Source organism: Peribacillus deserti (genome assembly GCF_002863585.1).
GTDB lineage: Bacteria > Bacillota > Bacilli > Bacillales > DSM-1321 > Paraperibacillus > Paraperibacillus deserti_A.
Genome location: NZ_PGUY01000010.1, coordinates 1 through 57,671, shown reverse-complemented (window position 1 = coordinate 57,671; position 57,671 = coordinate 1). Strand labels below are relative to the sequence as shown.

General features: G+C 40.7%; 48 protein-coding genes, 2 pseudogenes and 1 riboswitch (1 of these 51 running past the window's edge). Of the genes and pseudogenes, 32 read left to right on the top strand and 18 right to left on the bottom strand.

The features are described 5' to 3' along the window. Positions 1–353, top strand: partial view of a sporulation integral membrane protein YtvI gene (gene ytvI / locus CUU66_RS03540; RefSeq protein ID WP_101640299.1) — the 3' portion only. Its footprint begins 679 nt before the window's first position; the window shows 353 of its 1,032 coding nt (coding positions 680–1,032); its start codon lies beyond the left edge, outside the window; its stop codon occupies positions 351–353. A gap of 766 nt (positions 354–1,119) precedes the next feature. On the opposite strand, the gene CUU66_RS03535 is transcribed toward ytvI, so the two are convergent. After that, complete coding sequence (locus CUU66_RS03535) at positions 1,120–2,493, bottom strand: hemolysin family protein (protein WP_101640298.1); 1,374 nt, start codon at positions 2,491–2,493, stop codon at positions 1,120–1,122. A 760-nt stretch (positions 2,494–3,253) separates the two neighbouring features. Between CUU66_RS03535 and CUU66_RS25280 the strand changes: the two genes are divergently transcribed. Together CUU66_RS25280 and CUU66_RS03525 are read left to right on the top strand one after the other, a co-directional pair. Then, positions 3,254–3,445, top strand: coding sequence for an Lmo0850 family protein (locus tag CUU66_RS25280; protein ID WP_101640297.1), 192 nt, complete (start codon positions 3,254–3,256; stop codon positions 3,443–3,445). A gap of 182 nt (positions 3,446–3,627) precedes the next feature. Next, positions 3,628–4,248, top strand: a complete 621-nt coding sequence (locus CUU66_RS03525) for a DedA family protein (protein ID WP_101640296.1) — start codon at positions 3,628–3,630, stop codon at positions 4,246–4,248. 40 nt (positions 4,249–4,288) lie between these two features. On the opposite strand, the gene CUU66_RS03520 is transcribed toward CUU66_RS03525, so the two are convergent. Then, on the bottom strand, positions 4,289–5,599 hold the full coding sequence (locus tag CUU66_RS03520; RefSeq protein WP_374702961.1) for a hemolysin family protein: 1,311 nt from the start codon (positions 5,597–5,599) through the stop codon (positions 4,289–4,291). A 322-nt stretch (positions 5,600–5,921) separates the two neighbouring features. Continuing rightward, a riboswitch (TPP riboswitch) is annotated at positions 5,922–6,022 on the top strand. A 105-nt stretch (positions 6,023–6,127) separates the two neighbouring features. Here CUU66_RS03520 and thiT point away from each other — a divergent pair. Beyond that, positions 6,128–6,712: an energy-coupled thiamine transporter ThiT gene (thiT, locus tag CUU66_RS03515; protein WP_101640294.1), complete on the top strand. Its 585-nt coding sequence runs from the start codon at positions 6,128–6,130 to the stop codon at positions 6,710–6,712. Positions 6,713–6,777: 65 nt separating this feature from the next. Here the strand turns inward: thiT and CUU66_RS03510 are convergent. Beyond that, a pseudogene (locus CUU66_RS03510) lies at positions 6,778–7,221 on the bottom strand (universal stress protein); the annotation flags it as partial. Between the two features lie 261 nt (positions 7,222–7,482). Between CUU66_RS03510 and CUU66_RS03505 the strand changes: the two are divergent. From CUU66_RS03505 to CUU66_RS23960, 3 genes are all read left to right on the top strand, one after another. Beyond that, positions 7,483–7,692: a hypothetical protein gene (locus CUU66_RS03505; protein WP_101640292.1), complete on the top strand. Its 210-nt coding sequence runs from the start codon at positions 7,483–7,485 to the stop codon at positions 7,690–7,692. Positions 7,693–7,987: 295 nt separating this feature from the next. After that, on the top strand, positions 7,988–10,462 hold the full coding sequence (locus CUU66_RS03500) for a transglycosylase domain-containing protein (protein ID WP_180955140.1): 2,475 nt from the start codon (positions 7,988–7,990) through the stop codon (positions 10,460–10,462). A gap of 558 nt (positions 10,463–11,020) precedes the next feature. Continuing rightward, positions 11,021–11,179, top strand: a complete 159-nt coding sequence (locus CUU66_RS23960) for a hypothetical protein (RefSeq protein WP_180955139.1) — start codon at positions 11,021–11,023, stop codon at positions 11,177–11,179. 137 nt (positions 11,180–11,316) lie between these two features. On the opposite strand, the gene CUU66_RS03490 is transcribed toward CUU66_RS23960, so the two are convergent. Further along, positions 11,317–11,634 (bottom strand): HPr family phosphocarrier protein, encoded by a 318-nt coding sequence (locus CUU66_RS03490; RefSeq protein ID WP_101640290.1) that lies wholly within the window; start codon positions 11,632–11,634, stop codon positions 11,317–11,319. 265 nt (positions 11,635–11,899) lie between these two features. Between CUU66_RS03490 and iadA the strand changes: the two genes are divergently transcribed. The 7 genes from iadA to CUU66_RS03450 all read left to right on the top strand — a co-directional run bounded on the left by iadA (position 11,900) and on the right by CUU66_RS03450 (position 22,477). Beyond that, positions 11,900–13,075: a beta-aspartyl-peptidase gene (gene iadA / locus CUU66_RS03485; RefSeq protein ID WP_101640289.1), complete on the top strand. Its 1,176-nt coding sequence runs from the start codon at positions 11,900–11,902 to the stop codon at positions 13,073–13,075. Between the two features lie 605 nt (positions 13,076–13,680). Further along, a complete protein-coding gene (locus tag CUU66_RS03480) occupies positions 13,681–14,952 on the top strand; it encodes an MFS transporter (protein ID WP_101640288.1) in 1,272 nt (423 codons plus the stop codon). A 920-nt stretch (positions 14,953–15,872) separates the two neighbouring features. Continuing rightward, on the top strand, positions 15,873–17,624 hold the full coding sequence (locus CUU66_RS03470) for an ABC transporter ATP-binding protein (protein WP_101640287.1): 1,752 nt from the start codon (positions 15,873–15,875) through the stop codon (positions 17,622–17,624). Beyond that, on the top strand, positions 17,624–19,639 hold the full coding sequence (locus CUU66_RS03465; RefSeq protein ID WP_101640286.1) for an ABC transporter ATP-binding protein: 2,016 nt from the start codon (positions 17,624–17,626) through the stop codon (positions 19,637–19,639). The genes CUU66_RS03470 and CUU66_RS03465 overlap by 1 nt, the downstream gene beginning before the upstream one ends. Positions 19,640–19,851: 212 nt before the next feature. Continuing rightward, positions 19,852–20,538 (top strand): YetF domain-containing protein, encoded by a 687-nt coding sequence (locus CUU66_RS03460; protein WP_101640285.1) that lies wholly within the window; start codon positions 19,852–19,854, stop codon positions 20,536–20,538. A 181-nt stretch (positions 20,539–20,719) separates the two neighbouring features. After that, positions 20,720–22,105, top strand: a complete 1,386-nt coding sequence (fumC, locus tag CUU66_RS03455) for a class II fumarate hydratase (protein WP_101640284.1) — start codon at positions 20,720–20,722, stop codon at positions 22,103–22,105. Positions 22,106–22,234: 129 nt separating this feature from the next. Beyond that, positions 22,235–22,477: a hypothetical protein gene (locus CUU66_RS03450; protein ID WP_101640283.1), complete on the top strand. Its 243-nt coding sequence runs from the start codon at positions 22,235–22,237 to the stop codon at positions 22,475–22,477. A gap of 133 nt (positions 22,478–22,610) precedes the next feature. Here the strand turns inward: CUU66_RS03450 and CUU66_RS03445 are convergent, their stop codons facing one another. The 3 genes from CUU66_RS03445 to CUU66_RS03435 all read right to left on the bottom strand — a co-directional run bounded on the left by CUU66_RS03445 (position 22,611) and on the right by CUU66_RS03435 (position 24,979). Continuing rightward, a complete protein-coding gene (locus CUU66_RS03445) occupies positions 22,611–23,729 on the bottom strand; it encodes an ABC transporter ATP-binding protein (protein ID WP_101640282.1) in 1,119 nt (372 codons plus the stop codon). Positions 23,730–23,846: 117 nt separating this feature from the next. Beyond that, positions 23,847–24,746, bottom strand: coding sequence for a PucR family transcriptional regulator (locus CUU66_RS03440; protein WP_101640281.1), 900 nt, complete (start codon positions 24,744–24,746; stop codon positions 23,847–23,849). Between the two features lie 23 nt (positions 24,747–24,769). Further along, positions 24,770–24,979 carry a DUF5342 family protein gene (locus tag CUU66_RS03435; protein WP_101640280.1) on the bottom strand — a complete coding sequence of 70 codons (210 nt, stop codon included), beginning with the start codon at positions 24,977–24,979 and terminating at the stop codon, positions 24,770–24,772. A 314-nt stretch (positions 24,980–25,293) separates the two neighbouring features. On the opposite strand from CUU66_RS03435, the gene CUU66_RS03430 reads away from it, so the two are divergent. From CUU66_RS03430 to CUU66_RS03410, 5 genes are all read left to right on the top strand, one after another. After that, the gene (locus tag CUU66_RS03430) at positions 25,294–25,650 is read left to right on the top strand and encodes a YlbF family regulator (protein ID WP_101640279.1); all 357 of its coding nucleotides are present in this window, start codon (positions 25,294–25,296) and stop codon (positions 25,648–25,650) included. Between the two features lie 149 nt (positions 25,651–25,799). Continuing rightward, positions 25,800–26,669 carry a Cof-type HAD-IIB family hydrolase gene (locus CUU66_RS03425; protein WP_101640278.1) on the top strand — a complete coding sequence of 290 codons (870 nt, stop codon included), beginning with the start codon at positions 25,800–25,802 and terminating at the stop codon, positions 26,667–26,669. Positions 26,670–27,193: 524 nt separating this feature from the next. Next, positions 27,194–28,702 (top strand): coproporphyrinogen III oxidase, encoded by a 1,509-nt coding sequence (locus CUU66_RS03420; protein ID WP_101640277.1) that lies wholly within the window; start codon positions 27,194–27,196, stop codon positions 28,700–28,702. A 154-nt stretch (positions 28,703–28,856) separates the two neighbouring features. Further along, positions 28,857–30,473 (top strand): long-chain fatty acid--CoA ligase, encoded by a 1,617-nt coding sequence (locus tag CUU66_RS03415; RefSeq protein ID WP_101640276.1) that lies wholly within the window; start codon positions 28,857–28,859, stop codon positions 30,471–30,473. Between the two features lie 108 nt (positions 30,474–30,581). Continuing rightward, complete coding sequence (locus CUU66_RS03410; RefSeq protein ID WP_101640275.1) at positions 30,582–31,376, top strand: enoyl-CoA hydratase; 795 nt, start codon at positions 30,582–30,584, stop codon at positions 31,374–31,376. A 619-nt stretch (positions 31,377–31,995) separates the two neighbouring features. Here CUU66_RS03410 and CUU66_RS03400 read toward each other — a convergent pair. After that, complete coding sequence (locus tag CUU66_RS03400; protein WP_101640273.1) at positions 31,996–32,181, bottom strand: YhzD family protein; 186 nt, start codon at positions 32,179–32,181, stop codon at positions 31,996–31,998. Positions 32,182–32,424: 243 nt separating this feature from the next. Between CUU66_RS03400 and CUU66_RS03395 the strand changes: the two genes are divergently transcribed. The 6 genes from CUU66_RS03395 (at position 32,425) to CUU66_RS03370 (ending at position 40,447) form a co-directional block, all read left to right on the top strand. Further along, positions 32,425–33,324 carry an ABC transporter ATP-binding protein gene (locus CUU66_RS03395; protein ID WP_101640272.1) on the top strand — a complete coding sequence of 300 codons (900 nt, stop codon included), beginning with the start codon at positions 32,425–32,427 and terminating at the stop codon, positions 33,322–33,324. Beyond that, on the top strand, positions 33,317–34,558 hold the full coding sequence (locus CUU66_RS03390; RefSeq protein WP_101640271.1) for an ABC transporter permease: 1,242 nt from the start codon (positions 33,317–33,319) through the stop codon (positions 34,556–34,558). The genes CUU66_RS03395 and CUU66_RS03390 overlap by 8 nt, the downstream gene beginning before the upstream one ends. A gap of 301 nt (positions 34,559–34,859) precedes the next feature. After that, entirely contained in the window at positions 34,860–36,071 is a 1,212-nt protein-coding gene (locus CUU66_RS03385) for a metallophosphoesterase family protein (RefSeq protein ID WP_101640270.1), read from the top strand. Continuing rightward, a complete protein-coding gene (locus CUU66_RS03380; protein WP_101640269.1) occupies positions 36,068–39,070 on the top strand; it encodes an ATP-binding protein in 3,003 nt (1,000 codons plus the stop codon). Before CUU66_RS03385 ends, CUU66_RS03380 begins: the two co-directional genes overlap by 4 nt. Positions 39,071–39,184: 114 nt before the next feature. After that, the gene (gene yhaM / locus CUU66_RS03375; protein ID WP_101640268.1) at positions 39,185–40,129 is read left to right on the top strand and encodes a 3'-5' exoribonuclease YhaM; all 945 of its coding nucleotides are present in this window, start codon (positions 39,185–39,187) and stop codon (positions 40,127–40,129) included. A 111-nt stretch (positions 40,130–40,240) separates the two neighbouring features. Then, a complete protein-coding gene (locus CUU66_RS03370) occupies positions 40,241–40,447 on the top strand; it encodes a sporulation YhaL family protein (RefSeq protein WP_101640267.1) in 207 nt (68 codons plus the stop codon). 498 nt (positions 40,448–40,945) lie between these two features. Here CUU66_RS03370 and CUU66_RS03360 read toward each other — a convergent pair whose 3' ends face one another. Next, a complete protein-coding gene (locus tag CUU66_RS03360) occupies positions 40,946–41,818 on the bottom strand; it encodes a peptidylprolyl isomerase (protein ID WP_101640265.1) in 873 nt (290 codons plus the stop codon). Between the two features lie 331 nt (positions 41,819–42,149). Here CUU66_RS03360 and CUU66_RS03355 point away from each other — a divergent pair, with 331 nt between their 5' ends. Continuing rightward, positions 42,150–42,242 (top strand): YjcZ family sporulation protein, encoded by a 93-nt coding sequence (locus CUU66_RS03355; protein ID WP_101640264.1) that lies wholly within the window; start codon positions 42,150–42,152, stop codon positions 42,240–42,242. Positions 42,243–42,309: 67 nt separating this feature from the next. Here the strand turns inward: CUU66_RS03355 and CUU66_RS03350 are convergent, their stop codons facing one another. From CUU66_RS03350 to CUU66_RS03320, 6 genes are all read right to left on the bottom strand, one after another. Continuing rightward, entirely contained in the window at positions 42,310–42,492 is a 183-nt protein-coding gene (locus tag CUU66_RS03350) for a hypothetical protein (RefSeq protein ID WP_101640263.1), read from the bottom strand. 233 nt (positions 42,493–42,725) lie between these two features. Next, positions 42,726–43,301 carry an HTH-type transcriptional regulator Hpr gene (locus tag CUU66_RS03345; RefSeq protein WP_101640262.1) on the bottom strand — a complete coding sequence of 192 codons (576 nt, stop codon included), beginning with the start codon at positions 43,299–43,301 and terminating at the stop codon, positions 42,726–42,728. A gap of 330 nt (positions 43,302–43,631) precedes the next feature. After that, positions 43,632–44,015: a YtxH domain-containing protein gene (locus tag CUU66_RS03340; protein WP_101640261.1), complete on the bottom strand. Its 384-nt coding sequence runs from the start codon at positions 44,013–44,015 to the stop codon at positions 43,632–43,634. Between the two features lie 481 nt (positions 44,016–44,496). Further along, complete coding sequence (locus CUU66_RS03330) at positions 44,497–45,024, bottom strand: tryptophan transporter (protein WP_101640259.1); 528 nt, start codon at positions 45,022–45,024, stop codon at positions 44,497–44,499. 121 nt (positions 45,025–45,145) lie between these two features. After that, positions 45,146–46,228 (bottom strand): 3-phosphoserine/phosphohydroxythreonine transaminase, encoded by a 1,083-nt coding sequence (serC, locus tag CUU66_RS03325; protein WP_101640258.1) that lies wholly within the window; start codon positions 46,226–46,228, stop codon positions 45,146–45,148. A gap of 278 nt (positions 46,229–46,506) precedes the next feature. Next, complete coding sequence (locus tag CUU66_RS03320) at positions 46,507–46,929, bottom strand: HIT family protein (RefSeq protein WP_101640257.1); 423 nt, start codon at positions 46,927–46,929, stop codon at positions 46,507–46,509. 1,220 nt (positions 46,930–48,149) lie between these two features. Between CUU66_RS03320 and CUU66_RS03315 the strand changes: the two genes are divergently transcribed. The 4 genes from CUU66_RS03315 (at position 48,150) to CUU66_RS03300 (ending at position 52,073) form a co-directional block, all read left to right on the top strand. Further along, the gene (locus CUU66_RS03315) at positions 48,150–48,893 is read left to right on the top strand and encodes an ABC transporter ATP-binding protein (RefSeq protein WP_101640328.1); all 744 of its coding nucleotides are present in this window, start codon (positions 48,150–48,152) and stop codon (positions 48,891–48,893) included. Then, a complete protein-coding gene (locus tag CUU66_RS03310) occupies positions 48,886–50,103 on the top strand; it encodes an ABC transporter permease (RefSeq protein ID WP_101640256.1) in 1,218 nt (405 codons plus the stop codon). Before CUU66_RS03315 ends, CUU66_RS03310 begins: the two co-directional genes overlap by 8 nt. A gap of 98 nt (positions 50,104–50,201) precedes the next feature. Beyond that, on the top strand, positions 50,202–50,909 hold the full coding sequence (locus CUU66_RS03305; RefSeq protein WP_101640255.1) for an EcsC family protein: 708 nt from the start codon (positions 50,202–50,204) through the stop codon (positions 50,907–50,909). Positions 50,910–51,377: 468 nt separating this feature from the next. After that, positions 51,378–52,073: a phosphatase PAP2 family protein gene (locus CUU66_RS03300; RefSeq protein ID WP_101640254.1), complete on the top strand. Its 696-nt coding sequence runs from the start codon at positions 51,378–51,380 to the stop codon at positions 52,071–52,073. A gap of 42 nt (positions 52,074–52,115) precedes the next feature. Here the strand turns inward: CUU66_RS03300 and CUU66_RS03295 are convergent. Further along, a pseudogene (locus tag CUU66_RS03295) lies at positions 52,116–52,544 on the bottom strand (IS3 family transposase); the annotation flags it as partial. Between the two features lie 127 nt (positions 52,545–52,671). On the opposite strand from CUU66_RS03295, the gene CUU66_RS03290 reads away from it, so the two are divergent. Beyond that, positions 52,672–55,128: an alpha-amylase family glycosyl hydrolase gene (locus CUU66_RS03290; protein WP_142383696.1), complete on the top strand. Its 2,457-nt coding sequence runs from the start codon at positions 52,672–52,674 to the stop codon at positions 55,126–55,128. Positions 55,129–55,252: 124 nt separating this feature from the next. Here CUU66_RS03290 and CUU66_RS25275 read toward each other — a convergent pair whose 3' ends face one another. Both CUU66_RS25275 and CUU66_RS25270 read right to left on the bottom strand, forming a co-directional pair. Continuing rightward, positions 55,253–55,612 carry an IS3 family transposase gene (locus tag CUU66_RS25275; RefSeq protein WP_180955138.1) on the bottom strand — a complete coding sequence of 120 codons (360 nt, stop codon included), beginning with the start codon at positions 55,610–55,612 and terminating at the stop codon, positions 55,253–55,255. Between the two features lie 112 nt (positions 55,613–55,724). Next, entirely contained in the window at positions 55,725–55,991 is a 267-nt protein-coding gene (locus CUU66_RS25270) for a helix-turn-helix domain-containing protein (RefSeq protein WP_374702962.1), read from the bottom strand. 262 nt (positions 55,992–56,253) lie between these two features. Between CUU66_RS25270 and CUU66_RS03275 the strand changes: the two genes are divergently transcribed. Beyond that, positions 56,254–57,354 carry a DUF2515 family protein gene (locus CUU66_RS03275; RefSeq protein ID WP_101640251.1) on the top strand — a complete coding sequence of 367 codons (1,101 nt, stop codon included), beginning with the start codon at positions 56,254–56,256 and terminating at the stop codon, positions 57,352–57,354. Positions 57,355–57,671 lie beyond the last annotated feature (317 nt).

Here is a 57,671-nt window from a genome sequence, read left to right as displayed (position 1 = left end):
AAGCCCCTTATATACTGCTTTTATCCATACTAATTGTATTTGTAGATATTCTGCCGATTTTAGGCACTGGATCGGTTCTAGTGCCTTGGGCGGTTATTTCGCTGCTTCAGGGACATCAGGGCCTTGGTATTGGTTTAATTGTTTTGTTTATGACCATTACGGTCGTAAGAAGAATCATTGAACCCAAGATTTATTCTACAAATATGGGCCTCAGCCCCCTGGCCGCATTAATCAGCTTATATCTTGGATTTAAACTAATAGGCTTTGTCGGTTTATTCCTCGGTCCCGCCCTTGTCATTGTCTTTGATACATTAAAAAGAGCAGGTGCCATCCGTTTTCATTTTAAGATTTAGCTGTGTTAAACGGCCTGGTGATTGCAGGGAAGGACGCCCGCTCTTCGCAGGCGGTCCGAGCCGGATATACATTTTGTCCTTCATCGCCTTTATGAAGGACGTTTTAAGGCCGCCGGGTACAAATTTTGTCCTTCATCACCTGGATGAAGGACATTTTCATGAACCCATTCACTGATTTTGTCCTTCATCGCCTTTATGAAGGACGTTTTAAGGTCGCCGGGTACAAGTTTTGTCCTTCATCACCTGGATGAAGGACATTTTCATGAACCCATTCACTGATTTTGTCCTTCATTGCCTTTATGAAGGACGTTTTAAGGCCGCCGGGTACAAGTTTTGTCCTTCATCGCCCGGATGAAGGCCGTTTTAAGGCCGCCGGATATACATTTTGTCCTTCATCACCTGGATGAAGGACATTTTCATGAACTTATTCACTGATTTTGTCCTTCATTGCCTTTATGAAGGACGTTTTAAGGTCGCCGGGTACAAATTTTGTCCTTCATCACCTGGATGAAGGACATTTCCATGAACTTATTCACTGATTTTGTCCTTCATCGCCCGGATGAAGGCCGTTTTCGTCAACATATTCACTGATTTTGTCCTTCATCGCCTTTATGAAGGACGCTTTAAGGCAGGTCTTCTTGCCGGGTAAGGCGGCGGGCACTTACCCGCTTTTTCCCTATGAGTCTTGCATACAATCAAATAGTGTCACACAACAATTCCGACTTTTACATAGCCCAAAACCAGTAGGAAAAAGGCTGCCCGAATACTAAAGGGCAGCCTTTTTATTTAATGGGGAGACAATCTCAGCAGTGGAAATCGCTATGCTGGGAACTTCTTCTGTCTGTACTTCTTTTTTCAAAATTTCAATATATCTTATGTGATGGTCTTCCATTTCGAGGACTTTGAAATCATAGGAATCAAATGTTAAAACATCCCCCTGCTTAATTTCAAAGTTTTCAGTTAAAACCCAGCCGCCGATCGTGTCCACATCCTGATCGTTAATCTCTAAACCTAGCAGATCATTTACCTCACTTATCAGAACCTTAGATTCCATGATATAATGACCGTCATTTATTTTGCGGACCATCGGAATTTCGTCAAGGTCAAACTCATCACGAATATCTCCTACGATCTCTTCTAATATATCCTCAACGGTCACAAGACCAGAGGTCCCGCCGTATTCGTCCATCAGGATTGCCATTTGAATCCGTTCCTTCTGCATTTTAAGGAGAAGATCATGAAGCGGGATATTATCTATAACCCGGATAATTGGACGAATATAGCTTTCAAGCCTTGATTCGACAAGGTTTCCGCTGGAAATCATATCAGTAAATACTTCTTTTACATTTACCATACCTATTACATGATCCTTGTCCCCGTCAATAATAGGATAACGGGTAAACTTTTCTTCCTGGACAATGGAAAGTAAGGCAGCAATGGTATCTTCATTGGATAATGTGACTATTTCGGTTCTGGGCACCATGATCTCTTTGGCGATGCGGTCATCGAACTCAAAGATTTTATTCACATATTTAAATTCAGACTGGTTAATCTCACCATTTTTATAGCTTTCAGAAAGAATGAGGCGAAGTTCCTCCTCGGAGTGAACCGCATCATGTTCAGAAACGGATTTAAAGCCAAGTAACCGGGTAACCATCCTTGCAGACCCATTTAAAGTCCAGATAAACGGATACATGATCTTATAAAATATCATTAAGGGCCTGGCGCATAAAAGAGTTATGAGCTCTGCCTTTTGAATCGCAATCGTCTTAGGTGCCAGTTCGCCGATCACCACATGGATAAAGGTAATAAATGAAAAGGCAATGGCCACAGAGATAATCTGCACTGCACTGTAGGGAAGATTAAGGCGGGCAAGCAATGGATTCAGCAGATGTTCAAATGTCGGTTCTCCAAGCCACCCAAGACCCAATGCTGTAATGGTTATTCCTAACTGGCAGGCTGATAGATACTCATCAAGATTACTGATTACTCTCTTGGCTGGTACCGCGTTTTCTTTTCCTTCCTCAATCAGCTGATCGATTCTTGAGCTTCTTACTTTCACAATTGCAAATTCTGAAGCAACAAAAAATGCTGTCAAAGCAATTAAAATGGCTATAAAAACCAAGTTTATTATGTCCAAATAAGGTTCCTTCTCCCATACGACAGAGAGAAAGGAGGTCACCTCCTGAAGTTTTAGGTTTCTTAAACTATAGGAGCATCTGATCCAAAACTAAAGAAATCAGTGAAAAACCGTGAAATCTAGTAAGCTGGGATTAAAAATACATTCAATTTCTCCTGAAGTATTGGATGATGCAAATGCAGAGATATAACGCCAGCTATTCCCTTTGTCAATCCCCCATCTCATCACCTCATTTCCAGAATTAAGTATAAGTATAAAAAATCTAGTTAATTCAGTCAAATACTCTAGAAAAATAAGAATATAATACATTTATATGGAAGGTTTTTACCTGATATTAAGGGTTTTTAAACTATTTTCGGAAAAATTTTCGTTTAACAAAGCTTAGCTGTCACAAGGTTCCTAAAGGTTTCCAAACAGCCTGGTTCATGATTTGCATGGTTAATCCTTTCCTCAAAAGGCCTCTGCACGTATGTGGCAGGAAACAGAAAATACGATTAAGGGGAAGAGGTGGGATTCAGCCAGGATACAAAGCTGCCTTATGTGTTACAGATAGAATAAAAGGGCTAATTTGTAAACAATTCGTAATATTTTTTTACTTGTTTCTATGGCATAAGATAGTATAAGGTAAAAAGGTACTGCCTTCCCCAATTTCTTACGGAAGGGTTCAGGAAGTTTTTTACATACATATTGAAAAAATCTAAAAAAAGTTAAGTTTAAGTTAAGGAAAGTCTGGGAATATGTAAGTGGAGATAAACACTCAATGGGATTAGAGGTGAACTTCTTGAAAAGCGAAATAATCGTCAAGTTCAAAAACAAGGGTATTAAAATAGAGAAAACCAAATCCAGATTGGAAGTTTTTAAAAACTTATTCCAAATAGATCCAACCTTACTCGCTTTACCGTCTAATTCCTCGAGTAATCATATGCCCTATCTAAAAGATAGAAAACAGTAATAATATCGTTAAGAACACACCGGGCTATGGTGTGTTTTTTCAGGTAGTGAAGGATGAATGGATTTTAGGCATAGTTTGTCCTGAACTGAAATAAGGATGAATAGCAGGTGCTGGACTTATTTTCAAAACGGTAGATTTGAGGTATCCTAGAGATATTGTAAATTAGTTTAGAGGGGACGACTATGAAAGATTTAGTAATGCAGCTATTGACGTTTTTCGCCGATCTCGGCTACTTTGGAGTAGCGCTGGGATTAATGATAGAAATTATACCAAGTGAGATCGTATTAGGTTATGGCGGATATCTCGTATCCATGGGGAAGATTAACTTTGCCGGTTCGGTAATTGCCGGTGTTATAGGAGGAACGATTGCGCAGCTGTTTTTGTATTGGGCTGGATATTTTGGAGGAAGACCGTTCCTTGAAAGGTATGGAAAGTACATTCTGATTAATAAACATCATATAGATCTTGCCGAAAAGTGGTTCCAAAATTACGGAGGCGGTGTCATCTTTAGTGCGCGGTTTATTCCCGTAGTCCGCCATGCCATTTCAATTCCTGCTGGCATTGCAAAAATGTCGTTTTTAAAATTCACGGGATATACCGTTGCAGCCATTATTCCGTGGACGATTGGATTTATCTATCTCGGTACAGTGCTTGGTGAAAATTGGGGGAATATAAAAGAGGAGGCAGCCCCATATGTCACTCCATTTATTATTTTAGCGCTTGTGGGAGCTTTACTCTACTATTTCTGGAAGAAGAAAAAAACCCCGCCCATCACAACTGTGCGTAAATACAATAAGAAATAATAAAAATGGTGTGAACTTTTACTTCACACCATTTTTATTTTTATTCAGATTCTTCAGGAGCCTGACTCTCTGGCAGTCTTGTTACTTCTATATATTTAATGGAGTGTTCATCCATTTCAAGGACTTTAAAGCAGTACGACTCCCATTCAATGAAATCTCCGGCCTGGACTTCATATTTCTCAGTCAGCATCCAGCCTCCAATCGTATCGATATCTTCTTCATTCAGGTCTAACCCTAATAAATCATTCACTTCTGAAACGAGTACCTTTGAATCGAGAATATAATGGCCATCTTTAATCTTACGAATTTCTGGAACCTCATCTAAATCAAATTCATCCCGAATTTCACCGACAATCTCTTCGAGGATATCTTCGACCGTCACCAGGCCTGAGGTTCCACCATATTCATCCATGAGGATGGCTAAATGGATCCGCTCCTTCTGCATCATAACAAGTAAATCATGAATCGGAATGTTTTCAATCACTCGTATAACAGGACGAATATAAGCTTCAAGAGTTGTTGAAGTGTCTTTTTGTTTAATTAAAGCTGAAAACACTTCTTTGATATTTATCATTCCAACCACATGATCCTTATCTCCATCCACAATCGGATAACGGGTAAACTGTTCTTCTTCCGCAATTTGAAGAAAGTCCTTTATTGTATCATCTTTCATTAGACTGACGATTTCCGTACGGGGAACCATAATTTCTTTAGCCAGCCTATTGTCAAATTCAAAGATTTTATTTACATATCGATATTCCGACTGATTGATCTCCCCGCTTTTAAAACTTTCCGATAAAATGATCCTCAGTTCTTCCTCCGTATGTGCCAGCTCATGTTCAGAACCAGGTTCTAGACCAAATAATCTTGTAAATAGCGAGGCTGATTTATTTAATGTATAGATAAAAGGAAAGGCAATCCGGTTGAACCAGATCAAGGGTTTGGCAACTGCCAAAACAATACTTTCTGTCTTTTGTATAGCAAAGGTCTTCGGTGCAAGCTCCCCGGTCACTACATGAAAAAAAGTAATGATAAAAAATGCCAGTATAAATGAAATAAGATGAGTAATCTGCGAAGGCAGATTCAATTTATGGAAAAAAGGTTCAAGCAGCGTTTGAAAAGTCGGCTCACCCAGCCAGCCAAGTCCTAGAGAAGTAAGGGTGATTCCTAACTGGCAGGCCGAGAGATACTCATCCAAATCACCGATAACCTTCCTGGCCGCAATGGCTCTGGTATTACCTTCTTCAACCAGCTGGTCAATGCGTGTAGTTCTGATTTTAACGATTGCAAATTCAGAAGCGACGAAGAACGCCGTAATTGCAATCAACAGTAAAACAAAAAATAAATTCATGAATTCCAAGTAAGTATCCTTAATCCGCCCACGTGCGGTTAAGGTGTCACCTCCCGTATGTTCAAATAAGAACGTGGATAGTTAAAATTATAAATTATAGTAAAAATTTTCTCCTAAAAACATGTCTTTTACAAGTTATATACTCAAGTATAGGCTGGTTCAAACAATATAATGGACTTGGGACAAAAGAATAGCTTAATTCCTTTGGTAGCATTTTGTTAGTGTTCTATATATTGAAGAGTACTATTACATTTCTTCATAACTTTTTCTTGTTATGGGAGACGAAAGGTAGTATATTTTAAATGACAAAACTAAATAAAAGTTTTTCCACAAGGGGAGCCCAAGGCTGAGAGTGAACGAATGAGTTCTGACCCTATGAACCTGTTAGTTAGTGCTAGCGTAGGGATGTGGTTATAGGATAAAAGCAATTTGTGGGGAATCCGTAACCTTTCGCGAATTGTTTTTTTATTTTGCTCTGTAACATTGCTCTTGGGATAAAGCTCCTTTTATTTTAAAGGGGGAAGAAGTGTGAAAAACAGTAATGTATTAATGATGGTGGAAGTGGCTGTATTTGCAGCATTAGCTCTTTTGCTGGATCTGTTGTCCCAATTCATTTTTTCTAGAATTTGGCCGCAGGGAGGATCTATTTCCATTGCGATGGTTCCGATTTTTATCATGGCCTTCAGATGGGGAATCAAGGCGGGTCTCTTTTCCGGCTTATTGCTTGGACTGCTGCAGATTGTGACAGGTTTTGCTTCGATTGCACACCCTGTACAGGGGTTTCTGGACTATCCCTTAGCATTTATGCTTGTCGGTACTGCAGGAATATTTGCCCGGGGAATTCAAAACAGCTTCCTTAAAGGCAATAGAAAGAAATCATATACGTTAATGACAGCAGGCATACTGACAGGAAGTTTCCTCCGATTCTTATGCCATTTTGCTTCAGGAATCGTCTTTTTTGGTTCATATGCTCCAGAAGGACAGCCAGTTGCTTTATACTCTTTAGTCTATAACGGCACATACATGGGGGTCAGCTTTATACTCTCTGCAATCATCGCCATTCTATTGTATTCTACAGCCCACCGTACATTATTTAAAAATGTCTTAACATAATACAAAGAGCCTGCTGTCTCACCTGCGACAGCAGGCTTTTATGATTTAAAGGCGTGATGTACCAGCTACATTCCTTTGGCGATAAGGACTGAACATGGGGCTTCTTTTACAATTCCTTCGCTGACGCTGCCGGTAAAGAATTTTTTTAAACCGCTTTTTCCACTGCTTCCGACCACCAGCAGGTCTACTTGATTTTCCTGCGCAAACCTGCATATGCTTTCAGCAGGATTGCCGTCTAACACTTCAAACCTGGCATCAGACATAGACGGACCAAGTGTTTCTTTCACTGCTGTTTCGGTCTCGGTGATAGGGTCATGTAATTCAGGATTGACAGGGTGAACACCTGCATGATCGAAACCAATGGGCGGGGTAACAATAGGCTGAATCTGTGCAGGATCCACATATACATTTTCCTTCCCCATCGGAAAGACCCCGTCAGGAGAAGATCCTGAGCTTCCATCGTATACGTGAAGGACAGTTAAGTTTGTATCTGGGTTCGCTTTTATTAAATCCCTTGCAACTTTAACGCGTCTTTTCCCTCAATGGTTCCATCGTAGGCTACTGCTATATGTCTGAAAAGATTCATATTCATCCCTCTCTCTCCGCTATTATTAGAGTAGATATAGTAGTTATATACCCTGAAAATGCAGAATTTTATCTAGAAATTGCTTATTTGTTTGATTATTACAAATATTTGTCGAAAAATATGACAAAAGTCCAATGTTAAAATTTGGGGATTATCCTATGATGGATAAAAGAGGTGATTTGGGATGCAGAAATCCGATAACGATTGTAAAAGGCACCCGACAATAACCCGCTGTTTACAACATCTTTGTGTAATTGGTGCTGATGAAAAAACTAAACAAATCGTATATATGTACTTGGAGGCTCTCTATCGAGATCTCTCCGCTAGTACAGAACCGCTGGAAATAGAATATCCATTCAGGGAAAAACATAAAAAAGAAGCAATGGACGTGTAATCGTTTATTGCTTTTTTGTTTTTGTAAAGCTTCCAGCTTATTACTGTACCGGCACTTAACAGACGGATAACCGGATAACAGCCTTTACTGGCCGCAGGCGCGCCTGTATAGCATTCTAAACAGGAATGGCAGCAACGAACTAACTGTTAATATTTGGATATAGCAGCAGCCGGCAAAATAATACAAAACCATACCAACGAGGTGTGAGTTGGAAAGCGAGAGGGTATAGAATACGTATGATTTTAGTTTTATTACATATTTCTATAAGTATTTTCTTGATTAATGGGGGAGTTCTATGAAGGGTTTTCGAGGGTTCTTTACTAGGGGATTTCAGCAGTTGAATCCAAAAAGGTTCTTTCAACTGGCGGCTGTTTTCTCCTCTGCAGCAGCACTTTCTGTAGCGGGATTTTTTCACTTTATTGATCCTGACGCTGATATCAGTAATCTGAAAAATACCATGTATCAGCCAACTCAGATATATGACAAGAATGGTAAATTAGCCAGCAAAATAACAGCGAATAAGGTAGAAACCATTCCTATTTCGCAGATTCCTGACCATGTGAAGGACGCAGTGGTCGCAATTGAAGACCATCGCTTTTATGAACATGATGGTGTGGATTATCAGGGAATATTCCGGGCAGCCGCAGCAAATGTAAAAGCTGGGGCCGTCGTTCAGGGAGGCAGTACGATTACTCAGCAGTTAATCAAGAACGCACTGCTGAATTCAGACCGAACGTATAAACGGAAATTTAAAGAATACTTTTTAGCAAAAGAAGTCGAAAAAAAATTTTCCAAAAGTGAAATAATGGGAATGTATTTAAACCAAATATATTTTGGGCATGGTGCTTGGGGAATAAAAAAAGCTTCTCAGGTGTATTTTGGAAAAGAAGTCAAACAATTAAGCATTAGTGAGGCTGCCATGCTTGCTGGTTTAGTTAAGGCACCGAGTGAAATGGATCCATTCAACAATAAGGATAAAGCCATAAAAAGGCGTAACCTGGTCCTCGATGAAATGGTAACATATAAATTTATCTCGAAGTCAGAGTTTAGGAAGGCTAAAAAAGAAGGACTTGCTCTTAATACATCGGACAAGGGAGATCCGCTCAAGGGAAAATATCCACATTTTGTAGATGCTGTTTTTGAGGAAGCAATCAAAAAATATAAATTAGACCAGGACAAATTACTAACAGGCGGTTATCGTATCTATACTACACTGGACCAGGATATGCAGGAGGCAGCGGAAGAGGTCTATAAAAATGATGATTTATTTCCTAAAGGAACAGATGGAGCGCTTGTACAGAGCGGAGCGGTCTTAATTGATCCCAAAACAGGGGGGATTAATGCGCTTGTCGGCGGCAGGGGGGAGCATACCTTCAGAGGGTATAACCGGGCTACACAATTAAAGACACAGCCGGGCTCCACGATGAAGCCTTTGGCGGTATATACTCCTGCACTTGAAAATGGGTTTGACATTTCGGCAGAATTAAAAGACGAAAAAATGAATTTCGGAAACTATGAACCCTCCAATTATAATGATGAATATAAGGGCGAAGTACCGATGTATGAGGCTTTAATGAAGTCTCTGAATGTCCCGGCTGTTTGGCTGCTAAACGAAATTGGGATAAATAAAGGTATGGAATCAGTCCGAAAATTCGGTATTCCGCTAACGGAGGAAGACCGAAGATTAGGGCTGGCCCTTGGAGCACATACAAATGGAGTATCACCCGTTGAAATGGCAGAGGCTTATTCGGCTTTTCCTAACAACGGGGAAAGAGTGGATTCGCATACGATTACTAAGATTCTTGATGCAGAAGGAAAAGAAATAGCGGTATGGAAAGAAACGAAAACAAAAGTAACAAATAAAGCAGTTGCCAAGAAAATGACAGCCATGATGATGGAGGTTGTAAAGCAGGGCACAGGCAGGGCCGCGGCCGTGGAAGGATGGGAAATTGCCGGGAAGACAGGTTCCACACAGGTACCAATTGAAGGTATTGACGGAGTCAAGGATCAATGGTTTGTAGGGTACTCACCAGTGCTGGCAGGTGCTGTCTGGCTGGGATATGATAAAACGGACAAGAACCATTATTTAACGACTACAAGCAGTGAGGGGGCTGCCCCGCTGTTCAGGGAACTAATGAGCAAGGCATTACAAAATAAAGAACCTAAGTCTTTCAATGTGAAGAGTATTGAAGCATATATGAAGGAAGAAAGACAAAAGGCAAGGGAACAATTCTGGAAAGACCAAAAGAAGCGCTTGAAAGATAGCTGGGAGAAGTGGACAGAGCCATTCTCTCAACAAAAAAGTGATGAAGATCGGCCTGTGGAATCCCAGCCTGCAAACACTACTGATGAACAAAATGTTTCTCCAGAGACTCCCGCAGTTCAGGAACCTCAACAGGAAAAACGAAATGGGGAGGAAACAAAAGAAAGTCCAAAACGTGAAGCACCAACAACCTCTGGTTCTCAGGATGAAGCTGAAGGAACAGATACCACCCAAGCTCCAGCTGTTCCTCCAGCAGATCCTCCGCCTGCTGAACCCGAACCGGATGAACCGGTGCCGGAGACACCTGAACCGGAAGAGCCTGAACCAGAGACACCCGGTACACCAGATCCCGGAGATACAGGAGATACAGGAGATAAAGGAGAGCCGAGGGTACCCGGAGAACCTGAACCTGAGCAGTCTCAGACTAAAAACCAGGCTGCAAAGGATAACACCGCAAAGAATAAAGCTGTAAAGGAACAAAAAGAAAAACAAAATAATACTAATTAATGAAAATGCTCTTTTCTAAATGATTGTTGTTTTTTAATAGTTCGGTGAACCTTCCCTATTGTTAAATAGGTTGATTGGAACGTAAGGTGCGAGACTCCTTGGACCAGCTCAAGGCTTTAGACCCTCGAGTCATAAGCCAATCCGTCTATGGGGAGAAAAGCACTCCCCACAGCCGGCTCGTCTTATGCTTGTCGGGTCTCTGCCTGCCAATTTGTTTAGAATTTTATATCAATTGGGATTATCACTGAGCGTTTAATATTTATGTTGGGCAGGCACCGCTTTCCGCTTTTCTGTGCGGGAGCAGCGGGACAGCTGAGACCCCACAGGCGAAGCCGAGGAGGCTCAGCGCCCGCCCCCGCGGAAAGCGAGCATCCTGTAGTGTAAATCAACCCCTTTGTTCAATAACAACAAAGTTTGCGAAAACAGCCAATGAAAAACAGCCGTCTCTAATGGATTAGAGACGGCTGTTATGATTAAAGAAGAAAATACAGGGCTATGGCAGTGCAATCAGGAGAATATCTTATAATACCGGGAAACCTGGCCCGAAGTTGCTTGAAAATGAAAAACCCCCTGCTTAATCAAGCAAGAGGGTCAAAGGATGAAGGTAAAAATCATCCAGGCTATACCGATTATGATAATAAAGTAAGCGGTGTATTTAATGAGTGCAGTGATGATATTAGCGTTCTGTGCAGCCAAAGAATCACGCCTTTTGTATGATTGTAGATTTAAGATAAAGCATTCACAATGAATCCTATTACTACTATTGCACCTATAATCATTAGTATGGTCCTAAGCATTATAATCACTCCTATTCCATTCCGTAGTTATTAATAATGTTGCTGAAGAATTGTTTTTTATACTTGTATGGTTTCAGTAGGGTTCATAAAATATTTTTTCTTCAGCGGCTGTTCTTGAGCTGCGCACAATTCGGTGAGTTCGGTAAGCTTGCCCTGGACTTCCTGACCCTCAAGAATTATTTTTATTGCAGAATGCTCGTCTACTGTCAGCATAAAGGAAACGAGCTTGGATAGTTTCTTTGCATCGACAATTTTATGGCTGCAATGCATATAAACATTCCCTTCAAAAAGCTTGCTGGCCTGGTAAAAAGACATAATTTGACTCATCGTTAATTTTTCTTCAATGAGTACACTTGCAGAAATAATTTCAGTCATCTTCCTAGTTACTCCTTTTTATTATTAAGATAGTAATTTATTTTAAGTAAGGTAGATAAATCATTTTTTGATTGTTGTCTTAATAGTTTATTACCCGGATTAAAGGAAATGAAACATATCTGTTCAGTAACAAAAAAATATTCTACTATATTAATTTAGAGGTTTATCAAAGAGAGCTGGCAAATACTATAAGCAGGAATAATCAATTCATATGAAGAATGGGTATATTTGTGAATTTTTCCTTAGTAAGAAAGGGGTTAACATCATGCTGACTATCATCAAAAACGGGGAAATCTATTCTCCTGATTATCTAGGACAGAAGGACATATTAATAGCTGATTCTAAAATTGCTTTTATAGAAGATCAGATTGAAGTACCGGAAGGATTTGTCGAAATACAAGTAATTGATGCAGCGGGGAAGCTGATCGTTCCCGGGTTTATTGATTCACATGTTCACATAATCGGCGGCGGCGGAGAAGGAAGCTACAGAACTAGAACACCGGAAATACAGCTGACTGATGCCACTTTATCCGGTATAACTACATTAATTGGAGTCATCGGTACCGATGGGACAACGCGGACAATGCCAAGCTTGATTGCCAAGGCAAGGGCGCTCGAAGAAGAAGGCATTACCTGTTATGTACAGACGGGATCGTATCAGGTTCCTGTAAAGACTCTGACTGGAAAAATAGAGGATGATATTATTCTGGTTGATAAGATTATCGGCGTTGGAGAAATTGCTATCTCGGATCATCGATCATCACAGCCGACTGCCCAGGAGCTCGCCAAGATTGCTTCAGCAGCCAGAATAGGAGGCATGCTTTCAGGTAAAGCAGGTATTGTCAATATACATATAGGCGATAGTTTTGATCACTTTAAGCTTATTGAAGAAGTCGTAGAGACGACTGATCTGCCCCTCAGACAATTTTATCCGACTCATGTTAACCGAAACTCCCACTTATTCCGGGAAGCTATCCGTTTTGCCCGAAAAGGCGGCTATGTAGATTTCACCACAAGTACAATCGCGAAATTTCTTGAAGAAGGAGAGGTCAAATGCAGTAAAGGCCTAAAAATTATGCTCGATGAGGATGTAGAGATCAGCAGGATCACTTTTACCTCAGACGGCCAGGCCAGCCTCCCTGAATTTGACGAGAGCGGAATGCTGCGGGGTCTTCAGATCGGTAAATGTTCTTCGCTGTATAAAGAAGTAAGGGATGCCATATTGACCGAGAACATACCTGTAGAAAAAGCAATAAAGGTAATAACAGAAAATCCCGCGGACATTTTAGGCTTGAGTCATAAGGGGAAAATTACTCCCGGTAACGATGCCGACTTAGTGTTCCTGGATAAAGGGACTTTGAAGATTGACTCTGTTGTAGCAATGGGAAAGCTGATGGTTTACGAAGGAACTCCACGAGTCAAAGGGACATTTGAAGAATAAGAGTATCTGCTGCTCAGTTCTTTTTAAAAAATGAAGGCTCTTTTCTAAAAGGTTGTTGTTTTTTATAAGTTCTGTGAACAAACCCTATTGTTAAACAGGTTGATTGGAACGTAAGGTGCGAGACTCCTCGATCCGGCTCCAAGCTGAGACACTCGAGTCATAAGCCAATCCGTCTATGGGAAGAAAAGCACTCCCCACAGCCAGCTCGTCTTATGCTTGGCTAACGCACGATGCACAGGATGTGCGAGCCAGGCGGGGCCACAGGACGTGGCCGTTCAAGCGTGGTAAGTGCGACTAAGCTTCTGTCTTCACTGTCGGTTCGCCAATCAGCAAGTCTTCTTTATCGTGTCTCTGCCTGCCAATGTTGTTAAGTATTTTATATTTATTAAATCAACATTGAGCTTTAAAATATCAAATGAATGGCAGGCACCGCTTTCCGCCTTTTTTGCGCGGGAGCAGCGGGACTGGTGAGACCCTATAGGGGAAACCGAGGAGGCTCAGCGCCCACCACCCCTAAGGTCCGCGAGCAACCTCACGTTCCAATCAACCCCTTGTTCAATAACAACAAAGTTTACGAAAACAGCCAAAATGAAGGAAGGAAGCATATGAGTAAAACTTTTTCTGTTTTTAAAAATCCGTTGTATACCAAACTGTTTTTAGCGAATTTCACTTCACAAATGGGAAGCGTGATCAGTGTTTCTGCCTTTATGTTTTATCTCCTGGATCGGTTTAGCGATAATCCTTCTTATGCTTCAGTTGCGGAACTGATGTATTCCCTGCCAGTCCTTGCTGTCTTCTTTTTGGTAGGTGTAATGGCAGATCGAATGGACAGGAGGAAAATAGCCGAAAACTGTGATTGGATTTGTTTTGGATTGACACTGTGTTTGATGGCAGCCATAAAGATCGATGTTATGCCGTTGATTTTTCTTATGCTGTTTTTGATCAGCGGGGTGCAAAAGTTTTTTGCCCCGGCGCAGTCTGGTATTATCCAGGGTGTCCTGACAAAGGATGATTACACAGCAGCGGCAGGATTGAATCAGATGGTATCAAGTATATTTATGCTCGTTGGTAATGGACTGGGGATTTTTTTGTACTGGAACATAGGAATATATGGAGCTATGACCGCAAATGCCATTAGTTTTGCGATCAGCGCTCTGTTAATTAGATCATGCCATATACCTGAAAAAGTCAGAATGCCAAACGGCAGCCATTCACTAAAAGACCTTGATATCAAACTCGTGGTTAATGACTTTAAGCTTGGGATGAAATACATATTGAATGATAAGCTCTTACTCTCTTTGTTGAGCGGCTTCTGTATTTTTGGTCTCGTTAATGGCGGATTTTCAGTCATGCCAATTTTTATCATGAAATATAAATTGGCCCCAGACCATTATGAAGAGTATTCCGTAATCCTTGGGATTGTTTTTGGCAGCGGCGTGCTGTTAGGAAGTGTGATTGCTTCTTCAATTGTAAGGAAAATAAAACTGTTCCACTGTTTGATTGCGGGTCTTTTCTTTTCAGGCTTTTTTGTTGTCCTTTCATCTTTTGCAGAGAACACAATTTGGTTCTTTACTGCATTGTTCTGCGCGTCTTTGGCGCTGCCGTTTTGCAATATTGCCATAGGCGGATGGATGCCGACCATTGTTGATCCTAAAATGATGGGCAGAGTTCAAGGCTGGATTACTCCGTTGATGATGCTTGCTCAATCTTTGATGCTTGGCTTTATTTCGTTATCATTCCCATCCTTCTTAACCATAGAGAGTCTTTATTGGATTGTTGGCGGAGCATTAATGTTTGTCAGTTTTCTATATTTATATTTAGTACCGAAGTATACGGATGAAGTGTCGTTGAAATCGGCTAAACAAAAGGCCGTTTAAAGCCTATTTCTGTTCTTGAAAATATTTCCTATCATTGCTTCGAAACCTTCTGCATACATTAACTGCATGAGAATGGCTAGGTGTTCTAAGAATTTTCTAAAAATATTAAATTGACAAATATTTCTTTTAATAGTAAAGTACTCACAGAAGATACCACTAAATTAGAATGGAGGGCTGCGTTATGACTTATCACAAATCACAAGGATTTAATTGTATTGCCATATTGACACGCAGCCGCTGTTTTAGGTTTTTTAGCCTCTCCATTTCTGAAGGTTAACTTACCGAGATCTTGCGCAGGCTGCGGATACACCGCGCGTGCGCTTTTATTATGCTTTCAACCAAAGTATAAGGGCTCCCGCATTACGCGAGGAGTCTTTTTATTTGGCTGTTTCGTAAACTTTGTGGCTATTGGACAAGAAGTTGATTTCCACTCCAGGCGCTTGCTTTCCGCGGGGCGGGCGGTGAGCCTCCTCGGCTTTGCCTGTGGGGTCTTACCTGTCCCGCTAATCCCGGTCTCGCACCTTACGCTCCATTCAACCTAGTTTAACAATGAAATCACCTCAGAACTCATTAAAAAACAACAATCTTTTAGAAAAGAGCCTTTTATTTTCAGACTATGTGAAAGTTCATTGTTGATTTTCGTATTAAATTGAATGCGGCGAAGGCGCGAGTCTTCTGTGGGAAAAATGGTCAAGAGAGTGCCTGTAACGACAATTAACAGGCATGTTTAAAACAGAGTCGTTGGTAAAGAAGATATTTTTATAACCCGGGTATAAGAGCTTACAAGCTCTTTCCAATAAACAAATGTGGAGGTAAAAAAAATGGCAAATTCAAAACACTTACTACTAATTGGAGCGGCGGATCCGGATAGCGGCTAGTGAGGAACAAGGTGAAAATTTGAATTCAGGAGGCCCTTTTAAATGCTGTCTATTTATAAGAAATTGGCATGGTTTTTTAAAAAACATTGGCTTAGATATACAATAGCCATTACGTTATTGTGTGTAGTAAATATCATGGAGGTACTACCGCCGAGATTAGTCGGCCTTGCCATTGATGATATTCATGAAGGCACGCTCACGAATTTTGGAATTCTCAAATATATCTCGTGGCTGGCAGGCATTGCCCTGGCGGTTTATGCACTTTGTTACGTCTGGATGTATCAGCTTTTTGGCGGCGCGTTCATTCTGGAGAAAAGAATGAGATCGCAGCTAATGAACCACTTGCTGAAGATGACCCCTTCGTTTTTTGAGAAGAACCGGACGGGCGATTTGATGGCCAGAGCGACTAATGACTTAAAAGCTGTCTCAGTGACCGCTGGTTTTGGGATTTTAACATTAACAGATGCCTTAATGTTTACGGCCACAATCATTGGTACAATGTGCATTTTGATTGATTGGAAGCTTACACTTGCAGCCATTGTGCCGCTACCCATTATGGCGTGGATTATGAATATATACGGGAGTCGGATTCATAAACGCTTTACTTCTGCACAGGATGCTTTTGGGGAGATGAATGACCATGTACTGGAATCCGTTTCAGGTGTACGGGTGATTCGTGCGTATGTACAGGAAAGAGCGGATGAGAAGCGGTTTGGGGAAATGACAGAAGATGTATTCCATAAAAACCTTGAAGTGGCTAAAATTGATTCGTTATTCGATCCAACCATAAAAATACTTGTCGGATTAAGCTACTTGATTGGGCTCAGTTATGGTGCTTACCAAGTCTTTAATCAGCAGCTGACGATGGGTGAACTTGTATCGTTCAATGTATACCTCGGGATGCTGATCTGGCCCATGTTTGCTATAGGCGAGCTTATCAATATTATGCAGCGGGGAAATGCATCGCTTGACCGGGTTACCGAGACTCTCTCCTATCAAGAGGATGTTAAAAACGGAGATGTTATAGAGAAAGTAAATATACCCGAAGAAATTAATTTTCGCCATGTTTCTTTCACTTATCCTTCTTCAAACCATCATAACTTGGAGGAAATTTCACTTAGAATTGAAAAGGGCCAGACAATAGGAATAGTTGGAAAAACAGGCAGCGGCAAAACGACTCTGATTAAGCAGCTGCTAAGGGAGTATCCCCTTGGGGAAGGCACTATTTCTATTTCAGACGTACCTCTGGACCAACAAGATATTAGTACAGTAAGAAGCTGGCTCGGATATGTGCCGCAGGATAACTTCTTATTTTCAAGAACCATCAAGGAAAACATTCTCTTCGGTAATCCGCAGGCAGGTGAAAAGGAACTGTGGGAGGCGATCCGCTTTGCTGACTTCAATAAAGATCTTGCTAATCTGCCACAAGGGCTGGACACTCTTGTCGGGGAAAAAGGAGTGGCTTTATCCGGGGGGCAGAAACAGAGGATTTCGATTGCAAGAGCATTGATCAGGAACCCTGAAATTTTAATTTTGGATGACTCGCTTTCAGCAGTAGATGCAAAAACAGAGACTACGATCATTGATAATATACGAAAAGGCCGAAGCGGCAAAACAACAATCATTACTACACACCGGCTGTCCGCGGTTCAGCATGCAGATTGGATTCTGGTCCTGGATGCTGGACGAATTGTAGAGGAAGGCTGCCATCCTGAACTCCTCGGCATCGATGGATGGTATAAAGAACAATTCGAAAGACAGCAGGTGGAGGAAGGATCGGAGGTGATTGCGTAATGGTAGGCAAACGTTTATATCAGTACGCAGCACTATACAAAAAAATCATCTGGGCTGCGCTTGTGATGCTCACGATATCCGTAACTGCAGACCTTGCCGGCCCATTTATCGCTAAACGTGTGATTGACTCGCATATCCTTGGTATAGAGTCGACCTGGTATGGATCTGCAAAGGGAAGAGACACAATAGAATATAACGATCAATTTTACAAAAGAGGAGCTTATTTCAAAGACGGGGAGCAAAAAGGGAAGCAGGTCTCCATCCTTCAGATTGGGAGGAAATTTGTGTTTATTGATCGAGCTGTTTCAAAAGAAGGAAAGCGTTCGTTAACGGACAATGTCGTGACCATCAAGAATAAGCAGGGAACCCAATCTTACAAGGCAGACATTTTAACAAAAAGGGAACTCATGGATTTCTATGAACCAGAAATCCCCCGGATTTTAAAGCTGGCAGCTTTTTACTTTGGACTGCTGGTCGTTGCTGCTATTTTCCAATATGGGCAGAGGTATAACTTACAGAAAGCAGCGAATCGAATTATCCAGAAAATGAGAAGAGATTTATTCTCTCACATTCAGACGCTGCATATCTCTTATTACGATAACCTGCCAGCAGGAAAAGTAGTTTCCAGGATCACCAACGATACAGAAGCCATTAAGGAATTGTATGTAGCGGTACTCGCTAATTTCTTCTCAAGTATTATCAATATCATTGGAATCTTTATTGCGGTTTTCATTCTTTCGCCAAAACTATCGGCGCTATGTTTATTGCTCGTCCCAATTATGGTGATATGGACACTTGTTTATCGGAAGTTCGCATCCAAATACAATCATGTGATCAGGTCAAGAGTGAGCGATATCAATGCGACCATAAATGAATCAATACAGGGCATGACAGTAATTCAAGCATTCAACAGGGAACAAGAGACGGTTAAAGGGTTTGAAAAGTTAAATGAAGAGCATTTTCATTATCAAAATAAAATGTTGAGCTTGAACTCTTTAACGGGTCATAACTTAGTAAATATTTTACGAAATATTACATTTGTAGCGTTTATCTGGTACTTCGGCAAGGAATCATTGAATCTAAATTCGGTGATTTCACTCGGTATGCTGTATGCGTTAGTGGATTATATTAACCGTTTGTTCCATCCTATTTCTGGGATTGTAAACCAATTTGCAAATCTTGAGCAGGCTCTTGTGGCTGGAGAAAGAGTATTCCAGCTGCTGGATGAAAAGGGCACACTAGTGAGTGACGAAAAAATTACCCGGTACAAAGGAAACGTTGAATTCAATAATGTCTCATTTGGGTACAAGGAAGGCGAATATGTCCTCAAAGATATCAGCTTCAAAGCCAGCCAGGGAGAAACGGTGGCTCTTGTGGGGCATACTGGTTCCGGAAAAAGTTCCATTATGAATCTATTGTTCAGATTTTATGATTCCAGCAAAGGTGCCATAACCATTGATGGAAGGAATGTAAAGGACATTCCTTACCAGACTTTAAGGGAACATATGGGGATCGTTCTTCAGGATCCATACCTTTTTACAGGAACGATTGCTTCAAATGTCAGTTTAAATGATCCAAGAATCTCGGCAGAAACCATAGAAAAAGCGCTGAGAGATGTGGGTGCTGATCAAGTCCTGACTCACCTTGAAAAGGGAATTGATACGCCTGTCATAGAAAAAGGAAGCACATTGTCTTCAGGCCAGCGCCAGCTCATATCATTTGCCAGAGCGCTTGCTTTTAATCCGGCTATTCTGATACTGGATGAAGCAACATCCAGCATAGATACGGAAACGGAGGCCGTGATCCAGGAAGCCATGGAGGTCCTGAAGAAGGGAAGAACAACCTTCATCATTGCACACAGACTATCAACGATTAAAAATGCTGATCAAATATTAGTGCTCGACAAAGGCGAAGTCGCAGAAAAAGGCAGTCATGAAGAGCTTATGAACTTAAGAGGCAGATATTATCAAATGTATCAGCTGCAGCAGGGAATCCAGCAGAATAGAGCAGGATAAAAGAGGGATGTTCCAGGTTTTACTACGCCTGGAACATTCTTTTTTTTATGGCTCTTTTCTAAAAGATTATTTTGTATATAATTTTCTAATCCTCTCAATCGGCAGACACTCCTGTATAAATAAAACAGGAAGGAACAGGCTAATAATAGTATACCCTGGGTAAAAGCTCACGTCCGCATTTGCCCGGAATGTGGATGGCAGGAGGTTGAATCATGGGTTATTTAGAGGCTGTATTCCGGGTTGTCTGCTCCTTTCTTGTATTAATGGTATTAACCAGAATGATGGGCAAAAAGGAAATAAGCCAATTAAATATCTATACATTTGTAACCGCTATTACAATAGGGAATATTGCGGCGTCTTTATCTTCTAATGAAAATATAGAGATCGATAAGGGTATTTTCGTTCTAATCGGATGGGCGATACTAACCATATTAATAGGTTTTATAAGTGCAAAATCAAAAAGAGCAAGACAGGTCATTGTAGGAGAAGCCTCTATCATTATTCATCAGGGAAGAATTATGGAACAAGCACTCCAGAAAACTGGCCTGGATATGGATACACTGGAGGGAATGCTCCGCGAACAAAAGGTGTTCTCATTGAGTGAGGTTGAATATGCCATCTTAGAAATAGATGGAAAGTTATCTGTGAAGACAAAGGAAGATAAAAAAAGAAGTCCGAATACGAGAAAAAAAAACCCGATGTTCCCTATACCAGTCGGAGTCATTTATGAGGGGGAAATAGATGAACCTTCTCTTGAACACCATAACCTGACTTCAAAATGGCTGATGGAACAGCTGAAAAGGGCCGGTGTTTTGAATATAGGAAATATATTTTACGCAGAAATACAATCTGATGGATCTCTTTATATAGATTACAAAGAAGATCATTCATTGAGGTAAAGTCTTACATATTTTTAATAGCGGGCCTGAAAAGAAGCTGGTCCTATGTTACAGATTGATCAATTAAACAGATGTAAATAAGGAATTTAAGCAAACTATTATATTTCCGTTGGGACCGCAGAGTTAAAAATTGAAAATTGAGGGAAAAGAAGAGAGAAACATTAGTTGGGAGGCGGAACAGATGGAGTTTAGAATTGAGAAAGATACAATGGGAGAAGTTAACGTTCCTGCTGACAAATTTTGGGGAGCACAAACAGAGAGAAGCAGGAACAATTTTAAAATAGGTATCGAAAAAATGCCCATGCCTTTAATCTATGCGTACGCACGAGTAAAAAAAGCTGCTGCTAATGTGAACGCAGAATTAGGTCACTTGAGCCCGGTTAAAGAAAAAGCGATTGTTGATGTGTGTGATGCCATATTAGCAGGGAAATATGATGATCAATTCCCTCTCTCGGTATGGCAGACGGGAAGCGGTACACAAACAAATATGAATGTTAATGAAGTGATTGCCAACAGAGCTAACCATCTTCTTTTGCAAAATGAAAGCAATGAGAAAGTACATCCTAATGACGATGTGAATATGTCCCAAAGCTCTAATGATTCATTTCCAACGGCCATGCATGTCGCAGCTTTTCTGTCTGTCAGCGAAGATTTGTTACCTGCTATAAGGGAATTATCTGATACCTTAAAAGCAAAAGAGAAACAGTATTCCAATTTGTTGAAAATTGGACGAACACATCTGCAGGACGCTACACCGCTGACTTTAGGCCAGGAAATAAGCGGATGGAACGCAATGCTTCAGAGAAGCGGTCAAATGATCAAAGAAAGCAGTAATCATCTCTTGCAGCTGGCTATCGGAGGTACGGCAGTCGGTTCGGGAATTAATGCCCATCCCGATTTCGGAAGAAAAACAGCAGGCTTTCTCGCAAAAGATACTGGTTACCCCTTTCAAGCAAGTTCTAACACCTTCCATGCGCTAACCAGCCATGATGAATTGGTTCATGTCCATGGCGCCGTTAAAGGGCTGGCGGCGGATATGATGAAGATTGCCAATGATGTAAGGTGGCTTGCAAGCGGACCGCGCTGCGGCATAGGCGAAATCACAATTCCGGCAAATGAGCCAGGAAGCTCCATTATGCCAGGGAAAGTGAACCCAACCCAAAGTGAAGCCGTCACAATGGCCGCAGTTCAAATATTTGGGAATGACGCAGCGATTGGCTTTGCCTCCAGCCAGGGTAATTTTGAACTGAATGTATTTAAACCGGTTATTATCTATAATTTCCTGCAGTCAATTCGCTTATTAGCTGACAGTATCCGCTCCTTCAATGAACATTGTATGAAAGGCATGACAGCCAACCCTGAGAAAATCAATGAAAATCTCAATCGCTCACTGATGCTGGTTACAGCGCTAAATCCACATATTGGCTATGAAAAGGCAGCTGAAATTGCAAAGTATGCTTTTAGTGAAAACTTAACTCTGAAGGAAGCAGCGCTGCAGTTAAATTATGTAACAGAGCAGCAGTTTGATGAATGGGTAGACCCAGAAAAAATGGTTACTAAAAGATAGGTTTTGCCCCTAATTAATTACAATAATCAGAATGGCAAATTATTAGTGGCCGTGGCTGAGGTTCACACATATTCCTCTGCTTACACAATAATACTACTTAAGGAGCGGCTGCTAAAAGGAGGATACATGATGGCTATGTGCCCATACTGCAATGGATTAGACAAACTTGAAGCACTTTGTTCCGTGTGCGGGAATACCATGGAGGATTCGGGGAAGGTTTCAGATTATCTGGATCCTTACGGACATTATAATGATGAAGAAACAGTAAAGCTGGGGGATGGATTTCCAAATACTTCAAAGGATGATATCTGCCCGCATTTATTATCGTGCCTGTCATGCGGCCATGATCAAGTCGTATTTATAGAGGAATGAGACCGATCAATATGTAAAAGGATCTCGACTATTCATTTCGCCATAAATAAAAAAAGAGAGCCGGTTTTTTGACCGGCTCTCTTTTCAGGCGAATTAGCTAGTGCGTTAGGCACTAGCTAATTCGCCGCTGTTCTTATACAGTAACCGTCTGGTGCTGCGGACGGATGCGTGATTCACTTTCTTTATCAAAGAAGTGAACTTTGTTCATGTCAAGAGCAAGCTCCAGATTGTCTCCTGCTTTTACGATTGTACGTGCATCTACGCGGGCAACGATGTCCTGGCCGCCGATTTGCGAGTAAAGCATGAATTCTGCACCCATTAATTCTGCTACTTCAATATGTGCAGTAATAACTGAGTCGCTTGATTCAATGAAGATTGGCTCGTCATGAAGATCCTCAGGACGGATTCCAAGAATTAATTCTTTTCCTTCATAACCTTGTTCACGAAGTACTTTAAGTTTGCCTTCCGGTACAGTTACAGAAACATCACCGATTACGAATTTGCCATTTTTAAGTGTTCCATTCAGGAAGTTCATCGCTGGAGATCCGATAAAGCCGCCTACGAATACATTTTCAGGGTTTTCGTATACTTCTTTCGGTGATCCAACCTGCTGGATGATTCCGTCCTTCATAACTACTAGTCTAGTAGCCATTGTCATCGCTTCTGTCTGATCGTGTGTTACATAGATCGTAGTCGTTTCTAAACGCTTATGAAGCTTAGCGATTTCAGCGCGCATCTGAACACGCAATTTAGCATCAAGGTTGGAAAGCGGCTCATCCATTAGGAAGACCTTAGCGTCACGAACGATTGCACGTCCTAAAGCAACACGCTGGCGCTGACCGCCAGAAAGAGCTTTAGGCTTTCGATCAAGGTATGCATCCAGTCCAAGAATTCTTGACGCATCTTTAACTCTGCGGTCGATTTCTTCTTTCGGCATTTTTCTCAGCTTAAGGCCGAATGCCATATTATCATATACCGTCATGTGAGGATAAAGGGCATAGTTCTGGAAAACCATTGCAATGTCACGATCTTTAGGAGGTACATCATTAACTAGTCTTCCATCAATGTAGAACTCGCCTTTGGAGATTTCTTCAAGGCCGGCAATCATGCGGAGAGTAGTAGATTTACCACAGCCAGAAGGGCCGACAAATACGATGAATTCTTTATCTTGAATGTGTAAATTGAAGTCTTCTACTGCCGTCACTTTATTATCATATACTTTATAAATATGGTCTAAACGTAATTCTGCCATTAAGAAAACCTCCTGAAATCTAATGTTTCTTTTATTTGATTTCATTGTACGGAATATTTTAATAAAAGAATATGTCACTCTGCACAAAATGAACAGGCACCTTTTTGTGCAGGGTGCCTATTTTGTTGAAAGCGCTATTATGATTAATAGATAAACGGTTAGTGCATCCTCAAATCCACGTATATCTAAACCTGTTTTTTCAACGAATTTATCAATACGATATTGAAGGCTGTTTCTATGCATGAACAGCTTTTTGGCAGCAAGGCTTGCATTGGAGCTGCATTCTATATAAGTTTTAATGGTTGAGATCATTTCCTGGTCGTCAAAGAATTCACCTAGCAGGTGGGAAGTAAACCATTCCTGATACTGCTGTACAAGTCCACGGGCCAACAAAAACGGGAATGTACTTGATAGGTTCTGCAGTCGATTTTCAGGAGAATACTGCTCACCAATTGAAAAACTTTTTTCCTCTATCATATACTGTTCAGGCAGATCCTCGCCTATCGGGAAGAATGAACCGATAAATAAACGGAATTGGATAAAGAAATCGCTTTCCAAGGCTGCAAGAACCGGCTCGAGTTCATTCTTTTTCAAGGATTCAATCGACCGAGGCTCTATCAGGACACCTTTTTCCGGTGTATTCCAGATGATGATAGAATCGGAAGGGAACAGAGTAAGAAATGCCTCTTCGGCTTCCTGCTGAGAGGTTTCTCTGCTTAGCACTGTGAAGAAAATAAACCGGACATGCTCCCAGGAGGTAACCGGGGCTATCGAAGAAGTCTTGTTTATAAACTTTCTCCATTGTTCCTTTTCAGTTAAAGGGAGATCTGCTCCCCTGGAATCGCCAACTGGATACAATACCTGTAATAGGGCCGACTCTTCTTCCGTAAGGTCATCCTTAGGAATACCTATGATTTCTTTATCGGAAACCTTTATATACAAATGGTCGCTTGAGTAAGGAATATTCTGTTGTTGTAAGAACGCATTCGGGTATTTTTGTTTAAGCTTATCAATCATACGCCAGCCCCACTTTCGGGATTCTATTCATAAACATGGTATAACATTAATTCATGGATGTAACTTTCAATATTTGCAGCGTTTTCCAAATCTGGAGCTTCTAAAAGCCACTCAATACGTCCATTAGAATGATAAATACCTGAATAAGGACGCTGCTTATAAAAGAAATTGATTTTCCAGCCGGGTATTTCCGAGTTTGAAAATAAACGTTCGTATGTAAAATGCGAAATCATGCTTATCCCCTCCAAATTAAGTATAATTCATCAGCGTTTTAATAGTCCATGGGGTTAATAAGGAAACAAGCGGAAAACGCTCTTAAGAGGAGAAAAGTATTTCGGGGTATATTAGCTGTATAGTCAACATAATGTTAAGAAGCGCAATTCTGCTGAATAATTACTTCAAAAGGAGGTTAGGTAGCTTTCATTGGCATAATGATATCATTCGTGGTAAGTTAACGTGGTAGTTTAAGAGCATATTTGATTTATTACAGGGTATGATAGCAATTATGCATAAAAGAAGAAACTCGAAACAAGGAGGAACTATATTAATGAGCTCAAATTTATATGATGCGGCTTACCAACTCGAAAGAGCAATCCGTCAAAGCCAGGAATTTACTGCTTTAAAAACCAGTTTTGCAGAATTAAATGCAGATCCTGGCGCCAAAAACATGTTTGAGAATTTCCGTCAGGTGCAAATGAGCATTCAGCAGAAACAAATGATGGGGCAGGACATATCCCAGGAAGAAATACAACAGGCTCAAAAAACGGTTGCCTTAGTCCAGCAGAACCACAAGATATCAAAGCTCATGGAAGCAGAACAGAGAATGAGCATGATCGTAGGCGAATTGAACAAAATCATCCTAAAGCCACTGGATGAAATGTATGGTCCCGCTGACCAGATGTAATAGATGTGCAAGCCCTCTGGGAATCAAATTCCTTGAGGGCTTTTTTGTTTCACACCTCATGCTGATATATATCGAGGGCCTGACAGTTCTAGGATGATGCTTTTCGTCATAAAAATCTGGTAAGGACATAACAGATGGGAGAGATCATCATGGTGTATCGATTATTAGCCGTTAATATAGATGGAACCCTGCTTCATTCCAACAGCCGATTGCACAAAACAACCAAAGAAGCAATTGAATATGTTCATCAGAAAGGAGTCTATGTGGCCCTCGTCACATCCAGGAATTTTGCATCTGCTAGGAAGGTTGCAAAGGCACTTAAAATAAAGCCGCACATCGTTGCCCATCAAGGAGCCTATGTGGGAGCATTTGATAAACCCATTTTAATAAAAAGAATATCTGAAGAACTAACTCTGGAACTAGTCAAACTATCAGAGGTTTCATCAAGCCAGATTAAGCTGTACCATGAAAAATATATGATCGGGAACCGGGTGAATCTGCCTGAAAACTTAATTGGGAAAGCCTCCTTCTATAAAAACGAACCGTTTTTTTATGCCCATCAATATGTAGATATATTAAGTGAAACGCTTGCGGCCCATCCCGCCGCACCGCCTAAAATAGATGTGATTTGTGAAACCGAGGGCGAGCTGAAGGATCTGACAAAGGCCCTCGGAACGATGTACGATGAAGTAGATACGATCCAAATCAATGAAAATAAATTCACCATCGTTCCAGAGGGTGTGTCTAAATGGGATGGTTTAAGATATCTGGCCCAGCATTTTACTATAAAGCCACATGAGATCGTTGCAATAGGGGACGGTTCAGATGATGTGGAAATGATTGAGCGGGCAGGCCTTGGAGTAGCCATGGGGAATGCCGTGCAGGAACTAAAGCTGGCTGCGGACTGGCAGAGCAGGACAAATGACCAGCTGGGAGTGGCATACACAGTGAAAGAACTCTTCAGGAGACAGCAGCAGATAGAGCATGGGGTGAGTAGAGATCTTAAAGTGAATAAGTAAGTGGAATGGGACGGGTATGTTACGAGACCCGGGGGAGAAGGTAAGAACCAAGCGGTGGTAATCATAAATTTACGGGTGGTAAGATAGACCCGAGCGATAAGCGTAGATCGCGGCTGATAAGTATGAGCCGAATAGTATGGTAAGCATAAGGCATGAGCATGATCTCGGGATAAGCATAAGACCAAAATGATAAGCATAAACTGCCGCTAATAAGCATAAGGCCAAAATGTTAAGCATAACTCCTGTACTATAAGCATAGAAAATAAACAGTTAAGCATAAAACCCAGGAACCTAAGCATAAAGCAGCGAAACATAAGCATAAAGTAGCCAAACATAAGCATAAAACCTTGAAAGTGAAGCATAAGCTTAGTAATTTGGGTTCGGTCCCTTGTGACTGAACCCTTTTTGATTCAGCATTGACCGGTAAACAGGTATTTTGTACACTTATAGCAGCCGTTTTCCAAAATTCATTCAAAAAATATAAAATCTAATAATAAACTATAGAAAAACCAGGGTGAATAAAATTGTACATTCAAATTAGTGGAATTGAAGATGAAAGGCTGATCAGGCCATTCACAAATATAGCGAATTTATTCTTTGAGGAATCAAAGGTTTCTTTCACTGCTGCCGAAAACCCTGACTTCCTGGCTGAATTTAATATAAAAGGGACACTTACAGGAACTGTTTCGCTGACAGATGTTAAGGAAGGCAGTAATTATCAGGCAGATATTACTGGAACCATTCCTTCAGGCAGTACGGATAAAGAGATTTTTAAGCAGCTTAAGGACTCTTATTGCAAGGCTTATTTAACTGTGCTGCAGGAAGCAACCGGAGTAGTCCAAAAATGGGGAATCCTAACAGGTATCCGTCCTACAAAGCTCCTGCATAAAAAAATGCAGGAAGGAATACCGGAGAAACAGGCCCATCAGGATTTGCTGGAGAATTATTTAATCTCACCGCAAAAAATAGATCTTATGCAAAAAATAGTAGACCGCCAGCTTAGTGTGGTCCCAGATCTTTACTCCCTGCAAAACGAAGTGAGCATCTATATCGGAATTCCTTTCTGTCCTACAAAATGTGCCTATTGTACATTTCCCGCATACGCCATCAATGGCAGACAAGGTTCTGTCCATTCGTTCTTAGGCGGGCTTCATTACGAAATGCGTGAGATAGGAAAATGGTTAAAAGAGAACCAAATCAAAATCACAACCGTTTATTACGGCGGGGGAACCCCGACAAGCATTACCGCAGAAGAAATGGACATGCTCTACGAAGAGATGTATGAGTCTTTTCCAGACGTTAAAACCATTAGAGAAATAACAGTGGAAGCGGGCCGTCCAGATACAATAACGCCTGAAAAATTAGAGGTTTTGAATAAGTGGAATATCGACCGCATCAGTATCAATCCTCAATCCTATATCCAGGAAACGTTAAAAGCGATCGGTAGGCACCATACAGTCGAAGAGACCATTGAAAAATATAAGCTGGCAAGAGAATGGAACATGAACAATATAAATATGGATTTAATTATTGGCCTGCCTGGCGAAGGGACTAAGGAATTTGCTTACACCTTAAGTGAGACAGCAAAGTTAATGCCCGAGTCCTTGACTGTTCATACTCTTTCCTTCAAGAGAGCGTCAGAAATGACCAGGAATAAGCAAAAGTACCAAGTGGCTTCTAGGCCAGAAGTAGAAAAAATGATGGAAATGGCTGAAGAATGGACCGCAGAACAAGGTTATACTCCATACTACTTATACCGCCAGAAAAATATTCTTGGAAACTTAGAGAATGTAGGATACTCCATTCCAGGTCAAGAAAGCATCTATAATATCATGATCATGGAAGAAATGCAGACTATTATTGGTTTAGGGTGTGGAGCAGCGAGCAAATTTGTTCATCCGCAGACAGGAAAAATAGTACAATTCGCAAATCCAAAAGATCCTAAATCCTATAATGATAGTTTTGAAAATTATACCTTACAAAAAATAGCACTGCTTGAGGAAACCTTTTCAATAAATAAAACAGTAAGATAGTAAATCAGCTAAAGCCCTTCTACAGGGCTTTTTTTATATGCATGCTCCCAGGGCAGTGGATCGTATCGGGGTAAAACTCCATGCTGCAGGAAGGAATAACGATTATGGGTACAGAACTATATAGTGTATGACTAAAATTTAGGAGGAAAGTACTATGATGAACACTCCTTTGTTGATGACTCAAATGCTAGAACGAGCAGAAAAATATTTTTCGAAGAAACAGGTTATATCACGGACAGAAGGAGGCATCCACAGGTTCACATACAAGGAAATGGCGGCACGAACCAGGAGCTTGGCAAGCTGTTTAAAAGAATTAGGCGTAGAAAAGGGGGACCGTGTTGGGACTCTCGCCTGGAATCATCACCGCCATTTAGAGGCATATTTCGCTGTGCCCTGTTCCGGGGCAGTGCTCCATACGATTAACATACGCCTAGCACCTCAGCAGATCGCATACATTATTAATCATGCGGAAGATAAAGTCCTGTTGATAGATTCTGATCTGCTTCCACTCATCCATGCTATAAAAGACGAACTTCAGACAGTAAAAGCTTTTATTATCATGACAGATAACGAAACACTCCCAGAAACTGACCTCACACCTATTTATCATTACGAAAAGCTTTTAGAGCAAGGTAATCCGATCTTTCAATTTGAACCAGGACTTGACGAAAATGATCCTGCCGGCATGTGTTATACATCAGCAACTACAGGAAATCCAAAAGGTGTGGTATATACCCACCGCGGGATTGTCCTTCACAGTATGGCTCTAGGACTTGCTGACAGTGCTGCCTTAAGTGAAAAAGACGTCGCTATGCCAATTGTGCCGATGTTTCATGTGAATGCATGGGGATTGCCTTTTGCCGGGGTCTGGTTTGGCACAACACAGGTTCTGCCGGGACCTTACTTTACTCCTAAGCTCATTGCTGAGCTGATTCAATCAGAAAAAGTAACCATTTCGGCTGGCGTTCCTACCATCTGGCTCGGACTTCTAAAAGAAATGGAAGAGAATCAATATGACCTAAGCAGCTTAAGAGGTTTAATATGCGGGGGATCAGCTGCACCTAAAGGGATGATCAAAGCCTTTGAGCAAAAATACAACATTCCATTTATGCATGCTTATGGGATGACAGAAACAAGTCCGATTGTCCTGGTTTCCACATTGAAAAGCTATCAGCAGGAATTGCCCGAAGAAGAGATATATGAATTGAAATCGAAACAGGGGGTGCTGGTTCCCTGCCTAGAAATTAAAGTTATGGGTGCAGAAGGTGAAGTGAATCCTGACGGTAAAGAAATGGGAGAACTTTTAATAAGAGGACCATGGATTGCATCTGAATATTATAAGGATGAAAGATCACAGGACGCGTTCAGGGATGGATGGCTTTATACAGGAGATGTAGCCACTATCGATGAAGAGGGTTTTGTAAAGATTGTCGACCGAACAAAAGACCTGATAAAAAGCGGAGGAGAATGGATTTCCTCGGTGGATCTTGAGAACGCCTTAATGGCCCATGAAGCTGTCTTCGAAGCAGCGGTGATTGCTGTGCCTCATGAGCAGTGGCAGGAGCGGCCAGTAGCATGCGTGGTTCTAAAGGAAGCCTTCAAGAATATGGTTTCGAAGGAAGAACTGGTGGAGTTTATTGCACCGCAGTTTGCGAAGTGGTGGCTTCCGGATGATATCATTTTCATGGAGGATATTCCTAAAACATCTGTCGGGAAATTTCTTAAGAGAGAATTAAGAGAACAGGTGACACAGGAACTGTCTAAAAAGTAATACTCATTGTTGAGTTGTGACAAAATTCCTAACTTTTCGTTTATTTTTTTCTATTCATTCCAAACCCATGTATAATGAATTCATATTCATTAATAGGGAGGCATCTAAATGGAAGCGGATACAACAATTCAACCTCTTGTAACAGTCACCTATTCAGGAAGACTGGCTGCTGTGGAACTCAATCGTCCAGAATCTTTTAATGCACTAAATCTAGACTTACTGCAGGAACTGGTCCTTACCCTGAAAGATTTAACGGTAAATGAACAAGTAGATATTGTCGTTTTAAAAGGCAAAGGCAAAGGATTCTGTTCAGGTGGAGATATTAAAGCAATGATTTCTTCATCATCCGATGAACATGAGTTCTTTTCAATGATGGAAGCCATTACTGAACTTTCCATGACCTTGTACTGCATGCCAAAATTAACACTTTGTGCAATCCATGGTGCCGCTGCGGGACTAGGACTGAGCATTGCTCTTGCCTGCGATCACATCATTGCAGATGGTGACAGCAAAATTGCCATGAACTTTATCGGAATAGGGCTTATTCCAGATGGAGGCGGGCATTTCTTCCTGGAACGAAGACTGGGTGAGGTGAAAGCAAAAGAGTTGATATGGGACGGAAAAGTGCTGACTGCCAATGAAGCACTAGAAAAAAATCTGATTCACGAAACCACTGATAACCTGGATGCGGCAGTTGATCAAAAAATCAGTGAATGGCGGCAAAAGCCAGTATCGGCAATGATCAAAACAAAAAAAATACTGGCAGAAATCAACAGACCTAACCTTCTCAAAGTCCTTGAATTAGAAAAAAACGGACAGCTTAGAATGAGACGGACCAAAGACCACCAAGAAGGCATCCAAGCCTTCGTAGAAAAAAGAAAACCAGTATTTAAGGGGAAATAGAAAAGCGGAAAGCGGTGCCTTCCTAAAAAAGATCGGTTTTCAAGCTCCATGAAGAAGAAAATTAATAAAAAGAAACTTAACTCTGAAGGAAGGCAGAGACCCGAACAGCATAAGACGGGCAGGCCGTGGAAAGCGTTTTTCTTTCCATGGACTGATTGGCTTATGACTCGAGGGTCTCAGCTTGCAGCTGGACAAATAGAAAAGCGGAGAACGGTGCTTTTTAAATAGTATTTCTACAAAGCACATTGATGATCCTAAACTATAAAAACAGAAAAAAAGAATAAAAAGCAGACACCTAAAAGGCATAAGAAAAGCGGCAGCGAAAGGCCGCTTTTTGCCTTTTGATGGCGATTGGCTTATGACCGAAGGTGTCAGTTCGGAGCTGGACAAATAGAAAAGCGGAAAGCGATGCCTTCCTAAAAAGATCGGTTTTCAAGCTCCATGAAGAAGAAAATGAATAAAAAGAAACTTAACTCTGAAGGAAGGAAGAGACCCGAACAGCATAAGACGAGCAGGCTGTGGAAAGCGGTGCCTTCCTAAAAAAAGCAATGTAAAAACTCCATGAAGAAGACATAACCAAAAAAATCCGATACTCCATAAGAGTCTCGGACTTTCCTTTTTAACGATGGAATAGTACAAGTTTGCCTGTTGGTGCTGTGCATCGGTGGGTATGTTCCTGGTACCCTTTTTCCTCGAGGCGGCCTGTTCCTAGAGCTTTAGCCTGGTCGTCATTTTCTGCCTGAATGGTTTCGTCCAGCAGTTTTTCTCCGGATACGTCGAAAACGGTTAGTTTGTAATTCTTCATAAAAGAGTCTCCTTGGTATGAAAGTTCTGACTATTCGCTTTAATTCTTACATACCATTTATTTAGTTGTAAAGAATTTATCTACTAAAAAAAGAGACCTTGTGTAATGTTACAAAGTTTAATAACATTATAGGTGGAATAATATTCCTATTTTAAAGATGGAAGGATAGACATATAGGATACTTCCACATAAGGAATCCGGGATTTTTTACCGGTTCCTTAATGAAAAATTAGGGGGAGTAAAATGGTTCTCGAGATTAATAATGTTTCGAAACATTTTGGGGATTTTCAAGCTGTGAAGTCACTGAGTTTTTCGATACCAGAAAGAGAGATGTTTGGATTTCTTGGTGGCAATGGTGCTGGAAAAACCACAACGTTTAGAATGATTCTAGGTTTGCTGAAACCAACGACAGGGGAAATTCTGTGGGATGGGAGGAAAATTGATTATTCAACAAGTCCTTTGATTGGGTACCTGCCGGAAGAAAGGGGATTGTATCCTAAATTAAAGGTCAAGGATCAGATTGTCTACCTTGCACGGTTGAGGGGGATGGACAAGGCTCTTGCTTTAAAAGAACTTGAATATTGGCTTGATCGCTTTAAGGTACCAGAGTATATGAATAAAAAAGTGGAGGAATTGTCAAAGGGTAATCAGCAGAAGATTCAGGTTATTGCCTCCATCATACATAAACCGAAGCTTCTCATTCTGGATGAACCTTTCAGCGGCTTGGACCCAGTTAACGTTGAGCTGCTTAAAAATGCCATTACCGAATTAAAGGAAAAGGGTACGACCATTGTATTCTCAAGCCACAGAATGGAGCATGTGGAAGAGCTTTGTGAAAATCTCTGCATCATGCATAAAGGAAGCCCGGTTGTATTCGGTGCCCTAAAGGAAATCAAACGTTCATTTGGCAAAAAGAATCTTTCTATTCATGCTGATTTTGACCTAAGCTTCCTAAAGGGTTTTCCTGGCGTACTTAAGGCTAAACCGACTTCTGAAGGGATTTCACTTCAGATATCTGGAGAAGAAGCTGCAAAACCGATCTTGCATGATATTGTATCTAAAGGCTTTATCCGTAAATTCGAAATCGAAGAGCCGTCACTTAACGATATTTTCATTGAAAAAGTAGGTGCAGCCTATGAATAAGTTCTGGATCATTTTTTGCCACACGTTTATAACAAAGATCAAAGCCAAATCCTTTATCGTTTCAACCATTATTATGATGGTTTTAGTGCTGGGTGCTACGAATATGTCCAAATTCATTCAGTACTTTGAAGATAAAGAAGGGCCGGAAACGATCAGTGTAGTAGATGAAAGCGGACAATATTACCCGGCACTCAAGCAGCAGCTTTCCGCTCAAAAAGCTGATTTTAAAGTAACGAATGCCGAAAACGAGACAGCAGCCCAGAGTCAGGAGGCCAAGGGAACGATCTCGGGATATCTGCTGATTAAAGCGGATGCACAGGAACTGCCGTCAGGTGTATATAAATCTGAAACTATTTCGGATACAACGGTCAGTTCACAGCTTCAATCGGCCCTTCAGCAGGTAAAAGGTGTATTGGCAACACAAAATTTAAACCTGAAGCAGGAACAGATTGCGTCGTTGTACGAACCTGTTAAGTTTGATATAGTGCCCTTAAAAAAGGATGCTAAAACAGAGGAAGAGCTTAATCAGGCCAGAGGGCTGGTATATATTATTTTGTTTGTGATTTACTTTTCGGTTCTTATGTACGGAAATATGATAGCAATGGAAGTAGCTCAGGAAAAAACTTCAAGAGTCATGGAGATATTAGTTTCCAGTGTTTCGCCTGTACAACAAATGTTTGCAAAAATATTTGGAATCGCTCTGCTTAGCATTTCGCAGCTTGCTTTGTTCTTTTTAGTCGGGTATGCATCATTCAAGAAGAATCTGGAATCTATTAGAGAGACTGGAATTCCATTTTTCAATTTTGACGAGCTTCCGGTAGCTACTATATTTTATGGTATTTTATTTGCGACTCTTGGGTATTTTTTATACGCTACACTCGCTGCATTCCTAGGGTCGCTTGTGAGCAGAGTGGAGGATCTTCAGCAAACCATCGGACCGATGACATGGCTGGTAGTGATTGGATTCACTTTGGCCATCTTTGGGCTTGGCGATCCTGAACTTTCCTTTATTAAAATCATGTCCTTTATTCCTTTCTTCAGCCCTATGCTTATGTTTTTAAGAGTAGGGATGCTGGATATCCCTATGTGGGAAGTGGTGCTTAGTATAGGGCTTCTAATCGGGACGATCATTTTGCTAGCCATCTTTGGAGCCCGGGTCTACAAAGGCGGCGTTCTATTATATGGCAAATCCAGTTCCTTCAAAGATATAAAAAAAGCACTTTCACAAAATTAATTAGGGTCAGGCCAAATTTCCTTACGAAGTTGGGCCTGTCCTTTTTTCTTATGATAAAATATAACTAAGGGGATCTTTTGTTCGTAACCTGACATATTGGCTGGTGAAAAACAGAATTTCAAAAATAATTTACTTGTCTAGCTCCAGTGCCCGGCGACTAGTATACTTCATTCCTTACGGTCAGCCTCTTACGCAAGGCGCTTCCGCATTTCATATTTCCTGTATCTCATGCGGAACGCTCCAATGCATATGCCGCTATACGGGTGCTTCGCGCTTTTCTACTATTTCAGGAAGGTGAATCATGAGCGAAATTACGTTTATACATACCGCAGATTTACATTTAGACAGTCCTTTTTCTGGTTTGAGGCAACTTCCGGAAGGACTTTTGGAGAGATTAAGAGAATCGACGTTTGCTGCTTTTGAAAAAGTAGTAAACGCTGCAATTTATCATAAAGTGGACTTTATGCTAATTGCCGGAGATCTTTATGACGGAGAAAACCGGAGTATACGGGCACAGGTCCGCTTTAGAAAAGAAATGGAGCGGCTGCAGGCTCATGGCATACCGGTGTATATCATCCATGGGAATCATGATCATTTAAGTGGAAGCTGGGTCAAGATTTCCTTTCCGCCGAATGTTCATATTTTTTCGTCGGAGAATGAAGTGAAAGTGCTGGAAAAGCAGGATGGAACAATCATACATATCTACGGATTCAGCTATGGGAAGCGTCATGTATACGAACGGATGTCAGAAAGGTATATAAAAGTGGAAGGCGCCCATTTCCATATCGGCATGCTGCATGGTAATCTTGATGGCCAGACATCACATGGACAGTATGCTCCGTTTACTCTGCCGGAGTTAATTGAAAAAGACCTGGATTATTGGGCGCTGGGCCATATTCATATGCGGCAGGAGCTTTACGAGTATCCTGGGATCTTATATCCCGGTAATATTCAGGGAAGGCACCGAAAAGAAGCCGGTGAAAAAGGGTGCTATCTAGTACAGCTTTCATCCAATCACATTGAAAAGACCTTTCTAGAGACATCCGATATTATTTGGGACAGAAAGAAAATCGAAATAACCGGGGAAATAAGTTATGATACCTTGATAACTCTTTGCCGGGAGCATATCGATTCAGCAGGCAGAGAGGGAAAAGGCACTTTGCTGGAATTAGATGTGAAACTCCACACAGCCTCGGAAGAGATCATGGAAGGCGCTAAGGAACTATTAGAAATTCTTCAGGAAGATCTGATGGAGGAGGACTTCATCTGGCCTTATTCATTGAAGGTAACCCAAACGGAAGAAGTGCTGTATAAATCATCTAATCCGTTCATTCGGCAACTTTTAACCCTAGCAGACAGCGGGGAACTGGATCAGGATGATGCGCTTGGGATTCTCTTTAAACATCCGCAGGCTAAAAGGCATTTGGAGAGTTTGGAAGAAGAAGAATTGCGTGACATTAAAGATGAATCAACAAAGCTTGTCCTTCAGCTTCTTAAGGGAGGTATAGAATGAAAATTAAGGAACTGCATATTTATGGATATGGAAAAATAGAGAATCGCTCGTTTACAGATCTTCTTGATCTGCAAGTGTTTTTTGGTGAAAATGAGGCGGGCAAATCCACAATTATGTCATTCATTCATAGCATTCTATTTGGGTTTCCGACGAAACAGCAGAACATTGCCAGGTATGAACCTAAACATCATTCCAAATACGGCGGCAGGATGATCTTAGATACAAGAAGATTCGGGACGGTTAGTATTGAAAGAGTGAAAGGGAAAGCCGCAGGGGATGTAACGGTCACGCTTCCAGGAGGCGGGATAGGGGGCGAGGAGATCCTTAAGAATATCGTACACAACTTTGACAGAACAACTTTTCAATCCATCTATTCTTTTGATTTAACAGGACTGCAGGGTCTTCGCAAAATTAATGAAAATGATATAGGAAAATATTTATTGTCGGCTGGAATGATTGGGAATGATGCTTTAGTTTCTGCTGAAAGTAAGATTCAAAAAGAGATGGATTCCCTATTTAAGCCGGCCGGGCAGAAGCCGGTGCTCAACGTTCAGCTGCAGGAGCTGAAGCAGCTCCAGGCGGAATTGAAAAAGTCTCAGGATGCTCAAAAGGATTACGGCATGCTGCAGGCTGAGCTGACCCATATAAGAAATCAGATCGAAGAGACAAAGATCCTGACGGAAGCTGCTGAAAAGCAATTGCATGCGTTCAAAGAATATCTGCGTATCAGACCCTTGCTGGAAAAACAAACCATCCTCCATTCAAAGCTTCAGGATGCTGGCACTCTTCATTTTCCCGTAGATGGGATGAGCCGTCTGCAGGAACTGCTCAATTTAAAAAGCCATTTTGAAGCAGAAGAGGCAGCTAATGCTGTCAAAGTGCAGGAACTAACCAACAAACTGGCACAGCTGACTGTAGATTCTGCAATTCAAGAAAAAGAAGCTGAGCTTCAGCTTTTGATGGAAAAGCTGCCATTTCTTGAACAAAAAGAAATGGAAAGAGAGCAGGTTGAGCAGCAAATTAAAAATAAGACCGCCATTCATGATCAGTTAATGAATGATATCCACTGTTCCCTTTCTCTGAGTGAAGTGCTGGAAGTGGATACAAGCACCTTTACCAGGGAAGCCATATATGCGTTGGATCTGGAAAGACAGAAAAACCTTCATGTTAGAGAACAGTTGGACGAGCGGCTGAAGGAAGCGAAAAATACTCTTGAACAAACGGAGAAAAGCATAAGCGGATTAAAATCTCAGCTGTTGCCTGATGAGCAGAGAAAAGTTCTGGAGAAAAAGAAGGATGCCTTCAAAAGTGCTGAAGCTGAAGGCATAAAAAAAGAGCTTCTGCTTGACCAAATTAAGAAGATGACCATCAAGTTAGAACAGCAAAACAAAGCACACGAAACAAGAACAAAAAAACAGTCCGTTTTCAGACTGACAGCTCTCCTCTTATTTGGCTTGCTCGCTGCCTTTGCCATTTATTCCAAGGAATATCTGATGCTGGGTCTATTTTTGATAGCAGGGGTTTTTATTCTAGTATCACGGTCTTTCCTGAGCACTGATTCATTGGCAGAAGAATTGGAATCGGAGCTGAAAGATCTCGAGGAACAAAAAAAGAAGGTGCAATCATCCGGATTTACTCATGATAAGTGGGATTCATCTATGGAGAATGTCCTGAACCGGGAAGTAGAGCTTCGTAAGTCAATCCGTGATAAAGAAGTTGAATATCGTGAACAGGAACTCTCTTTCCATAGAATCATTGATTCCTTTGAAAGATGGGAAAGTGATTGGAGACAACTGGAGAATAAAATAAAACGCTCATTTATTCAGCTTCATTTTCCGGAGAATACAGAACTTCATCACTTGAAATCCGTTTTTGATACACTCTCTAAAGCAAAGGCTAATGTAGTTGAACTTAACCAGCTGAAAAGAGACCAGGAAGAACTAGCAAAGTGTACAAATCAAATAAAGCAGGAGCTACTTCTTTATGCTGAAATGCTTAAAGGGTCTCCTCAGTCATGGCGTGAAGCAGCAACTCTAATAAAAATGTCACTTCAAACATATAAAGAAAATGCAGAAGTTTGGAAACAGGTACAAGCCCAGCATGAAACTGTTCATCAGCTGATAAAAGATAGTCAACAAAAAATAGCTTATATTGAGGGTGAACTGGCAGAACTATATAGCCAGGCATCTGTAAAAAATGAGCCTGACTTCAGGGAAATTCATAAAAAGTGGCTCGAAGCAGAAGAGGCGAGGAATGATTACAGGAATACCCAGATTCAGCTTGCCAATTCTACACTCTCTTCACTTACCATAGAAGAATGCAGCGAACAACAGGTAAATGAGTACACGATTGCCAATTTAGAAGAAACCCGGCGCCAAAAGATAGAGGAAGCAGGATCTTTCATTAAAAGGGCAGCGGAAATTGAGTTAAAAATCAATCAATTAGAAGAAGGCGGAACGTATTCGGAGCTTTTGCATAAGTTTCATCAGAAAAAGTCGGCTTTTCGTGAAGAGGCAAAAACATGGGCAAAGTATGCACTTGCAAAAACGATGCTCACAAAGACGATTGATAAGTTTAAAAATGAGAAGTTTCCTAGAGTGCTGGAGCAGGCTGTTCATTATTTTACTTACCTGACTGAGGGGAATTATACAGCTATTCACTTAAATTCTGAGGCGGGCACGCTTCTTCTTGAACATAAAAGCGGAGTCCTATATGAAGCGGGTGAAGTCAGCAGAGGTACCGCAGAGCAGGCATATGCATCCATCCGGCTGGCCCTTGCTTTATTCACTACAGAAGAAGACACATGCCCGATCATCATTGATGATGGCTTTGTGAATTTTGACCAGGCAAGAACGAAAAGGATGCTGCAGCTTCTTACCGACATTCAGAAGCATCATCAAATCATCTTTTTTACATGCCATGAACATGTATTATCAGCCTTTCCCGAGGAACATGTTATTCATTTACAAAAAACGGACATGTCCCAGGCTGCGTTTTAACATTCTGCTGACTCCGGAAGTATTTGTAACTATGAAGAAGCATATTACTGGATTTCATCAAGCATCTATCAGTATGGTATACTATGAATTAGCAAAAATACGGAGGAGAATTGGATGGAAAAAGGGATTGTCCATTATGGAGTTGGCGAGTCAATTGATGCATATATGTTTATTAAAAGCAGTGTAAAAGGCATTGCAAGCAATGGCAAACCATTCTTAACGCTTTATCTTTCTGATAAATCGGGAGAAATCGAAGCTAAATTATGGGATATCAGTGAAGAAGATGAAAAAAATTATAGTCCAGAAAGCACTGTAAAGCTTTCCGGGGAAGTACAGAATTACCGCGGCAGAAGCCAATTGAAAATCAGGAATATCAGACTGACCAATGAAAATGATTCGGTTAATCTGTCCGAGCTGATTCCTACAGCTCCAATCAGCCAGGATATCATGGCTGATAAAATTACACAATATATCTTTGAAATGAGAAATCCTAATATTCAGCGCGTCACACGCCATCTGCTTAAAAAGCACTATCAGCAGTTCCTTACCTATCCTGCAGCAACGAAAAATCATCATGAATTTATGTCTGGGCTTGCCTATCATGTGGTTTCTATGCTGGATTTGGCAAAAGGGATCGCTGCACTTTATCCTAACCTGGACAAAGATTTGCTGTTTGCAGGCGTGATTTTGCATGATTTAGGCAAAGTCATTGAGCTGTCCGGGCCGATTTCAACAAGTTATACCGTAGAAGGCAATCTGCTTGGCCATATTACGATCATGGTTAATGAAATAGGAAAAGCTGCGGACGAACTAGGTATCCAGGGAGAAGAGATTATGGTCCTGCAGCATCTGGTTCTATCTCATCATGGGAAAGCTGAATGGGGAAGCCCGAAGCCACCGATGATTAGAGAAGCAGAAGTACTCCATTACATTGACAACCTGGACGCCAAAATTAATATGCTGGACAGAGCACTTGAACGAGTGAAGCCTGGAGAATTTTCGGAAAGGGTTTTTGCCCTTGAGAACCGCTCATTCTATAAGCCGGCATTCCAAAAATAATATAGTAGTTCTGCCATATGCCTCTCAATCTCTGGAGAGGCATATTTTATTTACCCTGGGCATAGATTAGGGAGTAGAAGGACAAACCCGTATAGGGGAGGGGAGAAAAGAATGCCTGTGTGGATCTGGTTTGTCATTGCGGGGATTGTCAGCAGTGCATTTATGACGGTTAAAACAGCAAGAGATGACAAAAAGCTTGAAATGGCCTGGATTGAAGAAGAAGGAAAAAAGTATATGGATAGAATGGAAGAAGAGAAGCGAAAACGTCAGGGGATCACTGTTGCTGAAGAAGATATAGATACTGAATTAATTGTTTAATCCTGGAAAATAAATGCTGTTTTCGCAAACTTTGTTGTTATTGAACAAGGGTGATTGGAACGTGAGGATGCTCGCTTTCCGCGGGGCGGGCGCTGAGCCTCCTCGGCTTCGCTTGCGGGGTCTCACCTGATCGAAAAGCGGAGGACGGTGCTTTTCAAGAAAAGATCCATCCAAAAGCTGAATGATGATCTTTTTTATTAGAGGCAAGACGCTAAAAGAAAAGCAGACACCTGACCGGCATAAGACTAGCGGCAGTAAAAGGCCGATTTTGCCTTTTAATGGCGATTGGCTTATGACCGAAGGTGTCAGTCCGGAGCTGGACATACCCGCTGCTCCCGCAGGAGTCTCGCACCTTACGTTCCAATCAACATATTTAACAATAGGGTAAGTTCACAGAACTTAAAAAAACAACTATCTTTTTAGAAAAGAGCCAAAATAAAAAACAGGGACGAATTCTGTAGATTCGTCCCTGTTTTTGTATATATGCATGTTTCTCTCTTACTGAGGAGTTTCAGTTGGAGCGGCATCTAATGCGTTCTTAAGATCTTTATCTTTGATCTCAACCTTAGCTGCTTTCAGCTCACGATCCATTGCTTTTTGAACAATTTCCGGTGTAAGCTTGGATACTTTTACTTGATACTCCAGATCTTTCTTCATTTTATCAAAGCTCTGCTTTTCTTTTTTATCTGTCACTTGAATAATGTGGTATCCGTGCTCTGTTTTAACTGGATTGCTGATTTGGTTTTTGTTCAGCTTATAAGCAGCCTTTTCGAATTCAGGAACCATTTTGCCAGGTCCGAACCATCCTAAATCGCCGCCCTTTTCAGCAGAACCAGGGTCTTTTGAGTATTTCTTCGCTAGATCTTCGAATTTTTCACCTTTATCAAGCTTCGCTTTAACTTCCTTAGCTGTTTTTTCGTCTTGAACAAGGATGTGGCGTGCTTTAATTTCAGGTGTAAAGCTGTCATAAGCATCTTTTACTTCTTTATCCGTTGCTTTTACATCTTTAATAGCTGCCTTTTCCTGAAGAAGTCCAATTTTGAATGAGCGTTTTAGATCGGCTTCATCTTTGTAGCCGTATTGCTGAAGAGCCATGGCAAATTGAGGGCCAAGCTCCGCTTTAACCTTGTCTACTTTTTCAGTAACTTCTTTATTGGAAACCTTATATTTTTCAGAGAGAACTTTTTCATAAACAAGTTCTTGAAGTGCTTTATTACCATAGCGGGTTTTCATTGAATTATATAGCTCGTCCTTCGTTACGTCTCCTGCTTTGGTTTCTACGACCGCATCGGAGCCTCCACCATTATTGTTACAGGCGGTTAATCCTAAAAGGCCAGCTGTAACGGCGATGGATAATGCCCATTTCTTCATGCTTAACAACTCCCGTTCTTTATTTCGTGGCCTATGTAAATCCACAAATCTAACTATAACATAAATTAATTCCAAGGGAAAAAAATACTTGAAAATAATTGGTTATTTTAAAATAATTAGTTCTTTTGCCCATCCAATTCTTTCCTCTGAACATATGATACCTTGAAGTGAAATGAAGGGGCTTCAACGCCGGCACACTTATTTAAGCTTACTTGATTTACGGTCGCAAGGCTCTTGGCTATAAAGGACCTGAACGAAAACCGTATTATCAGAATCCTGATCAGTGTGGATCCAATTTTCACTTTTTTCCAAATTGAAAGGAGGAAAAAGCATGTCTGGAGGAGCTTACGGAGGAGGCTTTGCATTACTTGTTGTACTTTTCATCCTTCTTATCATCATTGGTGCATCATGGTGGTGCTGCTAGTCTCACAAAAAAAGGTGAAGCGGAATGCTTCACCCTTTGTTTTATCGATACAAATAAATCTGCCTGACTATGTAAATAATACTTCAATATAAGATGAAATTAGAAGAATGGTAATTAATATATTAATAGTACGAAAGACACCCGGCTGGCGGTCTTCAGGGATTTCCTTCTGTGTACATAGTGAAGCAGTCATTTGATTAGTAAAGAATAATATGATCATAGCAAGTAAACTGAAAAAAAGTGATACCAACCTGAAATCCCCTCCTTTATGAAAAAACACAAATTGTATAAATACGATACCAAAAAATGAGTAAAAAAGATAGTAAGAAGTATGACGCGAAGGTTTCTTCATTATTTTGGGGAAACTCCTAAAGAGTAGGGGCGATTATCATTTTGTGAAATTCCGAACAATAGGCAGCGGACTAAAAGCGGATTTATTTTATTATCCGCTTTATTAGATGTATAGATTTCTAGAAGCCAGGGCTAACTTTTTGTTTCATTTAAAGCTTCCTTTTTGATCAGGGTTCCATTAAAATCTGTAAATTCCTTTTCTATATTGGAAAAAGAGCGTTCGAAAATCTCCATAAAGTGTTCGCCATATATATTTTTGATGACAGCCATCATCTCCAGCATATCAGGGAACTTGCCATAAAGTTCACGTAAAGGGAGGGCACCGGTAAATGCAGCATTATTAGCAGGGTCGTAGTTTTCCATAAGATCCAGGAGGATTTTTTCGCCTTCTTCGGTAATCTGAATATAAGTGTTCCTTTTATCTGTCTCTTTTTTTGAAAAGAGGAGAAGACCCCTTTCTTCAAGCTTCTTAGAGAAGTTAAAAGCAGTGGAAACATGCATGACTCCAAATTTCGCTACATCCGAAATAGATGCTCCATTTAGATGGTAGGCAATCCATAGGATATGATGTTCATTGATATTTAGATTGTATGGCTTAATCCATTGCTGCCAATCCTTCTCAATTGATTTCCAAAGCGCTTTACTTAACTGCGCTATTCTCTGACTGAATAGCATCGCCTCTACCATAGAATAATTTTTTTCAGGCATTCGAGATTCACCCACTTTTTAGTTGTGTACTTTTATTATGACAATAAAACAATAACTTATAAAGCGAAAAAACAAAATTTTTTGAATTTAAAATGAAAATTTCACTTGATATTTGAGAGAAACGGCTCTAACTCGGCAATAAACAAAGGCTTAGTGTAAGTATGTAGAAAAATTCAACGCTTTGTATTCCGCCTGAACACTTAGAAGTGGAAAATTATTCTTTTTACTGAAATAACGTTTAAAGGGATGCGGATATGTTTTAAAAAAGACTTGGATATCCAAGCCTTTCTTAAGCTGAAGGAGAGTTGTATAAGCGGCTATACGGCCGCTTTACTTTTTATTTTCTTTTTCGCCTGTGGACGATTTGCTGACAACGCCTTCTAATTCCTGAATTGCTCCTTCAATTTCAGAAATTCTAAGCTGAATTTCCTCTTTATGCGGCTGTATATCCTGTTTCCAGTTTTCCATTAAATTTTTAACTTCAGTGGTAAAGGCCTTGACGCTTTCCTTGCTTGTGAGCGAGGCAGATAGAGCTTCATTTTTTACATCCAAAGCTTTGCCTTTAATTTCGTTTAAAAGTTCAAGAATTTCTGCCTTGTTTTCCTGGATTCGTTTTCTAAGATCTTTTCCTGAAGCTGGAGCTGACAGAAGTGTACCTGCACCTGCCACGATTGAACCTGTTAGAATGCCTAGTAATAGAGATTTGACTTTCATTGGATCACCTCATATTTATATTTTTCTACAAAAAGGAAGAAAACTCCTTTATTACTCATTAAAAGCACAAAAAGAAAATAATTCTCCTCTTAATTGTATATCACAAAAACTTTATATTAAAACAACATATTTAAAAATATGTTTTACAAATTTAGAGGATAAAGATGAATGCAAGTACATACAAACGCTTTAGGTGCATATATGATAATAGAAAACTTTTTTATCAGGGAGGGAACTTGTGGAGGCGTTCGTATCGATATCGTATTTTATCAGCTTCTTATTTGCCATAGGAATGGGGTATTTTTTTCTGAATTCATTGAGAACCATTTTCTTCCCGGCTAAAAACCTGCTTATAAAAAAAGCCGCACTCTTAGGGGCTGGAGGGGCGGCATTTTTCATTATTGGTCTTTTGTTGAGTAGTTTATCAAGTTCATGAATAGTAAAAGCCGCCCGGTTTTAAGGGCGGCTGAATGTGTATGATTTAATTTTTTATTGCTGGCTGTAAGCTGGTGCGTTTTAAGATCTTGCTGACCATTGGGTATATGATAGCCATAGCTGCTAGATTGAAAACAGCGGCTGGCAAAACGACAACAGAGTATAGTCCAAGAAAACCAGCTGACCCCGGAAGCCCGGATATTAATAAGGCTGAACCCAGGAACACTGCTCCAGAAATCAAGGTACCGGCCCCAGTAAGGGCACACACCGCGTAAACGGAGCTGCTTTTTTTAACAGCCACATAGATGAAGTAAATAACAAAGGCTGTAACAAATTTATCTATAATATTTGGCAGTAGTCCGCCTGGAAAAGTTGAAGTCAATCCTGAAATAATTCCTGTAAGCAGGGCCAGTAATAAGACATTTTTCTTCTCAGTAAACAGGAAGATTCCCAAGAACATCATAATCAACATTAAATCAGGCTTCATTCCCAGGAAAAATCCAGGAATAATTAAATGTAAGGCTGCTCCAATCCCAACCAACAGGGAAAGGGATACAAGTGTTTTCGTATTCATTTCTCATCTCTCCTATGCTCTTCTAAGCTTTTTTTATATTAATCTTCTCCGCCAGTGCACTCTTGCCTGACGCAAAAAGATTATGATCAAAATTATAACATGTAACGATTGAAAGATAAAGCTAATTCATTTTCTTAAAACGAAGCATGAAGTCTGCTAATTTTTCACAGTGAGCCAGCGGTATGGCATTGTAAATGGATGCACGGCAGCCCCCGATTGATCGATGCCCGTTTAACCCTTTAAAGCCTTCTTCCTTAGCAAAAGCAAGAAACTTTCTGGTAAGCTCTTCACTCTGCAATGTAAAGGTGACATTCATCTGTGATCTAAAAGGTTTTTCGGCGTGTCCTTTATAAAAACCATCACTTTCATCAATCGTTTTATAAAGAAGAGCAGCCTTCTGTCTATTTATATCCTCTATCCCGGCTATGCCGCCATTTTTCTTTGTCCATTCTAAAACAAGGGACAGCAGGTAGATGGCGAATGAAGGAGGAGTATTAAACAGAGAATTATTTTTATAATACGTATGATAGTTTAACATTGCTGGCAGATGTGATGCATCTTCCCTGATGAGATCTTTCTTTATGATTACCACTGTCACACCTGACGGGCCCAGATTTTTTTGCGCGCCAGCATAAATCAAACCAAATTTCGAGATATCTAAGGGCCTGCTAAGGATGTCACTGGACATATCGGCGACTAATGGAATCGAACCCGTATCAGGAAAAGAGGGCCACTGTGTTCCATAGATCGTATTATTGCTGGTTATATGAAGGTACGCAGCATCCGCCCTTAATTGCAGATCATCTAGAGAAGGGATGGTGGTGTAATTTTTCGGCTTTGCCGTCGCTGCTGTTATTGTTTCTCCTAGTTTCCTTGCTTCTGCCAGTGCCTTTTCTGACCAGACCCCAGTCAGCACATAATAAGCTCTTTTTTCTTCTGTAAGCAGGTTATAGGGAACCATTGAAAATTGAAGGGAGGCTCCACCCTGAAGGAAAAGAACTTCATGAGTCTCAGGAATATCCAGCAATTCGGTTAGCAGTTTTTTAGCATGATTTAACACTGACTCAAATTCAGGGCTGCGGTGGCTCATCTCTAGAATGGACATGCCTGTTCCGCTGTAGTTCAGCCATTCATCCTTTGCCTTTTCTAACACTTCAAGAGGAAGTGCAGCAGGACCTGCATTAAAGTTTAAGGCTCTTTCCATTCATATCTCCTCCGCTTTAAATCACTAAAGTTTTTATACTGTATCTTTATCCTATCAGATATAGCATTCGAATTTAAAGGGATACTTACTAAATTTTCAAAAAAACATAGTTGGAAAAAAAACTTTGCATAGGCATATATGTTTGAAACGTAAGATATGATTTAGGCTGCTCTTCAGGTTTTTTCATCTTAGAGGAAGATGCGGGACTGGATAAAAATAGGGGCGGCTGAAAAAGTAAAAAATTAAGCCTGCAAGGGAGCTTGCAGGCTATACTGGTGTTATGTAAGATGTTTAGCGATGGATTCAGCGATGTTAGAAAGATTTTCGGGAGTATATTCACTTGTGTGTGTTTTCCATACTGCTCCAAATCCATCTCCTTCTCCATATCGTGGAATGAGATGCATATGGTAATGAAATACGGATTGGCCCGCGTGCTCCCCGTTGTTGTTTAGTACGTTTAAGCCGATTGGTTTGAATTCCTTTTTTATGGCGTTAGCTATATCAGGAACAGCGGAGAAAAGCTGGCTTGCTGTCTCGGGTGTTAATTCATAGATATTTTCCTGGTGTGCCTTGGGAATAACCAAAGTATGTCCCTTCGTTACCTGGCTGATATCCAAAAATGCCATCACATGTTCATTTTCGTACACCTTTGAAGCAGGGATATCACCTTTGATGATGCTGCAAAAAATACAATTTCCCATTATTAATACCATCCTTTCCTGAAACGGATATCCAAATTTTATCATAGTGGAGGGAGGACAGTAAAATAAATGGAGGAGTCATAAGAGCCGTACTGATTAAGGATTTTAAATACAACAAATCTTTTTAGCTCGCGGGCAGCGTATATTTTTTTATGTACTTCTTCTTCATGGCGATTGAAAATAGTTTTTTAGGAAGGCAGCGCTTTCCGCTTTTCGATTTGTCCAGCTCCGAACTGACACCTTCGGTCAAAGCCAATCGCCATCAAAAGGCAAAAAGCGACCTTACGCTGCCGCTTTTCTTATGCCTTTCAGGTGTCTGCTTTTTATTCCTATTTTTCTGTTTTATAGTTTAGGATCATCACTGTGCTTTGTATTAATACTATTTAAAAAGCACCGTTCTCCGCTTTTCTTTTTGTCCAGCTGCAAGCTGAGACCCTCGAGTCATAAGCCAATCAGTCCATGGAAAGAAGAACGCTTTCCACGGCCTGCTCGTCTTATGCTGTTCGGGTCTCTGCCTTCCTTCGGGGGTTATATTTTTTTTTTGTACTTCTTCTTCATGGAGCTTGAAAATAGTTTTTTTAGGAAGGCACCGCTTTCCGCTTTTCTATCAGGTGTCTGCTTTTCTTTTGAAGGTCATGGTTCAACTTGGAGGATAATTATGGGGAATAGAAGTGAATACTTCTAGAAAAGCACCGTTCTCCGCTTTTCCAATAAAAAAGCAGGATGGCTGCCAACCACCCTGCTTCGGAGAGGAAGGAATCTAGATCTCAAACGTCTATTTCAGGCAAAGTCCTCTTTGATAAACACCTCATTTTTTATGAAGTATGGTTATCTAGGAAAGATCTAATATGGTCCAATCGGAACATCTCCAATTCTTTATAGGTTTCACAACATATAAAGCGGTTTAATTCTGCACTATTTAGTGCAGAAATGCCTCACTGGAACAAATATACCTTGTGCAAGAGAATCACGTCTCCTTCTTGCTAGACAAATTTGAATGATGTAATTCAGTTAAATATCTTTAACTGACACCCCATTTCAATGATGCTAAGAACATCAAGTTTTTAAAACACCATTGCTGATTCCTTCCTCTACATTATGATAAGCAGATTTGCACCAAAACTTACTTGTTATTTTATGGATATTTGGAATTGTCCCGCTATGTCCCCATAAGAAAATTTGTTAATATAAAAGCAGTAGAAGAAGAAAGGAATGTAGCTATGGCACTGTTAGAAGTAAACCAGCTGACAGGAGGATATACGAGAAACCCTGTATTGAAGGAAATCAGCTTCACTGTTAATAAAAATGAATTAGTCGGGTTAATCGGCTTAAATGGTGCGGGGAAGAGTACCACCATCAAACATATCATTGGTCTGATGGAGCCTAAGGCCGGAAGCATTCAAATAAATGGCAAGGAATTCAGTGACGATCCTGAAATGTACCGTAAAGAATTTACGTTTGTTCCGGAAACTCCTATTTTATATGATGAGCTTACACTTGAAGAGCATCTGAAATTAACCGCCATGGCTTACGGCTTAAGTGAGGAGAATTATAAGGAGCGAATTGACAGCCTCTTGAAAGAGTTTCGGATGGAAAAACGACTGAAGTGGTTTCCTGCTCACTTTTCCAAGGGAATGAAGCAAAAGGTCATGATCATGTGTGCTTTCTTAGTCCAGCCTTCCCTCTATATAGTGGATGAGCCGTTTGTAGGTCTGGATCCTTTAGGAATACAATCACTGCTTGATCTAATGAACAAAATGAAGGAAGACGGTGCGGGTATTCTTATGTCCACTCATATTCTGGCAACTGCAGAACGGTATTGTGACTCATTTATTATCCTGCATAATGGGAAAATAAGGGCTAAAGGAAAACTCGTGGACCTGCAAAAGGAGTTTTCAATGCCAGGCGCCAACCTGGACGAAATCTACATAGCGCTGACGAAAGAAGAGCAAGACCATGAATAAAGATGCTTTGTGGCAGGAACGATTTCGAGGATTTACAAAGGAAACTGGAAAATATCTTAAATATATTTTCAATGGACACCTTGTTTTTGTCATGATTTTTGCCGTGGGCGGCTTGAGCTTTTACTACAGTGAATGGGTAAAAACGCTCTCTCCCGAATTCCCAGCCGCCCTAATAATGGCTGTACTACTTGGACTGGCTGTCACGAGCAGTCCGATAATGACATTCTTAAAAGAGGCAGATGTGGTGTTTCTGCTGCCGTTAGAAACTAAGCTGACACATTATTTTAGAAAATCAATCAGAGTCAGTTTTGTAATGCAAGTTTATCTTTTATTAATGATCCTGGCAGCTTTTATGCCCATGCATGCAAGAGTGAACGGAGCATCAATGGGGGATTTTTTAACTGCCTTTATTCTGCTGGCTGTCTTAAAATTCTTGAACCTTCAGATTAGATGGAGAATCTTAAGATATGAGCAGCCGGAAGCACTCATGACGGATCGTCTTATCAGGCTTTGTCTCAATATAGCTTGTTTATATTTATTCTTTTCAGAAGCACCCTTTTATTTCGCTCTGATTATTGCCGGGGTATTAGTATTGCTGTTTTGGTATTTTGATCGTGAAACCAGGAAAAAATCATTGAAATGGGAGCGGCTGATTAGTCTTGAAGGGAAAAGGATGTCAGCTTTCTACAGAGTGGCCAACTTATTTACGGATGTACCAAAGTTAAAAGAAAAAGTTGCCCGAAGGAAGTGGCTCGACTGGATTTTATCCCCGATTAAGTTCAAGGGTTCATCATCGTATTTGTACCTTTATGCCAGAACTTATTTAAGATCGAATGACTACTTAGGCCTGACCGTCAGGCTGACGGTCATTGGGGTCATTTTGAGCTTCCTATTCGTTTCCATCTGGGCAAAAGCCCTAACTCTGCTATTCGTTCTCTATTTGACAGGGATTCAGATTCTGCCGATATCCCGGCATCATGATTTGAAAATCTGGCTGAATCTCTATCCGCTACCTGAGGTTATGAAAAAAAGGGCCGCCGCATCACTTTTAAACCGGGTCCTGCTTGTACAAAATATCTTACTGGCAGTGGTAATCGCGCTGGCAGGGTATATGAACGACGCTGTGATTTGTTTTTTTGCGGGGATTTTATTCTTACTGATTTTCTCAGTGTATGCCAAAAAGAAAATGGATAAGCTGCAAATAAAATAATGATTCAAAGGCCGATGACCCTGTTGGCCTTTTTTTCATTGAAACCTTTGCATGATTCGTACGTAGTAAGTTATTAATTCAAAACGAAGGAGTTCAATATGAATACGTATGAACAGCAAATTAGCGAGGAATTAAATAAATGGAAAAGCAAAATGCAAACCCGCTCATCCATTCTAAATAGAATATCAAAAAAAGCTCAAACAAAGATAAATAGTTATATTCCAGAAAAAGCACATGAAGTGATTACCGACAGCATTAAAAACATGGTTAAAGTTACATTGGCCGGTTCTGACTGGACTACAAAGGAAAAGCCAGTTGAAGGAATGTCTCTTGAAGAAAAAGAGAAGCAGGTGAAAGAGGCTGTGGTACGATACCGCAAAACCGCCTTGTGGGAAGGTGCCGGAACGGGGGCAGCAGGACTGCTCGTCGGTCTGGCCGATTTCCCCTTGCTCCTGGGAATCAAAATGAAGTTCCTATTCGAGGCAGGAAGTCTATATGGATTCAATGTTAAATCATATGAAGAGCGCTTATTCATTCTTCATATATTTCAGCTTGCGTTTTCCAGTGATGAACGTAAAAAAGAAACATTCTCCATCATCGAAAACTGGGATGCTCATAAAGATACCCTAAAAGAAGTAGACTGGCGGGTGTTCCAGCAGGAATACCGGGATTATATTGACTTCGTCAAAATGCTGCAGCTCGTTCCCGGTATCGGAGCGTTCGTAGGTGCATATGCGAACTACAACCTTCTCGACCATCTCGGTGAAACGGCGATGAATTGCTATCGGATGAGGGTATTGAGGTAGCAATTAGAAAATTATTGGCCTGCATGCTGTACTACAGTCCACTCTCTGTGATAAAAAGTTTTCTGGATATAGTGAAACTGTCCGTATCATGAATAATTCCGATGCGTGGAGGAGAGATGCTCGCAATGCTCGCAATACTCTACCTTCTTAAGAGAAACGACTAAGCCGTTTCTTTTCTTTTATTCGTAAAGAAATAAACTTTAGTAAGTGTAAGTATTAGATTTATTTCTAAGACGACAACCAATAATAAAAGTATTCAAAAAGGACATTTTTCTAAGGCGAACTTCCGGTGCGATTAAGTTCCGCCTGCTCATTAAAAATACCTAGCCTTTGTTTTTACCCTCGTTCTTAGTAAACTGAGATAACATCTTTATGTTTTTTAAAGGATATCATATAAGGAGTACGATACCTGAAAACCACCGGGTCTGGTAATCTTTTTTGTACGAACAGGTAAAGAGGAGAGAGTGTATGGAAGACAAAGCAAAGAAGAGCATGAATCTGCTGTCGATGGTGTTCGCAGGATTCCTGTTCTTATCTGTCATTATTTTCTTAATTATTGGAAGAGCGGTATATAGTGAGTCACATTTGCAAATGGATGAGAGCTTCCGGAAACAGCTGCTGACTTTTGCAGGAGATTCAGCTTCAGGATTTTTTACTTTTATAACGGAATTTGGTTCGAAAACGATCATTGGCCTTGGTACTTTATTGGTATTAGCGTTTTTATGGTTTAGAAGCAAAAATTATTTGGCGATGGCTGCTATGGTTCTTGCCGTTGCAGGCGGAGATCAGATCAATAAGCTTGTAAAACGGTTCATCGCCAGAGAACGGCCCTCGATTTTAGCCGATGTGGATGGGGTGGGCTTTAGCTTTCCGTCCGGTCATGCTATGGTTGGATTTATTTTCTACTTTGTGACCGCTTATTTTCTGACTAAATATTGTAGGTCCCAGGGGCTAAAGATCCTGATCTGGGCTGCAGCATTCATCATGATTCTTCTTGTAGGATTAAGCCGGATTTATCTTAATGTCCATTATCCATCAGATGTTCTTGGAGGATATGCTCTTGGATTTATTGTGATTGCTGTATTGCTTCACTTCTATGAAATGGTATTTGAATATATGAAAAATAGAAAACAGATTCAGGATAATTCGGAGAAAACAGCCTAGCCAGCATGAAGTGACCCCGTAAAGTTAGAAACGATTCTTTAATTAGGCAGCCTGTAAGGTCTGAACTCGGTATTGAACCGGGCTTAGGCCTTTTAGTTTTGCCTTGATTCGTTTGTGATTATAGTATTCTATATATTTTTCTAGTTCTAGCTTAAAGTGTTATACACTTTCAAATTCCTTTAAATACAAGAGTTCCGATTTCAAGATTCCAAAGAAATTTTCTATGACAGCGTTATCGTAACAGTTTCCCTTGCGGGACATACTTTGCGTTATTCCACGTTCACACAGGGCATGACGATATCGCTTCATTTGATAATGCCAGCCTTGATCAAAATGAAGAAGGAGGGGATCGCTATCTGTTAAATGTTCAAGAGCTTGTTCTAACATCATAGAAACGAGTGAGTAGGTGGGCCTGGAACCGATTGTATATGAAATGATTTCACCATTAAATAAGTCCAGTACAGGCGAAAGATTGTTTTTTATCTCCTTGATTGGCCTTCTTTATTATCATTTAAGTGTTGATTGCTTTCTATAATTCAAATATTATAGAGTCACATCAATGAAAGCGTTTACTAGAAAAGGGATAGGAGGAAGAGAAATGAAAAGGACAATGGCTGTCGTGATGTCGTTGGTTATGTTACTCAACGTAATTTTGATATCACTTCCAAAATTGGTTGAAGCAGCGGATTATCAGAAGGTTGTATTAAGAGGAAGCCTGGCTCCGCTTGATTGGGGATCCGACAATAACCCGCTCTTGAAACAAGAGGATGGCACTTGGAAAAGTAACTTAATTGCTCTTGAAGGTGGGAAAAAGCTTGAATTCAAATACGTAAGAGATAACAACTGGATGGATGGCAGCAATCTAGAATTTGTGCCACCGCAAACGGGCAAGTACGTATTTGTTTATCACCCGAATGAGGAGCGAAACGTAGATGTACGGTTAGTTGAGGAACAGGGCAAGGTCACATTTCAAGTAACTCTCCCGAAGTCCACACCGGATTGGATAACGCCTACAATTGGTACAAGTTTGAATAATTTTAATTATTCGCTCATCAAAATGAAAAGGGTTGGAGACCAAACCTATACGGTGACATTAACCGGGGAACCGGCAACATCGTTCACTTATTTTTACGCACTTGGCGATGAAAAATTTAAGGAAGTAAGAGATGAAGTGCGTCAAGCTGCCTTTTCCGAAGAAAACCACGTGGTGAAAGATGTAGTGACAAACTGGAAGGGGATACCGGTTGCCCAAAACGTAACCCATAACTTTAATTATACGCCATTCATCCCTAGCAAGAAGGAAGCTGTTACGGTAACTACAACAGTTGACCATTTTGGTCCAATCGATAACGGGCGTATTTACTATACAGTGGATGGCTCCACCCCGTTTGGAAAACGCGGAGTTGTGACAAAAGGTCAAATCGTTCCAATGCAGGTCGTCTCCACAAAGGAATTGGCTGACGGGCTGAAACGCTCTGTTTTGACAGGTGTAATACCAGGACAAAAAAATGAAACGCGCGTGAAGTACAAAGTGGATGTGTGGAACAGCAACGTAGAAGGTTCGCAATTTGCGGATACAAACAGCCAAACGCCAGAAGGCGCAACGGAATTCGCATATTATGTTGACAAATATCAAACACCGGACTGGGCGAAAGATGCGGTCATCTACCATGTGTTTGTAGATCGGTTCATGGATGGCAATTCAAAAAACAACGAACCAGTCGATCCGAACCTCTCTTACGATGAACGCCTAAAAGGCTGGATGGGTGGTGACTTGGCTGGCATACAGCAAAAGCTCAATTACATCAAAAAACTTGGTGTAAATACCATTTGGATTTCCCCAATTTATGAAGGCCCATATTCACATGGTTATCACCCGGCGAATTTTACAAAAATCGATCCGCGTTTTGGAGATGAGCAGCTCATGAAGAACATCATCAAGGAAGCTCATAAGAAGGGTATGAAGGTTGTATATGATTTAGTGCCAAACCACACCTCAAGCAAGCATCCGTTCTTCCAAGATGCCCTGAAAAATGGCGTTAACAGCCCGTACTATCAGTGGTATAACTTCATTGAATGGCCAAATAAATATGAGACGTTTTACGGCATTGGTGAATTGCCGCAATTCAACAATGATAATCCGCAAGCAAGGGATTATATGCTTAAGACAGTTGTGCCGTACTGGTTAAAAGAGCTTGATTTTGATGGCTTCCGACTCGACTATGCGAAAGGACCGAGTTATAGCTTCTGGGTGGACTTCCGTCATGCAGTGAAGCAAATGAAACCAAATGCGTTCATTTTTGGCGAGGTTTGGGACAGTCGTGAGAAGATAAACTCCTACTCAGGAAAACTTGATGGCGCGCTTGATTTTAGTATGCAGGGGGCGCTGCTCAACACATTTGCTAAAGGACAGTCCATGAAGCTTTTTAGCCAGACAATCCGCGATAACCAAGCTATGTTTCATCCGGAATATATCATGGCAACTTTCTTGGATAACCATGATATGCCGCGTTTCCTATTTGAATCAGGGGGAGATGTAAATAAATTGATGCTGGCAGCGGCTGCGCAATTTACGTTGCCTGGTGCTCCTGTCATTTATTACGGAACAGAAGTTGGACTATCCCAAAGCAGGGACCACAATGAGGTTTCAGAATGGAAAGACCGGTATTGGAGAGAAATGATGCCGTGGGATGAGGAAAACCAAGATCCTGAGCTAAGGGATTACTACACAAAACTGATTCGTTTGCGTAATGCAGAGCCTGTGCTTCGTACGGGTACATACAAGGAATTGTACGTAGACGACCATACAATTGTTTATGAGCGCAGCAACAAGGACGACCAATTCATTGTGATCATTAATAAGGGAACAGAAAAAGAAATTGAGGTAGACAAACTAATGAATGGACAAACGGGCATAGCGCTACAAAATGCTTTGAATACAAATAAAGTAATCCAGCCAGAAGACGGCAAGGTATACGTGACGAGCAAAGCGAACTCCGTACAGATTTTTGAAGTGAAAAAACCAAAGAAGAATATTCGAAAGAAAGCTGCATAAACTTTACCAGTTTGTGTCTAGTAGATAGCTAACAGATCAGCCAGTATGCCCCGAAATTCCCGGAAGCATACTGGCTGTTTTTTATCTGAAACTAATAGAGCCCATTGGGAACATGAAACATCTATCAATTTTGAAAAATATTTTTACTATTGCGAAATGAAAAGACTTTCAACTTTTCGCTGAAGGTTTTAGATAGATTAAAAAAACTAACATTAATATATACATATATATTTATTGTCTGGAGAAAAACATTAGCTGTTAAGGGATGTTTAGGCCTATAGTGTCTTTTGTGACTTTTTAAATCACTCCTTATATGTTTTTGTGTAATGATACGTTGAACCTTTTTATGATTCACTTTGCGTCCACGGTTTCTAAGTTCATCACGAATTCGCCGGTAGCCAAAACGACCCTCGTGTTCGTCATATATCGATTGAATTAATTCCTTATTCTCTACATCAGGATCCAGACGATCAAAGTTTTTCACCCAATAATATTCAGTTTTTTTAAGTATGCATTCTCCATACGTAAATGTTCTAATTCCTCTTTTAGTGCTTCGACAGATCCTTCAACCGGTGTAGATTTCTTTGTTTCTTTCTTCATTGCTGGATGCCCCTTTTTCTTGGGTTCAGGGCGTCTATTCCATGTGATTCGGATTGAATCCTCCACTTACGAATCATACCTGGAGAAGGAATGTTGAAAATCGCAGCTGCTTCATTCGGAGACGTCCCGTTGTTATACATATAATTAAGTACGTTTAGTTTAAACTGCCCATTGTACGATGTATAGCTTTTTTCAAAAGCCTTTTCTCCGTGGAATTCATATTGCTTTACCCAATTCTGAAATACAGCTCTATTTACCCCAATACAATCGGCAATAGATTTCTGACTTTCTTCCCCTCTAAATAGCTCTTTACAGCATTTAATTTCTCTTCGGTCGTAAATTTAGCCATAAGAAAAGCACCTCCAATTGTTGATGATGTCTAACAATTAGGGTGCAGTTCAGTACGGTTAGGCTGTTTGTGTATGGAGTCGTATTCAGTGAAAAACTCATATAGTAATAAAAAGCATTTATTCCGCCAAAAGGGTGTGATTTTTTATAATTTCCTTACAAGCATTTACAAGTCTTATGCAGCAGCTGTTTGTAAAACATGAACTTAAGGAACAGCCGATTTTAGAGATTGAGAAATTTGAAGGCTTAACAAATCGATTGCACCTAGATTTTTATAGTACACAGGATGGCCCGAATGTTCTGCTCTCATCTGATAAAGGTCTGGTAAAGAAGATACGGGATAAAACCGCCGAAGATAATCTTAATAATCTGACCAGAACGAAAGCATATCTAGACTATTACCGAAGAAACCCTGAGATTCATTGGGCCTTTTTAGCACATATGGTCTCTCGTAATGGAGGATATCATATGACGGACTTACGAGGCTCAGCAATGGATCATCTGTTCACCGAGAGTGAAAAGGAAACGTATTTCATCTTTTTAGAAAGAGCAAATTCAGCAATATTTGCCGATGCATATCCTCAGCTTCTTCTATATGAAGAAGCTAAACGTAAGCCTTTATCTTTACGAAGTCTGCTGCCTATTTTTCATGTATCCCGATTTATGTATTCTATATGGGATTTATTTTTAAAAGAAGGAAATTCAAAGATGCTGACGATTGCCCTTATCATCAACGAGCAGAGAATGATTGAGGACCGAATTATAAAGCGCTTCGGGCATGCGGAGCTGCTTTCGAGGCTGGACTTTCAGCTTCAGGAGTTTTTTGGATTCACAACGGTTATTTTTCCATATAAGCAGAGGCTGGGCAGGCCTTATCAGTTGACAGGGTTATCAGTGGAGCGATTTGCTGATCCCGCTATGCGGATTCTTACGGGTAAAAAACTGTACAGCCTATTATTTGATAAAAAGGATGTACTGGAGGGAGTGTCAAAATTTTCTATAAACACTGAGCATACTGCTTCAAGATCCGATTATTGGAAGACCATTTTTACTAACAGCCTTGCAGAAAGAGGTAAAAAAATATATAGTCCCGTTCTCACGTCTGCCTGGAATGACCGGCCATTTGAAGCTGGAACTCATTCTGACTGGTTCATCCATAAAGACTTTATCGAGGATCTGCGGACAGAGGTTATCATGAAGCATGAGGATATCACCGATAAAGTAAAAAATAATCTCGCCGCGATTAAAGTCATTAATGAAATCAAGTCAGTGATATAGAAAGGCTTTTTTCGAGATTCACCGAACTATTAAAAAGGCTCTTTTCGCAAAGTTTGTTGCTTTTTAATGGCAGGTTGATTTCCGTTCCAGGTGCTCGCTTTCCGCGGGGCGTGCGGTGAGCCTCCTCGGCGTATCGCCTGTGGGGTCTCACCTGATCGAAAAGCAGAGGACGGTGCTTTTCAAGAAAAGATCCATCCAAAAGCTGAATGGTCATCTTTTTTAAGTATAGGCAAAACACTAAAAGAAAAGCAGACACCTGATAAAGAAGACTTGCTGATTGGCAAGCGATAGCGAAGACAGAAGCTTAGTCGCCCTTA

Bases quoted from the DNA above. Each gene is read 5' to 3' on its own strand.
- CUU66_RS25280 (WP_101640297.1), top strand. From the start codon at position 3,254: ATGGGATTAGAGGTGAACTTCTTGAAAAGCGAAATAATCGTCAAGTTC.
- CUU66_RS03525 (WP_101640296.1), top strand. From the start codon at position 3,628: ATGAAAGATTTAGTAATGCAGCTATTGACGTTTTTCGCCGATCTCGGC.
- CUU66_RS03520 (WP_374702961.1), bottom strand. From the start codon at position 5,599: ATGAATTTATTTTTTGTTTTACTGTTGATTGCAATTACGGCGTTCTTC.
- CUU66_RS03505 (WP_101640292.1), top strand. From the start codon at position 7,483: ATGCAGAAATCCGATAACGATTGTAAAAGGCACCCGACAATAACCCGC.
- CUU66_RS03500 (WP_180955140.1), top strand. From the start codon at position 7,988: ATGAAGGGTTTTCGAGGGTTCTTTACTAGGGGATTTCAGCAGTTGAAT.
- CUU66_RS23960 (WP_180955139.1), top strand. From the start codon at position 11,021: ATGAAAAACCCCCTGCTTAATCAAGCAAGAGGGTCAAAGGATGAAGGT.
- CUU66_RS03490 (WP_101640290.1), bottom strand. From the start codon at position 11,634: ATGACTGAAATTATTTCTGCAAGTGTACTCATTGAAGAAAAATTAACG.
- iadA (WP_101640289.1), top strand. From the start codon at position 11,900: ATGCTGACTATCATCAAAAACGGGGAAATCTATTCTCCTGATTATCTA.
- CUU66_RS03480 (WP_101640288.1), top strand. From the start codon at position 13,681: ATGAGTAAAACTTTTTCTGTTTTTAAAAATCCGTTGTATACCAAACTG.
- CUU66_RS03470 (WP_101640287.1), top strand. From the start codon at position 15,873: ATGCTGTCTATTTATAAGAAATTGGCATGGTTTTTTAAAAAACATTGG.
- CUU66_RS03465 (WP_101640286.1), top strand. From the start codon at position 17,624: ATGGTAGGCAAACGTTTATATCAGTACGCAGCACTATACAAAAAAATC.
- CUU66_RS03460 (WP_101640285.1), top strand. From the start codon at position 19,852: ATGGGTTATTTAGAGGCTGTATTCCGGGTTGTCTGCTCCTTTCTTGTA.
- fumC (WP_101640284.1), top strand. From the start codon at position 20,720: ATGGAGTTTAGAATTGAGAAAGATACAATGGGAGAAGTTAACGTTCCT.
- CUU66_RS03450 (WP_101640283.1), top strand. From the start codon at position 22,235: ATGGCTATGTGCCCATACTGCAATGGATTAGACAAACTTGAAGCACTT.
- CUU66_RS03445 (WP_101640282.1), bottom strand. From the start codon at position 23,729: ATGGCAGAATTACGTTTAGACCATATTTATAAAGTATATGATAATAAA.
- CUU66_RS03440 (WP_101640281.1), bottom strand. From the start codon at position 24,746: ATGATTGATAAGCTTAAACAAAAATACCCGAATGCGTTCTTACAACAA.
- CUU66_RS03435 (WP_101640280.1), bottom strand. From the start codon at position 24,979: ATGATTTCGCATTTTACATACGAACGTTTATTTTCAAACTCGGAAATA.
- CUU66_RS03430 (WP_101640279.1), top strand. From the start codon at position 25,294: ATGAGCTCAAATTTATATGATGCGGCTTACCAACTCGAAAGAGCAATC.
- CUU66_RS03425 (WP_101640278.1), top strand. From the start codon at position 25,800: ATGGTGTATCGATTATTAGCCGTTAATATAGATGGAACCCTGCTTCAT.
- CUU66_RS03415 (WP_101640276.1), top strand. From the start codon at position 28,857: ATGATGAACACTCCTTTGTTGATGACTCAAATGCTAGAACGAGCAGAA.
- CUU66_RS03410 (WP_101640275.1), top strand. From the start codon at position 30,582: ATGGAAGCGGATACAACAATTCAACCTCTTGTAACAGTCACCTATTCA.
- CUU66_RS03400 (WP_101640273.1), bottom strand. From the start codon at position 32,181: ATGAAGAATTACAAACTAACCGTTTTCGACGTATCCGGAGAAAAACTG.
- CUU66_RS03395 (WP_101640272.1), top strand. From the start codon at position 32,425: ATGGTTCTCGAGATTAATAATGTTTCGAAACATTTTGGGGATTTTCAA.
- CUU66_RS03390 (WP_101640271.1), top strand. From the start codon at position 33,317: ATGAATAAGTTCTGGATCATTTTTTGCCACACGTTTATAACAAAGATC.
- CUU66_RS03385 (WP_101640270.1), top strand. From the start codon at position 34,860: ATGAGCGAAATTACGTTTATACATACCGCAGATTTACATTTAGACAGT.
- CUU66_RS03380 (WP_101640269.1), top strand. From the start codon at position 36,068: ATGAAAATTAAGGAACTGCATATTTATGGATATGGAAAAATAGAGAAT.
- yhaM (WP_101640268.1), top strand. From the start codon at position 39,185: ATGGAAAAAGGGATTGTCCATTATGGAGTTGGCGAGTCAATTGATGCA.
- CUU66_RS03370 (WP_101640267.1), top strand. From the start codon at position 40,241: ATGCCTGTGTGGATCTGGTTTGTCATTGCGGGGATTGTCAGCAGTGCA.
- CUU66_RS03360 (WP_101640265.1), bottom strand. From the start codon at position 41,818: ATGAAGAAATGGGCATTATCCATCGCCGTTACAGCTGGCCTTTTAGGA.
- CUU66_RS03355 (WP_101640264.1), top strand. From the start codon at position 42,150: ATGTCTGGAGGAGCTTACGGAGGAGGCTTTGCATTACTTGTTGTACTT.
- CUU66_RS03345 (WP_101640262.1), bottom strand. From the start codon at position 43,301: ATGCCTGAAAAAAATTATTCTATGGTAGAGGCGATGCTATTCAGTCAG.
- CUU66_RS03340 (WP_101640261.1), bottom strand. From the start codon at position 44,015: ATGAAAGTCAAATCTCTATTACTAGGCATTCTAACAGGTTCAATCGTG.
- CUU66_RS03330 (WP_101640259.1), bottom strand. From the start codon at position 45,024: ATGAATACGAAAACACTTGTATCCCTTTCCCTGTTGGTTGGGATTGGA.
- serC (WP_101640258.1), bottom strand. From the start codon at position 46,228: ATGGAAAGAGCCTTAAACTTTAATGCAGGTCCTGCTGCACTTCCTCTT.
- CUU66_RS03320 (WP_101640257.1), bottom strand. From the start codon at position 46,929: ATGGGAAATTGTATTTTTTGCAGCATCATCAAAGGTGATATCCCTGCT.
- CUU66_RS03315 (WP_101640328.1), top strand. From the start codon at position 48,150: ATGGCACTGTTAGAAGTAAACCAGCTGACAGGAGGATATACGAGAAAC.
- CUU66_RS03310 (WP_101640256.1), top strand. From the start codon at position 48,886: ATGAATAAAGATGCTTTGTGGCAGGAACGATTTCGAGGATTTACAAAG.
- CUU66_RS03305 (WP_101640255.1), top strand. From the start codon at position 50,202: ATGAATACGTATGAACAGCAAATTAGCGAGGAATTAAATAAATGGAAA.
- CUU66_RS03300 (WP_101640254.1), top strand. From the start codon at position 51,378: ATGGAAGACAAAGCAAAGAAGAGCATGAATCTGCTGTCGATGGTGTTC.
- CUU66_RS03290 (WP_142383696.1), top strand. From the start codon at position 52,672: ATGAAAAGGACAATGGCTGTCGTGATGTCGTTGGTTATGTTACTCAAC.
- CUU66_RS03275 (WP_101640251.1), top strand. From the start codon at position 56,254: ATGCAGCAGCTGTTTGTAAAACATGAACTTAAGGAACAGCCGATTTTA.